Below are 57671 nucleotides of genomic sequence, written 5' to 3' on the forward strand. Positions count from 1 at the left end.
CGATGTTGCCTTTATTGTTGATCGTGCTCACAGCACCGGTACTGGCCAGCGAGGTCAACGCGGCGGTGGCCATCATGTTGCCCAGCCCCGCACTTGTGGCTGCAACCGCTGCCGACGTACTGGTCGCCGCAACCGCAGCAGTGCCGGCGGCCATGGTTGAACCGGCCGATGCACCTGCGCCCACCAATGCGCTAGCACCACCTGCCGTCACAATGGTGACGATAATGATGACCGCCAACATGGCGCCCTGGCCCATGCCCGAGTTGCTGTACTTGAAGGAGTCATGCAACTCTTTTACCTGGCGCCAATCCACGTCGCCGCGCTTCTCGGCATCTTTGAGCCAGGCCAATTGCGGGTCGGCCTTGACCATGGTGTCGATGGTCTGGCTGACGGTTTGCTGGTCGACTTGTTTGATGTCGATCTTTAGGCCGTTAACGGCTTCGATGACGGTCTGCCCCTTGGCAACCAGTTCACTCTGACGCAAGGTTTCATCGGTCTTGCCTTTGCCCTTCATCGAGAACCAAGCCATGTTGCTCTTGCTCTTGGTATGGCTCTCGTCGTGATAGTCCTTTACGCCTTCAAACGTCACGGCGCCGCCGCTTTTCAGGATAAGGTCGTTGCCGCTGTTGAGCTTGGCGACCTGGTACAGCTGGTCGCCATTGCTAACCAAAGTCAGGTTGCCTGCGGTTTTGATCTCAGTGCCGACGTTGGTGGTCTGGGTAACTTCATCACGCTTGGCTTTTTTGGCGCCCCAGCCGCCGTTCTCGTTCATGTCATACAGGGTATGCGTACTGTTCTGCGCCGCCAACAAACTCAACTTATCCCCGCTATACAGATAAGCCTCATTTCCCGCGCTGATCCTGCTCGCCACGATCGTGGTGTCACGCCCGGCCTGGCTGACAAAATCCCCACCCGCCGTCAGCACGCTCGCCACTTGGGTGGTCTGCTCGTCCGCGGTCTTGATGCGTTTCTTGCCGTGCTTTTCCTTGCCGTCGACGTTGTGCATGTCGCTGACGGAGGCGATGTTGAGGTCACGGCCGGCGGCGATGTTGAGGTCTTTGCCGGCGGTGGCAGTGCTGCCGATGATGTTGACGTCTTGCCCGGCTTGCATGTTAATGCTGCCGCCCGCCGTGACGCTGGCGGCGAGGTTTTTGACGTCGGTGGTGATGCTGGATTTCTCGCCGCCGTCGCGGATCTCGTGCTTGACGCTGGTGTCGCTGGCGGCGATGAGGTTGAGGTCGCGGCCTGCGGTGAGGTTGGCGTCGTTGCCCGCTACCAGCGCGCCTCGGTTGGTGAGGTCGCGGCCAGCGTCCATGGCCAGGTTTTCGCGGGCGACGATGGTGCCGCCGCTGCCGTCGGTGAGGGTGCGCATGCCGGCGCCGTCACGCACCTGGATGGCGGTGGTTTCGTTGGTGATGTCGCCTTTGAGCGCCGTGAGGCTGACTTGCTTGCCGCGAATCTCACCGGCCATGGCGTTGCGGATGCTGTCTTGGGCCAGCAACGCCAGGTTGTTGCCGGCTTCGATCAGGCCGCCGTTGTAGAGGCTGCCACCAGCCGCAGCGGAGAGGTTGTTGCTGGCGCGCAGGGTGCCGACGTTGATCAGGTCACCGCCGGTGACCAGGTTGAGGTCGCGGCCCTGGATCAGGCTGTTGCCGCGTACGTTGCGCGACTCGGCCTGGGCCAGGTAGAGCACGGGCACGAGGACGGTCTGGCCGTCGACCACGCGGTTTTCCATCCACACGATGTCGTGGGTCAGGGCGCCGACTTGCTGGCTGGTGAGGGTGACACCCAGGCTCAGGCGCAGCGCATCTTTGCTGGCCAACGCGTTGTCCATCAGGTAGCGGAACTGGTCGGCGTCGCTGTACAGGCCGCCGGCGAGGAAGCGTTGGCCGGTTTGGGCGAGCACGGCGTCGCGGATCAGGCGGGTTTCGTATTGGCCATCGCCGAGGCGGCGCCAGGCGTTGTCTGAGCTGAAGCCGAGTTTGCCGAGCATGTAGTCGGAGCTGAAGAAGCCCGTGAGGGAGGCGAACTCGGGGTTGGTCTCGATCAGGTAATGGCTGGTCGGGTCAGGATTTTTAACGAACAGGCCGTACTCGCCCTTGGGCAGTTGGAAGTTGGGCGAGGTGGTCGGGTCGACCGGGGCGAAGGCGGTGCCGGTGTAGTCCACGGGCACGAAGCCGCCGCCGGGGGCCGCGCCTGCTACGGGCAGGATGCTGCCGGCGGCCTTGGCGCTCGGGTCGTTGGCGTGTTTGCTCAGGTTGATGTTGATGCCACCGACGGGGATGCCGGTCTGGTCGTCGCCGAGGGTGCCGGTCAACTGGGCCAGGGTGTTGTTGTGCAGCGTGCCGTTTTGCAGGGTGCGGGCGACGTTGAGGTTGACCGTGCCGCCGGCTTGCAGGGTGGCGTCGTAGCCGGGGCCACTGTTGTTGGTCCAGGTGGTGACGTCGCTTATGTGCTCGAAAGGATAGCTATTGGGTGAGCGGTTTTTCAGCTCTTCAAAGCGCGCCTTATCGAAATGCCCAGCCGCCGTGGCCGCATTGAAAGCGGGAACGTCGACCCATTGCATGCGTTCAAATAAATCGTCGGAGACACGTCCTGGCGTGGTGACGACAATCTTGCGCTGCCCTGTGCGCGTGGCGGCACCCTGGTTAAGCAGGTCACCGGCGGCAATACTCAGGTCGCCATTGGCAGCCATCAGGCTGTAGCGATTCTGCACATTGTCGCCTTGCAGCAGCATGTTTTTGCCAGCTACCAGGCGCGCCGCTGCCGAATCCTTGGTCGCCGCCTCAAGGTAGGTCTCGTAGATGGTGATGATGCCTTTTTCCCACCAATCTTTTTCGCCGCAGTGCTGGCCACAGATCCAACTCAAGCTGCCGGTGGTCAGCGTCTGCCCGAGTTCGAATTCATCTTTGGCGTTTTCGATAAAGCCCGCATTGATACCGATCGAGCCTTCGCTTTCCACGGTGCCGGAACGGTTACTGAACAGCGCGGCACGCCCGCCATCGCGCGCGGCGAAGCTCAAGTCGCCTTTGCTGTAGACGTCGCCATGAAGGTTGCTGAAACCATTGGCGCGCAGAGTCAGGTTGCCACCGCTGAACAGCAGCGAATCGGCCGCGTTGGTGATGCCATTGACCGCAGTGAGATTTACCGCACCCTGGGCGCCGAGGGTGCCGCGGTTATTGATCTGCGCCGCGGCGATATCCAGTTGCTGACGCGCAGTGAGGAAACCGAGGTTGTCCAGGGTGCCGCCCAGTGTCAGGCGGGTATTGTTGGCCGCCAGGCGGCCGCCGTTCTGGCTGAGGTTGTTCGCCGCCACGGTGAGTGTCTGCAGGGCCGACACGCGACCGCTGTTGCTCATGTCGCCAGTGGTGATGCTCAGGTCACCGTCGCTGAGCAGTTCGCCGCCGTTGTCCAGGCTTGCCACATTGAGGACCAGGCCCTTACCGCTGGCCATGCGGTCGCCGGCCTTGAGGGCCAGGCCTTGAGCACTTTTGTAGGTAAGCACTTCGTTGAGTTGCAGGCGACCGAGCCCGTCGACTTTGCCGAACGCCCAGTCGGCGGTACCCATGCCGTTGATAGTGCCCTGGCTGCCGTTGAGGCTGGCGGTGTTGATGCGAAACAGGCCGCTGCCGGCGTGCTGCAACAGGCCGGCCTGGTTATTCAGGCTGGTGGCGTCGAGGCTGAAGGCCGTGCTGCCGAATTCGAGGGTGCCGCCCTGGTTGTTCACCGCGCCGCTGAGGTTGAGGCTGCTGCTGGCACCGCCAAGCGCGCGCAGTTGGCCGTTGGCGCTGTTGTCCAGGTTGCCACCGTTGAGGCTCAGCCCCTGGTTGGCTTCGATCAGGCCGCCCTGGTTGGTGAGGGTGTCGCGTGAGGTCAGGTTGAGCAGGTTGCCGCTGACCTGGCCGCCCTCGCTGTTGTCGAGGGTGGCGCCGCTGACGGTCAGCTGTTCTTTGCCGAACAGTTTGCCGCCACGGTTGGCCAGCGCTTCGACGGTCAGTTGCAGGTTGCCGACCAGGCTCGCCATCAGGCCGCCGCTGCCGTTGTCGACCTTGTCGGCGGTGACGGTCAGGCTGTCGCCTTGCACCGTGCCGCCCTGGTTATCCAGGCTGGTGGTGTGCAACTCGGTGAGAGCGCCGCCGCTGAGGATCAGGCCCTTGCGGTTGCTCACATCCTGGCCGCTGAAACTCAAGCCCCCGGCGCCGGCCAGCAGTTGGCCGTCGTCGTTGTTACTCAGGTGCTGGGCGGTGATGTCCAGGCGTTTGCCACGCAGGGTGCCGCCGCTGTTGTCGAGGGTGGTGAGTTGCTTGACCAACACACTGCGCTCGCCCGCGTCGATCTGGCCGCCGACGTTGGTCAACAGGTCGCTGACGTTGAGCACCACGTCGCCGCCATCGCTGACCAACGCGCCTTTGTTGCTGTTGGTGAAGCGCTGCGCCGTCACATCGACGGTTTGGCCGAGCAGGATGCCGGCACTGTTGTCGAAACGCTCGCCGCGCAGTTGCAGCAGGCCTTCGCTCTGGATGCGGCCCTGGGCGTTGAGCAATTGGCCCGGGCCTTTGAGCAGCAGGCTTACGCCCTGGGCGCCACCGGCGAGCAAGCCGGCGCTGCGGTTGTCGAGGCCGGAGGCGCGTACGTCGAGTTGGTCACCCAATACGCGTCCGGCGCGGTTATCGATATCGCCTCCGGCGACGTCGAGCAGCAATTGTTTGCCGACGATGACGCCGCTCTGGTTATCCAGGTTCGCGGCGTGCAGTTCGATATTGCCCTGCCCGGCCTGCACGCGGCCCTGGGCGTTGTTGAGCTGTTGCGCGGCGGTGAGGGTCAGCTTGCCGGTGTCGGCGCTCAATACGCCGCCGGCATTGCTGCCGAGGGTGCCGGCGTTGACGGTCAGGTCGGTGCTGGCCTGGGCGAAACCCTGGGTGTTGTTGAAGCCGTTGCTGACGGTGAGGTTGAGCGCGCCGCCGTCGGCCTGGATCAGGCCCTTGAGGCTGTTGTCGAGCTCGGTGGCATTGACGGTGGCGGTCTTGGCCACCAGCACGCCGTTCTGGTTATTGAGCTTGCCGGCGTTGAGCGTCAGCTCGTCGGCGATGATTTGCCCGCCGCTGTTGTTCAGGTCGGCACTGGTGAGTACCAGGCTGCCGCCGGCCATCTCGATACGGCCCTGGTTGTTCAGGGATGCGCTGTTGAGCGTGGCGGCCTGGCCGTCACCAAAGCGAATCAGACCACCGAGGTTGACGATGGCCGGCGAGTTGATCACCAGGCTCTGTTCGCCGAACAGGCGCGCGGTGGCGCCCTGGTTGGTCAGTTTGGCGCTGCTGACGTCGACGGTCTTGGCCTGGATGATCGCGCCCTGGTTGGTCAGCGCTTGCGCGGCGGTGATCGCCAGGGCGCGGCTGGCCAGCAGGTTGCCGGAGGTGGTGACGGTTTGCGCGTTGACCACCAGATCGCCGGTGGTGTTGCGGCTGTTGTCGGAGGCGACGCCGGCTTCGACGATGCCGGGGTTGGTGACGGTCGCGGCGTTGAGTTCAATGCGCTGGCCGGCCGCCACGCTCTTCTGGTTGACCAGGGCCTGGGCGCTGGTGATCTGCACGTTGCCGGTGGCGTAGACCTTATCGGTGAGGTCGACGTTCTGCGCGGTGACCTTGATGTTGCCGGCGGTGGCCGCCGCCTGCGCCATGCTCAAACGCCCGTTGGCATCGAGCTGAATATCCCCACCACTGGCCGCCAGCGTGCCGTCGAGCTTTACGCCCACACCCGCCTCGGTGCCCACCAGCTTGATCGCGCCGGCGTACATGCCGCCCAACGCGCTGGAGTCGATCGCCAGCTCGGGCTTGGCGCTGCCGTCGTCGGCGCGCGGTGTGGTTTTCAGGCTTTGGGCGTCCACATCGTTGCGCCCGGCGATTACGTTCAGTTCGCGCGCGTTGATCTGCGCGTTGATCTTGGCCGAGCGGGTGATGATGTCGAAGCGGTCAACATTGCTGGCGTTCAAGCCTTCGCCGTCGATGGTCACGGCGCCGCCGTCGACCTGGTAGCTTTTCAGTTGGCCGTTCGCGTCAAGTACCGGTTTGCCGGTGGTGAGGGTGACGTTCGGCGTGTTGATAAAGCCGCAGCCGCTGCAGGTGACGCCGTACGGGTTGGCGACGATGACTTTGGCCGACTGCCCCGCCACTTCGGTGTAGCCGCGCAGTTGGCTGGGGTTGCTGCCGGTGACTTCGTTGAGGATGACGCTGGCCGCGCCGCCCTTGAGGTTGGGGTTGCCGACGATGTAGCCGCCCAACTGGGTGTTGGTCACCGCGCCGCTGGCATTGTTGAGGATCACGCCGTTGGGGCCGACGTTGTAATCCTTGAACTGGTTATGGGACAAGCCGGCGCCGTTGGGCGTGGCGATGTTCACCACGGGCACGCCATTGCCCGCCGCGCCAACAGTGGTGCCCGGCGCGCTGACCACAATGCCTTCGGCCTGGGCCAGCAGCGGCTGCCAGAACAGCGCGTTGGCCAGGATCAACGCCAGCCCGCGCTTGGGCAGGCCGAAGAACGCGTCACGCGGCTTCAAAGCGGCGGAAGGTTGGCGGGCCAGGAAGGCAAATTGGCGAACATCCATTGTCAGATTCTCATTGCGGCGGGGCGTTGAATTACAGGAAGAAGTCCATACGGAAGTAGATCGGCGCTTCGCGCTCGCTCACTACGGCCGGTCTTTCCAAAGAATGGGCAAAGGTCACGCTGGTGCTGACGTGCTTGCCCCGGGCGAACAGCTCCAGGGAGTTGCTGGACACGCGGCCATGCACATCGCCGTTGTAGCGGTCGTTGCTGATCACGCCCTGGTCGTAGCCGACGCTGGCGCCGTACTCGGCAAACGCCGGGCGCATCCAGTCCAGGGTCACCGGGCGCGCCCAACGCACCTCGTTGCGCCAGTAGCCGCCGCTGTCGCCGGTCAGTTGCTGGTCCTTGAAACCGCGTACCGAGGCCGAGCCGCCCAGGCTCACGCGTTGCGGGCTGAACAGAATGTCTTCGCTGCGCTGACCGGTGGCCAGGCTGGAAAAACTCAACGACTCGCCCCATAGCGTGAACGGCTGCAGATAGCTGACGGTGGCGGTGTATTTGCGGTAGCGCGAATTGGCCTGGCGGTTGCCGAACTGATCGCGTTCTTCTTCAGACTGGGCATCGAGCAGGCCGATGCCGTTCTGCATGCCCAGGTCGAGGTTGACGAACGCAGTGCCGATGCGCCGACCGTGGTTGATGCCGAACTGGAGCTCGCTGAGGCGGTTGCTGCTCGGCGCGGTGCGCACGTCGAGGACGTAGTTGTTGGTACGCAGATGGGACAGGCCGACGTTCACCGAGGTCTTGCTCACGTCGTCGCGGTGGATCACCCGCTCGGCGCGCAGTTGATGGTTCTGGTTGTCGCCGTCCTGCTTGAATTTGAAGTCGTTGGTGTGGCCGTAGGTGCGGTAGTCGCTCTCGCTGTAGGTGTAGCTGAAGTTCCACCACCCCCATGGCACGTTGTAATACAGCATGCTGTTTTTCGAGGTTTTCTGGTGGTCGCTGACCGCATCGTGGCCGCCGCGCAGCATCAGTTGGTCGCCCAGGCCCAGTGGGCTGTCCCACTCCAGGCCGGCGCCCCATTGCTGTTCGCCGGTGCTTTTCTGGCCGTCGTTGTTACGCGACAGGCTGGCGCGCCAGGGCTTTTGCGGGGTGTTCTTGACCACCACGTCACTGCCGCCAATCTGCTGGCCTGGGGTCAGTTCCATCTGCGCCTGCTTGGAGGGCAAGCGGTTAAGTTGGTCCACCAGTTGCTCGATTTCGCGCAGGTTCAGCGCCTCGCCGACCTTGCCGGGAAAGGCCATGGCCAGTTCGCGGTCGGTGACGCTGCTGCCCTCGGCGCTTTTCAACGCTTCAAGCTTGCCCTCCACCACCAGCACTTGCAGGTGGCCGCTGGACAGGTCCTGTTGCGGCAAATAGGCACGGCTGGTGACGCGGCCTTTGGCGATGTAATAGTCGGTGATGGCCTTGAGCAGTTCGTTGAGCTGCGACACGCCCAGGCACTGGCCCAGATAAGGTTTGAGCAGGCGCGTGCGGTCGGCGGCGGACAGGCTGTCGGCGCCCTTGAGTTCGATGTCTTGGATCGGGAAGCAGCGAGTGTCTGCCGGCGTCGTCGGAGCGGCGGGCTTGGTCTGTTTGCCGGGCAGGTCCTGAAGCTCTTGCAGACGACGGCTCTGCTCTTCGAGCAGGCGATTCTGCCGGTCGCGGATCAGGTCCTGGTCCCCGGGGGTGGGGGCGGCGGTGGCGCTGTTCATGCTCAAGCAAACGAGCAGGAAAGTGCATAGAAAGTACCGAGTCCGTGGTAATAACAGAGACATGTTCGATCCATCGAAAATCAAGGGGGCGCAAACTAACATCGAACTTGCGCTAGCCCAAGCTAATGAGCTAGTTGCACGATCGCACCTATTTAGTTCGCAAGCCCTTGATTAATAACAATAAAAACCAATCAAAAAGAGCATGCGCAGATTAACGGAACAATTATTCCGACCAGTGGCTGCACTTTTTGAATATGAGTCGGCCACAACTAATTAGATGCCATTATTTAGCCATCAAGTTATTGCCGAGATAGGTTAGTACCGAGAAAGACGGAAAAGTTCGCGGGCGTTTTGTGAATTGGATCCCATTTGTCGGTATTCCAATGCAACGCCGCTAGAGCAGGACCCGCCAGCGTTGGCGTGGTGAGCCTGCTCACTAGGGCAAGCCCACTCACCACACCGTCATGACTGCACGGTTTATCTGACGCTTTGATCTTTTTCCTGGCCGGGGACGAGGGTCAATGCCGGGCGTTCCACGTCGCGGGAGACATGGGACCTTACCTCTTCCACACCGCCCTCTTCGTCGTTGTGGATAACCAGTACGCCGGGGCGGCGCAGTTGCTCCAGATCGCCGGCACCCAGTTTGAAGCTCTCACTGAGGTGCTGGTCGCTCAAGGCGTTGGCTTGTGCGCGGCGTTGGGCGAACTTACGGCCCTTGCGTTGCTGATAGCGCGCCCAGGACACCAGGATTACCGCGTTGAACAACGCGATCCACAGGTAGATCTGCAAGGTGTTGAGCGCCGCGAAAATCGGCGCTTCGATACGCGGGCCACCGTGGGTGTCGAGCATCGAGGTGATACCGCGTGCCAGCAGCCAGATCAATCCGGCCCAAGCCATCAGGGTCAACAGCACATCGATAATCCACATCACCAGGCTTTGGCGAGTTCTGACCAGGTGCATGATCACGCCTCCTCACTGACAGGTTTGATGCCACGGTCCGGGCTGACCCAGCGCGCGCGTTTCTGATGTTGGTTGAACAACACCTTGGGGAAACTGACCAGCGTGGTAAACAGGCTGACCAACCAGAACACCATCGGGTACCACACGGTCCAGAACAGGGTTTTCCACAGGTCTTTCTCGTAACGGCGGTCGATGATGATGCTCACCGCGAACTGCAGCAGGCAGACCATCGCCAGTACCAGCCCGGTAAAAGCCGGCGGCATCAGAGCGTCGACGGCGATTGCCTGTGGCAGCGCAATAAACTTGCCCACGCCCCAAAAGATCACCGACAGCAGGAAGGTGAACGCCCAGCCGGTGGACAGGCAGTACTCGAACAGCAGCGGCCACAGATAGCGGTGACGCCACTGCCAGATGCCGCGGATATTCTTAAACAGCACTTCGGCGCCGCCCTGGGCCCAGCGCAGGCGCTGCTTCCACAGGCCGCCGACGGTTTCGGGCATCAGGATCCAGCACAGCGCGCGCGGCTCGTAGAAGATGGCCCAGTGATCCAACTGCAGCTTCCAACTCACGTCGATGTCTTCGGTGATCATGTCGGTGCTCCAGTAGTCGATGCGGTCCAGCGCCTTCTTACGGAACGCTACCACCACCCCCGACACCGTGAAGATCCGGCCGAACACGCGCTGGGTGCGCTTGATCAAACCGATGATCGACGAGAACTCACCCACCTGGACGCGACCGATCAGGGTCGACCGCGTGCGAATACGTGGGTTGCCGGTGACGGCGCCCAGGCGTGGGTTGTCCAGCATTGGCGCCACCAGATAAGCCGCCGCGTTTTTGTCGAGCAACGCGTCGCCGTCGATGCACACCAGGTATTCGCTGCGTGACGCCACGGCCCCCATGCGCAGGGCAACGGCCTTGCCCTGGTTCTGCGCCAGGTGCAACACGCGCAAGCGTGGGTGTTCCAGCGCCAGGGCATCGAGCACCGCCGCGGTGTTGTCTTTGGAGCCGTCGTTGACCGCGATCACTTCAATGTTCGGGTACAACTGGCCGAGCGCCGCATGGATGGTATCGGCGGCGTTATCCCCTTCGTTGTAGCAAGGGATGATGATCGAGATCAGCGGGTTGCCGGCCAGGGTCGGCGCCGGCGTGTCTTCCTCCCAAGGCCAGTGGCGCTCCCAGTGCAGCCAGAAGTACAGGCCGCCGGCAATCCACAGCGCCGACATAAACAGCGGGTAGAAGAACACGAAGTCCATCAGGAACTGCCCGGTGACCAGAAAGATCAGGCCCAGGGGCACGCCCAACACCAGCGCCAGTACGAATAAAGCCAGGATTCTGTCGAACATGGTCAAGGGTTCCATTGGTTGGAAAGGGCCGGACGCACGGTGTTCAGGTCCGGGGAGTTTTCCAGGAAGTTGTCCGGGTAGTAACCAAAACTCGTGACCCCCTGGCGTTTAAGCACACCCATCCATTCAGCCATTTGCGCACCGTTGATATCGGTGGCCTCTTTGGTGCGCCAGTCCTTGGCTTGCAACTCGAACACCGTGCGCTCCAGGGCGCCGGGGCGCTTCTTGACGGTGGCGACCAGTTTCTCCAGCCAGGCGTTGGAAGTGCTCACCTGCTGACCCTCCATCAGGGGCATGGCCATCGGCGCCGTCCAGTCGTAAGCCTGGAGGAAATCATCCAGATTCTGCGCGAACCAGGCTTCGCTCGGCGGGTTGAGCATCGGCTCGGCGAAGATATTGCGCGCGGTCAGCACCTGTGGCCCGCGGATGGCGCGCACCTTGGCGGTCAGCTCATGGGTGAAGTCGATCAGGTAGCGGCTCTTGAAACGCGTCCAGCGTTGCATCTCCGCCGGGTCGGCGCGCAGGGCCGCAATGCTGTCGGGCAAACCGTTGGCTGCGTAGGTTTTCAATGCGGCGGGGCTGGCGTCTTCGAAATCGTTGAACACCGCATCGTCGTGATAAAGGATGCCGTCGATCGGCCCTACCCGCGCCAAGTCTTCGTAGATTTCGCCGATGGCCTTGCGCACGGCGGGATCGAACGGTGACAGGCGTTGGTACTGGTCGGGATCGAGGCCGATCTTGCCGGTCTTGGGATCCCAACGGGTCACGCGCGGCAGCTTGGCGTCGAGGGCAAAACTGAGCACCGGCATCCAGGCATAGACGCTGGCATGGGCACGGGTATGCAGCTGCCAGGCGACGCGGTTGAACAGGTCGGCACGCATCGGCAAGTGACGGTTAGGGAAGTACAGCGAGTGCACCAGGCCGTCACCCTTGGGGTCGGCAAAGGCTTGCAGGAACACCGTGCCGGCGCCCATGTCCACCACGCGCTGTACCAGTTGGTCGAGGTTGCGCGCCTGCTGGGCGGGGTCCGGGTCGTAGACGTTGTCCAGGTCCACATGCAGCACGCGCAGCGGCGCCTTGGCCTGCACGGCCACGATGCTGTTGGCGAAGTGCTCGCCGTCCGGATCGGAGGCCACCAGGAAGCGCGGGCTGTTCATCAGGTCGCCGAGGTTATCGAGGCCGTCTTCAAGGGTCAGGGCCATCTGGTAACCCTGCTCGCCCACCACCGCCAGCGACGTGCCGTCGGCCGCGCCATACGGCCAGACCCACACCCGTGGTGCCTTGCCGGTGACGCTGCGAATTTTGTTGGAGATCGCCGCCACGTCGGCACGCATGCGCGCCTGGAACTGCGCTTCGGTTTCGTAGCGATTGGTCGCCGGATCATAGCGGCGGGTGGTTGCGGCCGGCTCCAGGTTGCCCTGGGGGTTGGCCAGGATGCCTTTGTGGTTGGCATCGGTGTGGGCGGCGATTTCTACCAGGCCCGATTGCGACACCTCGCGAATCTGCTCCCAGGTGAGGAACTCACCCCGAGGGCGTGGCATGCCGGCGAAGTCCACCGGTTTGTTCAGCGGCGTATCGATCCAGTAGCCCACCGGTGCCAGCAACGCCGGCCAGCGGTAGGCGCGCAGAATCGGCATCACCCGGGTATAGAAGCTCGAATAGCCGTCGTCGAAACTCAGCATGATCGCCTTGGGTGGCAACGCCGGGCCGCCACGGCGTGCGGCGAGAATCTGATCGACGCTGACCGCCTGGTAACCGTTCTCGCGCAGCCAGGCCAATTGTTCGATCAACCGCTCGGTACGCACCGCCACCACGGCCTGATCGGGGTCGCGGTCGGACACGTCGTGGTAGGCGATCCCCAGGAAATGGTTCTTCGGCCACGCCGCTTCGTTGGCTGGGGTCGGCCGCTCGGCGGGTGGAGTGAAGGGCGCGGGTTGCTGGGCGCAGGCGCTGGCCAGCAATACACCCAGGAGCAACAAGCAACGGCTGAGAACAGTCATGGTCAGGCTCTTTTAGAAACGGTAAGTGAGGTCGACGAGCAGGCGCAGATCGCGTTCGCGATCACCGTCGTAAGGTCGGCTGATCAGGCTCAGGTTGGCGCCGACTTCCAGTACATCGTTCCAGCGAAAGCGTTGGCCATAGCCGATCAGGCCGACGCCGCCGGTGGAATAATCACGCTGGCTGTACATACCCGCACCGACTTGGAACTGCTGACTCCACTGGGTCTCGTAGCGGTGGTAGAGCACATGGTTGACGTTGACGGTGGGCAACACGCTGAAGTCCGACTTCGGGTTGAAATACACCGTGTCTTCCTTGCTGTTGCGGCTGGTGGCGACTTCCAGGCCCAGGTCCACTTGCACCTTCGGCGAGCTGTAGAGGCCCTCGCGGCCGGCGAGCAGGGCTTCGACGCGGTCGTTGCCGTCACTGAAGTGGGAGGGGCTGACGGACAACTTCCACTCGCGGCTTTCGTTGGCGCGCCAGCGGATAAACCCGCTGCCGCCATTGGCGGTGATGTCGGCATTCAACGCGCGCAACGGCGTGGTGGCGGCGAGGTAGTCGAGGCTGCCGCCGTATTGCCAGTGATCGTTGAGGTCATAGGCAAACGCTACGCGGGCGCCCTGTTTGGAACCAAAGCCGTAGGAGTGGTTGGACACCTCGGCTTCCAGGGTCAGGTCACGGGTGCGCCGCTCCACGCCGACGCGCTGCCAACGGTGGTGGCCGGTGCCTTCTTCAAAGTCGGCGGTGGCGTAACCAGCACCGGCGAACAGGCGCCAGTCTTCGTCGATGGGCGGGGTGTAGATCACGCTCTCGATGCCCCAGTCACGGCTGCCGGCCACTGCGCCGGCATCGCTGTTGTTGCCGCCGCCGTAGCTTTTGCCGGTGTAGGCTTCAACGCGCAATTCGGCCATGTCGTGCACATTGCGCAAGCGGTTGAGGCGCTGCACCTGGCGACTGTCGGGGTTGCGCGCGACCACGTCGTCGGTGAGCACGTCGAGCTGGCGCCACTCCTGCAGGTCCATGGCGGTGTAAGCCTGGGACACTTCCAGGCCGATGTCGCGCGGGGCCTGGGCTTCGGTTTCTTTCAGAATGCCTTCGGCGCGGCGCGGCAGGTCGCGGGCGCGGTACATGTCGGCCTGGGCCAGGCGCAAGCCGACATTGCCTGGGGCCTTGGCCACCAACGCTTCCAGGCTGGCTTCGCTGCCCGGCAGGTCGCCGCCGTAGACGCCGGACTGAGCGGCCAGTTGCTGGGCGTCCATCCATGAATCGTTGGGGTTGCCAATCGGCAGGCCCTTGAGTTCGACCCGAGGTTTTTGGCTGTTGGCGAGGCTGCTAGCGACTTCGCGGGCTTGTTCGCCCTGATCGCTCTCTTGCAGGGCATAGAACAAGGCGGTGGTGTCTTCGACGCGATCATCGGGTTCGGCATCGGCGGCGCTCAGGGCCTGACGGTACAGCGGCTCGGCCTTTTCCGGCTGGCGTTGGTCCAAGTAGGACGCCGCCACCCAACGCACCGCGTAGGTGGGCAATTGCACGCCTTCGCGGGTCAGGGTTTCGTATTCGCGCACCACATCCGCCGTGCGCGCCCGAGCCTTGAGAGCGCCCAGGCGATCGATGCGCCAGCGCACCACGTCATCGTGGGCGCTGGCGTCGGGGGTCCAGCGTGCGAGCAGGTTGTCGTACGCCTGCAGCGCACGGTCGGCGATCACGTAGCGCTCTTGTTCACTGCGGGTGGCGAACTCGGCCATGCGCACACGCTCGGCGGCCAGATCGCCTTCCAGGCGGCGTTGGGTAACCGCATCCAGCAGGCCCGGACGCTGGGCCGACAGACGCAGCGCGGCTTCCGGCAAGCGGGCCTTTTGCAGAGCGATGATGTATTCGCGGGCAACTTCCGGCTTATCGCCGGCACGCATAAACGCCTGATCGAATTCGAACAGCGCGTCGTAATTCAAGCCGGCACGGGTCAGCGCATAACCCAGGGCCATGCGGCGGTTGGGGTCGTCAGGCTTGGCGGCCACCAATGCACGGGTACTCTGCACCGCTTCGTTAGCCTTGCCGCCATCGGCCTGGGTAAGGGCCAGGCCCAGTTGCAGGTCGATGTTGTTCGGTTCGCGCAGCAACGCCTGACGGTACACCGCCTCGGCCTGGGCCCACTGTTTCTGATTTCGATAGGTGCGCGCCACCGTGGCCAGCGCTTGGGTGCTGAGGTTGCGATGCTTGCCCTGGGCCTCGTAGACCTGCAGCACTTCGGCGTCCTGGCCGGCCCAACCGGCAATCACCAAGTGATCGCTGACCTGGCCAGGCGTCTGGCGCTCGGCGGACAACTGGCGCAATTGCGTAAGGGCGGGGGTGAAATTGCCGTTGCGCGCCTGAATGATCAGCGCGTCATAGGCCGGATCGGCCAGGGCAAAAGCAGGCATCAACAATTGGCTGCACAAGGCGACCCCGATAAGCAGTCGCAACCGGCCTGATGCACTGAGTGGTGGGTTTGGCAACATATCGTGAGCTTCCTTACAGGGAAAGCTGTAACGATAGGTGGTCCTGAGCAATTCGCTTCAGGGCGCCGACGTCTCATGACCCGGCCTAGCTTTCCTGTGGTCACTATCGCCGAGGGCGGTGGGCAAAAGCGCAAATCAGAACAATTGTTCAGAATTGGATGAAGAAGGGGGATTTACGCGCGGCCCGCGAAGCAGCGCCGCTTGTGGCAAGGGAGCAAGCGCCCTTGCCACACGTGAGGCGATTATTGCGCGCCGCTGACCGCGCCGACTTTGGACATCACAAAGCCGATGAACTGCTCGACGGTCATCTTCTGGCCGTTGAAGGTCACTTCATTGTTGGCGTAGTGCAGTTTGGACACCACATCGCTGCCCACCAGGGTCGCCAGTTGTGTACCCACGGCCATACCGCTGACCATCTCGGCGGCCATCTGGGCTTGCTGCTCGATGGCTTTCGGGTCGGTCAGGCCGCCGGCCTGGGCTTGCAGGGCGGACACATCGGCGATCATTGGCTTGGACAGGGTCAGGTTGGCGTCCAGCAGCGACACCATCTGCTTGCCCAGTTCAACCGGCGGCAATTCCATCGACGCCGGCTTGGCCAGGTCCACCACCAGGCTGAACTTGCTTTCGCCATGGGTGGTTTTCAGCGACAGGTTTTCCAGCGCCAGTTGCGGCTTGGCGGCCAACAGTTGGTTGACGTTGGCTTCGGCCAGGGTCTGCTCGGCTTCGGTCAATTGCAGTTCAGGCACGGGCTCGCCAGCGGCGGCCGCGGCTTGCACCGGCTGCATCTTGTCTTGGTAGAGCTTGGTCAGCACCAGCATGGCCGGGACGTCGACGTTTTTCATACTCAGCGCCATGGCGGCCGAGCCGACAGGTTTGCCCTTGTAGCCGATCTCGTCGATTTTGTAGTCGACGCGGCCGGCCAGGTTGTTGTCTGTGGTTTCGCTGGAGTCTTTCTGCTCAAAGCCTTTGAGCGAGATCACGTCTTTCTGCACGCCGACGGTGAACTTGGCGTCCGTCAGCTCCACGGTGTTCTGCCCGGTGTAGAAACCGAAGGTGGACTTGGCCAGGTTGCTGGCCACGGTCAGGCCGGCCAGTTCGGCTTCGAACGGCGCGCCCTGGGCGTCCACGGCGGCGACCTTGAGGCTGTTCATAAAACCGTCGGCTTTGACTTTCTGGCCTTCGGCGGTGCCATCGAAATTCAGGTTGGCGCCGGAGAAGCTCACCGAGGACTTATCGTCCTTGAACTCCAGGGGCAGCAGTTCGACATTGCCGTTGACCGCGCGGGTATAGCCGATATTGGCCACGCCCTTGAGCGGCGATGCGTCTTTGGCGGCAGCGAACCACTTCTCGGTGGTGGCGTTCTTTTCCAGCTCGTAGTGACTGGTGGCCATGACCGGCAGCCATTTAAGCGTGACCAGACGCGAGAACGGCAACGGGCCGTGTTCGATATGGTCGACGAACAGCAGTTCCGGGTTCGGGTTTTCTTCGCCGAACACCGGACCCTGCGCCTTCAAGCGGTAGTGCGCGGTGCTGCTGAACACGCCGCGCTCCAGGGACACCAGCTCCAGGGCGACGCTGCCGTCAACGCCGGCCATGGAGGTTTGCAGTTCCTTGTTGGCGTTTTGGATCGCGGTCTGCAACACCGGCTCCAACTGCTTACCGGTGTACCAGGCGCCGCCTGCACTGACGACGCCTACGGCGACAACAAAACCCAAAAGAACGACTGCTGGCTTATTCATGAAGTGACCTGATCAAATCCTGTGAGAAGTGGGCTGTCTTCCTTGAACCCTGCAAGGGTTGGCTCAAGCCCGCCGAAAACGGGGGGAAGATTAGCACTGGCGGCCTTAAACGGCGCAACCTTTCAGAGGCATCAGATCGCTACTGGTTCACGAATACTCCAATTCGATTTCATCGAGCTGGTGATCGAAGCTCTTCAAGCGTGCCGTCCAGGTGTACACCAGCACCTCGAACTCGCGGTGGATCACGGCGTTGCCGGGGGTGTCGGCCTTGGGGTCGCAGAAGTCCAGCTGGTAGCGCTCGCGGGCCATCTGCGTGGCGACGTCGGACAATTCCCGCGCGTTATTGAGCCAATGCCGACCTTCGGCGACCTGCTTGTCGAGCACCACGCACTGTTTTTTCAGGGTTTCGAGGCTTTTTTCCAACGGCGTGCCCGTCAGGTCGCCCATCACTTCCTGGAAGGTGCGCCCCGGCTGCCAGTAGCTGCCCCAGAAATAGCGGTCGAACACGGTTTCGACGCGGCGCAGTGCGACCTTGGTGTCCCAGATGGCCACGCGGGTCTTGCCTTGTTCGAGGAGTTTTTTCTTGATGCGTTGATTCTGGTAGGACGCCCAGGCCACCACGCCGATGGACAAAGTGCCGATCACCAGGCAGGCGCTGTCGAGAAACACCATGGCCTTGTCGAGTTGGTGGGAAAGCATGACGCCATAGAAATACGCGGCCGATAACAGCACCAGTGCGAAGAGCACGCACCAGAAAGCGGGAGCATAAGGGTTTTTCATTATTGGAATCCCCATGAGCAAACGCGAGCAGTGTCAGGCGTGCGCCTGGCTCGAAAGCCACGGCGCCCGCCTGTCAAAGCATAGCTATTCGCTCAGGGTTTGCTGGACGCCGACGCTTGCGTTCGTCCGCTTTCCCAGCCGCCGCCCAGGGCCAGGAACAGGTCGATCTGGCTCATGGCGACCTGAGTGTTGGCCGCCGCCAGTTGAGCACGCATCTCGGTGTAAGTGCGCGTGGCCTGCAGGTCGGCGAGGAACGAGGCGCGACCGGCCTGGAAGAAGCGGTGGGTCTGGTCCGCCGCCTGCTGCGCCGATTGCTCGGCCTCGGCCAATGCGTCGCGGCGCTGCAGCACGGCGGTGTACTGGGCCAGGCCAGTCTGGGTTTCGCGGATCGCGTTGAGCACCACCCCATCAAAATGCGCCAACGCCCCCTGGGTGGCGGCTTCGGCTTCATGGATACGCGCGCGGGCGCCGTTGGTCGGCACGGTCCAACTGATCATCGGGCCAAAGCCCCAGCGGTTGGTCGCCGGTTGGCCGAGGTTATCGAGCAGGCCCACGGTGCCGACGCTGGCGCCGATGGCGATGTCCGGGTACAGGGCGCCGGTGGCCACGCCGATGCGCGCGGTGGCGGCGGCCAGTTGGCGTTCGGCCTGGCGCACGTCGGGGCGGCGCTTGAGCAATGTGGCACCGTCGCCCACCGGCAGCAATTGGGCGATGTGCGGCAACTCGGCGCAATCACCGGTGCCCGCCGGCAGTTGCTCCAGGGGTTTGGCCAGCAGCATCGACAAGCGATAGAGCCCCGCCTGACGCGCCGCCTGGTAGCGCGGCATCTCGGCGCGCAGGGATTTGTATTGGGTTTGCGAGCGCGTCACCTGGGTTTCATCGCCCCGGCCGGCATCGCGTAGGCGCTGGGTCAGCGTGGTGCTTTGCGCTTGCAGTTCCAGGGAACGGTTGGCAATCGCCAGTTCTTCATTCGCCGCACAGATTTGCGTGTAGGAGCGCACCACATCGGCCACCAGGGTGATGCGCGCGATGTCGGCGGCGGCCTGGGTGGCGTCGGCGCTGGCCTGGGCGCTTTCGATGCCGCGTTGCAAGGTGCCGAACAGGTCGAATTGATACGACGTGGTGATGCCGACGCTGCCGATGTTATCCACCGGGACTTTTTCCGACAGCAGGAAGGCTTCGCCGGACTCCTGCAAGCGTTGGGCCTCGGCCTTGGCGCCGGCACTCCAACCGCCCGCGGATTCGGCCTGCTGCACTTGATAGCGCGCGCGTTGCAGGTTGGCCGCAGCCACCCGCAGGTCGGTGTTGGAGGCCATGGCCTGGCGCACCAGTTCATCCAGACGCGGGTCGTTGTAGAGCTTCCACCAATCCGTGGGCACCGGCGCCGACACCACGTTCTTGCCATCGGACGGCAGTTGCCCTTGCAGATCGCCGCGCTTGACCGCGGCGGTGTCCGGCACCTGGTAATCCGGGCCGACCATCTGACAGGCCGACAGCAAAGAACCCAGGGCAACGATGGCTAACAACTGTTTCATGGCCGGGCTCCGGCCTTGGTCGAGTCGTCAATGATCGACACCGTGGCGGTACGTCCGGCGATCATGCGAAAGTCCGCCGGCACCTCATCAAAAGCAATGCGCACCGGGATGCGCTGGGCCAGGCGCACCCAGCTAAACGCCGGGTTGACGTTGGGCAACAGGTTGGAGCCGCTACTGCGGTCGCGGTCTTCGATGCCGGCGACGATGCTTTGCACGTGCCCATGCAAGCGGGCGTTGTCGCCGATCACGCGGATGTCCACCCCCATGCCGACGTGGATGCCGTCGAGTTTGGTCTCTTCGAAATAACCGTCGATGTGGAACGAGTTGCTGTCCACCACCGACAGCACCGGGCGCCCAGCGGTGACGAACTCCTGAGTGCGCGGCGCGCGGTCGTTGACGTAGCCGTCCACGGGGCTGCGGATTACCGAGCGGTCGAGGTTGAGCTGCGCCGAGTCCACCGTTACCTGGGCTTCGGCCAGGGCCGATTGGGCGCGGGCCACGCGAGACTGGCTTTCTTCCAATTGCTCGCTGGGCACCAGGTTGCCCAAGCCACGGTTGCGCTTATATTCGCGCTGGGCCTGGGCCAGGGTTTCCTGGCGGTCGGCCACGGCGGCCTGGGCCTGACGCAGGGCCAGCTTGAAGCGGTCCTGGTCGACGGCAAACAGCACCTGGCCTTTGCTCACCAGTTGGTTGTCGTGCACGTCCACGCGCTGGATCAGCCCGGACACGTCCGGGGCGATCTGCACGATATCGGCACGGATATGGCCGTCACGGGTCCACGGCGCAAACATGTAGTACATGACCATGCGCCACACCACCACGACCGCAAAACTTACGATCAGCAGCGTCAGGACCACACGGCCAATAGTCAAAAACGGTTTTTTCATGTCATCAGGTATCGACTGAGTGAGTCCACCGCGCCCAGCAACAGCGCGTAGAGCCCCACATTGAACAATGCCCGGTGCCAGACCAGGCGATAGAAGTGGAGACGGGTCAACAACCCATGCACCACCAGAAACAGCACGTACGTAATGCCCATCAGCACCAGCAGCGTAGGCAGGAACACCCCGCTGATATCCAGATCACCGATCATAAAGGCGCTCCATCGGGTAGCGGCGCTTGCATCTCCGTGCCGCCAATAAATTCCACGCCGGGCAACAACGCCAGGCGCAGGCCGGCCAGCGCATGCAGCAAATGCAGGCGGGTGTCGTCTTCGCCTTGCAGGCCCTGGCCGTTAAGGGCGCGGCGCGTGCGGTCGAGGGTCATCAGCAGACCGCTGGGCGCGGGCAAGCGTTCACCGGCTTTCAGGCACGCCTTGAAGTAACCGCCCACACCCTCCACCACTTGGTTGAGCAGCACACGCGGCACGCCGAGGATGCGCGGCGAGTAGGCCAGCAGGTCCAACAGGTTGAGCGCCACGCGCAAATCGCGCAGGGCAATGCCGGTGTCCTGATTGGTCAGGGCCAGACGCGGCAGGTGCTGCATCAAACGGTCGAGCATCTGCACGGCCAGGTGCCGGTGCTCGGCCAGGGTCGCCGGCTCGGTCAGGCCGACGATGTCGTGCCAACTGAAGCGCGTCAGGCGCTTGGCCGCCAGTTCGGCGCCGAACGGGCGCGCGATCAGCGTCCACACAAATGCAAACAGCAGGCCCACGGGCCCGGCCAGGTTGACGTTGGCGAAGTTGAGGAAGTCGGCGTCGTAGGCGCCCTGGATGCTGATGAACGACGAGGTGTTAACCAGCGTCAGCAGCATGCCCAGGTAGAAGCGCGGCTGCACGGTCAGTGTGCCGATGCAGATAAACGGCACCGCGAACGCCAGCACCAGCATCGGAAAGTCGTGCAGGTTGGGCAGCACCAAAAACAGATAGAGGCTGGCAAACAGCACCGACATCGCCGTCCAGAAAAAGAACCGGTAGATCTGCGGCGCGGGGTCGTCCATCGAGGCGAAGAAACTGCACGCGACGGCGGCCAGGATCACCGCGCTGCCGCCGTCGGTCCAGCCCAGCAGAATCCACAGCACCGAGGCGACGATAATCGCGGTGACGGTGGAAAACGCCGAGTAGAACATCAGGCCACGGTCGAGGAACGGCGTGAGCCGGCCCAAGCGCCAGTGGCGATAGACGGCGCGCCAGGTGTCCTGGCTCTCGCAGTGGATGGCGGTTTGCAGGCTGCGGCAGTCCTGCCACAGGTCGACCCATTCGCCGAGGCGGTACAGCGCGTTGGAAAACAGCAAGGTGTGGCGATCATCCAGCGCGTCGCCCTTGGGCTGTTGGGCTTCGATCTGGTCACGCAGGGCACGCCAACTGTCCAGGGACGGATTGTCGGCACTGCTTTGCAGCCACTGGGCGGTGGCGTCCAGCAGCGGCTCGAGGCGTTCGAGAAACTGCGGCGCGCGCTGTTCGACGGCGTACAGCGCGTCATCCAGCTCCTCCACCACCGGCAGCAGGTGGATCATGCGCCCGCGCAGTTCTTTGGTATTGCGCACCGTCTGTGGACGCGCGCCTTCGTGGGGCAACTGGCCGATCATTAATTCCAAGGTGTTGAAGGTGGCGACCATGCCGCCGCGCAACGTGCTGATTTCGTCAGGCTGCACCGTGCGCGTGAGGAACCGTTGGCTGTAGACCTGCGCATCGGCAAACCACTTGGCCACCGAACCGTCGAACACCGGCGCCAGGCGTCGTGGCCAGAACATCGCGCCGACCACGGCGGCCACCACAATGCCGAGGAAGATTTCTTCGGTACGCGCTTCGGCCACGTCCCACACGGCCAGTGGGTTATCCACTACCGGCAGGGCAATCAACGGCAAGGTGTAGCCGGCCAGCATCAGCGCGTAGTTGTTGGCCGTGCGCAGGTGCATGGACAGAAACAGCAAGGTGCCCGTCCACAGCGCGATCACCACCACCAGGATGTACGGCGATTGCACGAACATCGGCACAAAAAACACCGCCGCCGCCGCCCCCATCAAGGTGCCGATGGCGCGGTACAGCGCTTTGGAACTGGTGGGGCCGACAAACGGGCTGGAAACGATATACACCGTGGCCATCGCCCAATACGGACGGGGCATCTGCATCAGCATGGCGATATACAGGGCGATCATCGACGCCGCGAAGGTGCGTACGCCGTAGAACCAGTCGCGGGCGGGCGGGAAACCGGTGAAAAATCCGTTCAAAGCGTCGCCGCCTCAAAGGCGCGCAACACCCGCAGGGCCGCCTCCATATCGGCGGGCGCGATATCCGCCAGCACATCTTTGCGCAGGCGCACCAGTTGCGCCTCCACCGCCTGCACCAGTTCGCGACCACGTTCGGTGAGGCTCAAGGCCTTGGCGCGGCGGTCGTGGGCGTCTTCGGTGCGGCACACATAGCCGCCGTTGCACAGCTGGTCGAGCAGGCGCACCAGGGACGGGCTTTCCATCCCCGAAGCATGGGCGACCTTGACCTGATGCACACCGTCGCCCAAACGGCCGATCATCAACAACGGCACGGCGCAGGCTTCGGAAATACCGTAGCTCACCAGCGTGCTCTGGCAGATTTTGCGCCAATGACGGGCGCCCACCACCATGCTGCTGCTGAGGTTCATCTGGAGTTGTTCGAGAGATTGAGGCACTGGATAGTTCGCATACAGTTAGTTTGCTAACTATCAATATGGCGAAGGGATCGAATTGCGTCAAGTTTTGAAACAATTTAGCGATGGATGGAGGGGGCGCGAGCCCGATAGCAGTGGGTCAGGTAAACAAGCTGTCACTGGCACACCGTAATCGGGGGCAAGCCCCCTCCCACATTTGGATCGGTGTCAGCTTCAGGATTGTTGTGCGGCCTCGCCATCCAGGTGGCGCTGCCGATTCGAGTGATGGGCATATCCGACTGTCGCCAAGGTGAACGCCCCAAGAAAAATAACCCAGGCGATTAGCGCCCAGATTTTTCTACTGCTCACTTTTTTTTACGAAAACACAATTTTCAAAAGATTTTTTTACACCCCTCGGCCATCCCGCAACATCAGATTCAACTCATCCACGACCTCCGCCCAATCCGCATCGTCCAAGATTTCCTCACGCAAAAATGCTTTCTGGCTGTCTGTCCAGAAAAACGCCTCTGCCAACTTCACATCCGGCTTGAGTGGTGAGTGGGCGGTCACAAACTGATTAATACTGACCGGGTCATCCGGCAGTCCAAGCTGTTTGAACAGTGACGGCAAGCTGTGCACGGGCGATTCCATGGTGGGCTCCTGAGAAGATGAATGCCCAGAGTCTAGCTCAGGCGCCAACCAGGCCAACAACCGCTCGACGCCCTGCTGCGCCGACAGCACGCCGGTGTCCAACACCAGCGATGCCAGGGGCGGCGGTTCATAGGGGGAGCCAATGCCGGTAAACCCCGGCAACTCGCCTTTACGCGCACGGGCGTAGTGCCCCTTGGGATCGCGGCCTTCGCACACTGCCAGCGAGGCGCTGCACCACACTTCGCGATAATCGTCACCGAGGCGTTCGGCAAACACCGCGCGCAGGTCCGTCAGTGGCGCAATCATTGCCAGGATCACAATCTGCCCGTTGTCCACCAGCAGAGCCGCCAGTTCGCTGGCGCGGCGGATGTTTTCCAGGCGGTCCTTATCGGAAAAACCCAGGTCTCGATTGAGCCCGCCGCGCAGGGTATCGCCGTCGAGTACCAGGGTCTGTCGGCCCTGTTCGAACAAGGCGGCTTGCAGGCCCTGGGCCAAGGTGGACTTACCCGACGCCGGCAGGCCGGTGAGCAGGATCGCCACGCCGCGATGCCCATTGCGCGCTTCGCGGTGACGGCGCGTGATGCTCGCCGTCGGCGCTACCAAGTTATTGAGCGACGGCACGGGGCACTGGTGCAGCGATATTGCCCGCCGCCCAAGCCGATTCGCGGCTGGCCAGGGCGCTGGCGATGCTTTGCACGCGGTCGGAGTCCAGTTGCTCCGGCAGCGGGTCGAGACCGGCGCTGGCGAAGATCTGCCCGTAGGCGTTGCGCAGATCGGCGTAGGCCAGGTCGCGGCGCAGGTCGGCCTGCAAGGTGTTGAGTTCGCCCTGGATCAGGTCCAGCTCACCGATCCCGGCGGCCTCATGACGGTTGCGCAATTGACCGAGGATTTGCCCGTCGATATCGGCAAGTTGTTCGCTGGTTTTGAACTGGCGCACCGCGTCCTGAAAGTTGGCGTTGGCCACGTAGAGTTGCGCCAGGACCGCAATCGACATCGCCTGGCGCCGGGCGGTGGCGACTTCTTCACCGGCCTTGGCCACGTCGATGGCCGCCGGGGCGGAGATCACATTGAACAGGTTCCAGGTGACCTTGGCGCCGTAGTCGGCCCAGCGGTTGTCCACTAGAAACGAGTTGCTGTCGTAATGCCCGCCGGCCGAAAACTCCAGCCCCGGCAGCAAGCGCAGCATGGCTTTACGGGTTTCGGCGGCGCTGATGCGGGTCTGGTAATCCTGCTCGCGCAGTTCCGGGCGGTTGGCCAGGGCTTCCTGCTCCAGGCTGGCCAGGTTCACCTTGAGCTGAGGAACGCTGTAGTCATCGGGCGTGGCCAGTTTCAGCTCGGTGCCCATGGGCAGATTGATCAGGGTCGACAGCTCGGTCTTGGCCAACGACAGGGCGCGGCGCTGCTCTTGCAACTGGCGCGTGGCTTCGATCAACGCACGCTGATAGCCGAGCGCCTGGACCGGGTCGCCGATACGCTGTTCGCTCATGCTCTGGCTATTGGCCTGGGCCTGGTCGACACGGGTCATGAGGCTGTCGATCTGGGTCAGCAGACGCTCGGCGGCCACCGCGCGCCAGTAGGCGGAACGCACGTCCTGCACGATGGTGTTGATCACCTTGCGTCGACGTTCCTGGATGATCAGGCGCTGATCGCCCTGCTGCTTGGCGCTGATGTAACTCACGCCGAAGTCGAGCACGTTCCACACCATGGTCAGGTCGGCCACGCGACGGTCGCGGTCCTGGGAGGTCGAGGGTTCCAGGGACTGGGTGCCGGTGAGCACACTCTGGCTGCTGGAGGCGTTGGTGTTGTTACGCCCGGCATAGCCAGCGGACAGGGCCATGCGCGGCAGCATGTCGAAACTGGACAGGTCGGATTGACGCTTGGCCAGCGCCTCTTCCATCACCTTCAAACGGCCTTCGAGGTTGTACTTGACCGCGCGGGCCATGGCCTCGTGCAGGGTCAGCGGGCCGCTTAACGGCTCCTGCCCCTTGTACATGCCGTGTAGATCGCTGCGCGCGCGTTGCTCGCTGACGCTGCGCTCGATGGGGTCACTGGTGACTGCGCACCCGCTGATTGCAAGAGCCAGCAAGCTGGCACCGAATAACTTTTGAGCTGTATTCATCCGTGGACTGCCCCTGTTCCTGCGTCTTTAATTGAGTGTGTTCAAGCCTGCATTTCGCTGATGCCGACCTGCTGCAGTGCCAGCGCCAAGTCCATGACCTGGCGCTGTTCTTTGTCGTTGATCTGGTGCAATTGCTGGCCGAAGGTCGGCGCACCCAGTGCACCGCCCGAGCTTTTGATCGACTTGCTGTCGAACGCTTTGGAGTCGCTCGCGTCACCGTGGTTTTCGCGGTTGAACAGGCCCGACAAGGTACTTGAACCAAACACCCCGCCATCGCCGCCGCCAAACCCAAGGAACCCAGAGGCACCCGCAGCATTGCCGCCATCGATGCCGAATACCTGGGCGATATAACTCGGCGCCAGGGCGTTGTTGCGGATAAAGATGTTGCCGATCGGTGGCAAGCCGCCACCCAATTCACGCTGCTCGAACAATGCCGGGAAGCCAATCGGCGAGCCCAAGTTGCCGCTGGGCGGGCCAAAGATGATCGGTTGCAGCGGCGCGTCCGGCGCACTCGGTGGCGCCATCGGGCCATCGACGCGGAACAGCGGGTCGCCGGTCAGCGCGACGGTGTTGATCGCGTAGTTGCCGGAGTTGCTGAAACCGCTTCCGGCATTGCCCGCCGCATCCGTCACCAGGCTGGTGTCGAGGGTGATGAAGTTGCTCGGGTCATTAAGGTTGGCCGTCGGCGTGAGGAGGGCCGTCCAGGTCTTGCCGCCATCGCTGGTGGACAGATTGGACAAGGTGCCGTTAGCCACGCTCAGGTCATCCAGGTCGAAGCCACTGACTTTCTCGCTGAAGGTGAACGTTACCGTGGTGGTCTGGCCGACAGTGAGGTTCGGGTTGGCGACGGAGATAGTCGCAGTTGGCCGGTCGGCGTCGAGCGCATAGTTGTTGGAAATCGCAATGCCTGCACCGGCATTGCCCGCAGCGTCGTTGACCAGGCCGTTGTCCAGCACCACCAGGTTGGTGGGGTCAGTAATTGCGCCGGTCGGCGTCAACGTGGCCGTCCAGGTCTTGCCGCCGTCGCTGGTGGCAAGGTTGGACAAGGTGCCGTTGGCCACGCTCAGGTCCGACAGGTCAAACCCGCTGACCGCTTCGCTGAAGGTCACAGTGACCGTGGTGGTTTGCCCGATGCCCAGGAGGGCGTCCGCCACGGTGATGGTCGCGGTCGGCCGCTGGGTATCGATGCTGTAGTTGTTGGAGTCCGTGGTGCCGACGCCACTGTTGCCCGAGGCATTTGTCACGCCGCTGTTGTCCAGCACGATAAGGTTGCTGGTGTCGGTGATATTGCTGGTCGGCGTGAGCGTCGCGGTCCAGGTAACGCCGCCATCGCTGCTGCTGACCGCACTCAGAGTCCCGTTGGCGAGGGTCAGGTCAGCGTTGGTAAAGCCGCTGACGGCCTGGCTGAAGGTGATGGTCACCTGGGTGGTTTCGCCCGCTTTCAGTTGCGTGTCGGCCACCACGACGGTTGCCGTCGGCACCTCGGTGTTCACGGCATAGTTGGCGGAGCTGGTGGTGCCGGTGCCGCTGTTGCCCGCCAGGTCGGAGATGCCGGTGTTGTTCAGCACGATCAGGTTGGTGGTGTCGGTCACACTCAACGTGGGCGTGAACGTTGCCGTCCAGGTGATGCCGCCGTCGCTGCTGCTGACGTTGCTCAGGCTGCCATTGGCCACGCTCAGGTCGCTGTTGTCGAAGCCGGTGACGGCCTCGCTGAAGGTGATGGTCGCCAATGAGGTTTCGCCCGGGCGCAGGTCGCTGTCGCTCATGACAATCGTGGCCGTCGGCCGCTGGCTGTCGACGCTGTAGTTGTTGGAGTCGGTGGTGCCTGCGCCTGCATTGCCCGCCAGGTCGGTGACGCCGGTGTTGTCCAGAGTGATCACGTTGCTGGTGTCGGTGATGCTGGCGGTCGGGGTGAACGTCGCGATCCAGGTGACACCGCCGTCGCTGCTGCTCACCGCGCTCAGGGTGCCATTGTCAATGGTCAGGTCGGCGTTAGTGAAACCGCTCACCGCCTCGCTGAAGGTGATGGTCACCAGTGAAGTTTGACCGAGGCTCAGCGCCGTATCCGCGACCACAATGGTGGACGTAGGGCGCACAGTATCAATCGCGTAATTGTTCGAGTCGGTGGTGCCGCTACCAGCATTGCCCGAGGCGTTGCTCACACCGGTATTGTCCAGGGTGATCAGGTTGGTGGCGTCGGTGACGCTGGTGGTCGGCGTAAGGATCGCGGTCCAGGTGATGCCGCCATCGCCGCTGGTCACAGTGCTCAGGGTGCCGTTGGCGACGGTCAGGTCGGCGTTGGTGAAGCCGGTGACCGCTTCGCTGAAGGTGATGGTCACCAGCGAGGTTTCACCGATGCTCAACGCAGGGTTCGCCACCACGATGGTAGCCGTCGGCAGCACGGTGTCGATGCTGAAGTTGGCCGAGTTGGTGGTGCCCGCGCCAGCGTTGCCGGCCAGGTCGCTCACCCCCGTATTGTTCAGGGTGATCAGGTTGGTGGTGTCGCGGATGCCCACGTCCGGCGTGAAGGTGGCCGTCCAGGTGATACCGCCGTCACTGCTGCTCACGGTGCTCAGGGTGCCATTGGGGATGCTCAGGTCGGCATTGGTGAAACCGCTGACCGCCTCGCTGAACGTAATGGTCACCGCCGAGGTTTCGCCGGCGCTCAAGCTCGCGTCGGAGACCACGATGGTTGCCGTCGGGCGCTGGGTGTCGATGGCGTAGTTGCTCGAATCCGTGGTGCCGCTGCCAGCGTTGCCCGCCAGGTCATTGACGCCGGTGTTGTCCAGGCTGATCACGTTGCTGGTGTCGGTGATGCTGGCGAGCGGGGTCAAGGTCGCGGTCCAGGTGATACCGCCGTCGCTGCTGCTCACCGAGCTCAAGGTGCCATTGGCAATGCTCAGGTCAGCGTTGGTAAACCCGGTGACCGCTTCGCTGAAGGTGATGGTCACCAGCGAAGTTTGACCGATGTTCAGCGTCGTTTCCGAGACCACGATGGTGGCCGTCGGACGCGCGGTATCCATCGCGTAATTATTCGAGTCGGTGGTGCCGCTGCCGGCGTTGCCGGAGGCGTTGGCGACACCGGTATTGTCCAGGGTGATCAGGTTGGTGGCGTCGGTGATGTTGGTGGTCGGCGTGAAGGTCGCGGTCCAGGTGATGCCGCCATCGAAGCTGGCCACGTTGCTCAAGGTGCCGTTGGCGATGGTCAGGTCGGCGTTGGTAAAGCCGGTGACCGCTTCGCTGAAGGTGATGGTGACCAGCGAGGTATCGCCGATTTTCAGGCTGCTGTCGGCCACGACGATCGTTGCGGTTGGGCGCACGGTGTCGATGGTGAAGTTACCCGAGTTGGTGGTGCCCGTGCCGGCGTTGCCGGCCAGGTCGCTCACGCCCGTATTGTTCAGGCTGATCAGGTTGGTGGTGTCGTGGACACCCGCGGTCGGTGTAAAGGTGGCGGTCCAGGTGATACCGCCGTCGCTGCTGCTCACGGCGCTCAGGGTGCCATTGGGCACGCTCAAGTCAGCGTTGGTGAAACCGGTAACCGCCTCGCTGAAGGTGATGGTCACCAGCGAGGTTTCACCCGCGCTCAGGGCCGAATCGGCGACCACGATGATCGCGGTCGGGCGCTGGCTGTCGACCGCATAGGCGTTCGAGGTGGTGGTGCCGGAACCGGCGTTGCCGGCGGTGTCGACCACGCCGGTGTTGTCGACGACCACATGGTTGTTGCCCTGGGTGATGCCTGCCACCGCCGTCAGCGTCGCGGTCCAGGTGATGTTGTCGCTGGTCGACAGATTCGACAGCGCGCCGTTGTCGACCGTCATGTCAGCCAAACTGAAGCCTGTGACGGCCTCGCTGAACGTGATCGTGACCAACGACGTGCCGCCAATCCCCAGCGCGTTGTCGTTGACCACCACCGTGGCGGTGGGCCGCTGGGTATCGACGGCGTAGTTGTTGGAATTCGAACTGCCGCTGCCGACGTTCCCCGAAGTCGCCGCCTGCACCCCCGTGTTGTCCAGGGTGATCAGGTTGGTGGCGTCCGTCACATTGCTCGAAGGGGTGAACGTCGCGGTCCAGGTGATGCCGCCGTCGACGCTGTTCACGGCGCTCAGGGTGCCGTTGGCGACGGTCAGGTCGGCGTTGGTAAACCCGGTGACCGCTTCACTGAAGGTGATGGTCACCAGTGAGCTGGCGCCAACGTTCAAGGCCGGATTCGCCACGACGATGGTCGCCGTAGGCGCCACGGTGTCGATGCTGTAGTTGGCCGAGTTGGTGACGCCCGAGCCCGAGTTACCGGCCAGATCGCTCACCCCCGTATTGTTCAGGCTGATCAGGTTGGTGGCGTCGTTGATACCCGCGGTCGGGGTGAAGGTGGCGGTCCAGGTGATACCGCCATCGCTGCTGCTCACCGCGCTCAAGGTGCCATTGGCAATGCTCAGGTCGGCGTTGGTAAACCCGGTGACCGCTTCGCTGAAGGTGATGGTCACCAGCGAAGTTTCACCGGCGTTCAGCACCGGGTCGGCCATGACGATGGTCGCGGTCGGGCGCTGGGTGTCGATGGCGTAATTGTTGGAGTCGGTGGTGCCGCTGCCAGCGTTGCCCGCCAGGTCGGCAATGCCGGTGTTATCCAGGGTGATCAGGTTGGTGGTGTCGGTGATGCTCGCGCTGGGTGTGAAGTTCGCGAACCAGGTGACACCGCCGTCGCTGCTGCTGACCGCGCTCAGGGTGCCGTTGGCGATGGTCAGGTCGGCGTTGGTGAAACCGGTGACGGCCTCGCTGAACGTGATGGTCACCTGCGAGGTTTCACCGATTTTCAACGCGCTGTCGGCCACCACCACCGTCGCCGTTGGCCGCACGGTATCAATGGCGTAGTTATTGGAACCAGTGGTGCCGCTGCCGGCGTTGCCGGCCTGGTCGGCAATGCCGGTGTTGTCCAGGGTGATCAGGTTGGTGGCGTCGGTGATGTTGGTGGTCGGCGTGAAGGTCGCGGTCCAGGTGATGCCGCCATCAAGGCTGTTCACAGCGGTCAGGGTGCCGTTGGCGATCGTCAGGTCGGCGTTGCTGAAGCCGGTCACCGCCTCGCTGAAGGTGATGGTCACCAGTGAGGATTCGCCGATTTTCAGGCTGCTGTCCGCCACGATGATCGTCGCGGTTGGGCGCTGGGTGTCAATGACGTAGTTATTGGAATCAGTGGTGCCGCTGCCCGCATTGCCTGCCAAGTCGCTGATGCCGGTGTTGTTCAAGGTGATCAGGTTGGTGGTGTCATTGACACCCGCGGTCGGCGTGAACGTCGCGGTCCAGGTGATGCCGCCATCGCTGCTGCTCACCGCGCTCAAGGTGCCATTGGCAATGCTCAGGTCGGCGTTGGTAAACCCGGTGACCGCTTCGCTGAAGGTGATGGTCACCGAGCTGGTTTGACCGATGCTCAGGGCAGTGTTCGCGACCACGATGGAAGCGGTCGGCCGCACCGTGTCGATGGCGTAGTTGTTGGAATCCGTGGTGCCACTGCCGGCGTTGCCCGCCAGGTCGGCGATGCCAGTGTTGTCCAGGGTGATCAGGTTGGTGGTGTCGGTGATGCTCGCGCTGGGTGTGAAGTTCGCGAACCAGGTGACACCGCCGTCGCTGCTGCTGACCGCGCTCAGGGTGCCGTTGGCGATGGTCAGGTCGGCGTTGGTGAAACCGGTGACGGCCTCGCTGAACGTGATGGTCACCTGCGAGGTTTCACCGATTTTCAACGCGGTGTCGGCGACCACAATGGTCGCGGTTGGCCGCACGGTGTCGATCGTGTAATTGGCCGAATTGGTGGTGCCCGCGCCAGCCAAGCCGTCGTTGATCGCGACCACCCCTGTGTTGTCGAGGGTGATCAGGTTGGTCGCATCGGTGATGTTGCTGGTCGGCGTGAACGTCGCGGTCCAGGTGATGCCGCCATCGAGGCTGTTCACAGCGGTCAAGGTGCCGTTGGCGATCGTCAGGTCGGCGTTGGTGAGACCGCTCACCGCACGGCTGAACGTGATGGTGACCAGCGAGGTATCGCCGATTTTCAACGCGGTATCCGCCATCACGATGGTCGCGGTTGGCCCCGGGGAATAAGCCGTGTTCACCGTGCCGCCGTCATTGAAGATGTTGTTCACGGCCGCTACGGAGGCGCCCGTGGAACCGCCGCCCGACGCAGGGCCACCGGAGCCGCTGCCACCGACGTTACCGCTCATGGCCGCAAAGTTGGCAGCCGTCATCAACAGCGTGCCTTTGTTCCAGATCGCGCCGACGCCTTTGCCGGCCGCGCCGCCCGAATCGGCGGAGCCACCCAGGCCCCCACCGCCACCACCGCCGCCACCGGCAGCGATGTTGTTGGTAATCACCGACGTGCCGACAACGGTCAGTGTGCCGGTGCTGCCGTTGTAGATACCGCCGCTGGCCGAGGCGCCCGCCCGGCCAGGTTTGTCCCAACCGGAGCCGCCGCCACCGCCGCCAATGGAAATCGTGCCATTGTTTGCCGTACCACCGGCGCCGCCATTGCTGTAGTTGGCCGCGCCCACGCCGCCCGCGCCGCCGGTGCTGCTGCCGCCCCTGCCGCCCATGTAGTTGGGGTTATAGCCGCCGCCGTTGCCGCCGGTGTTGGCACTGCCGGAAGTGCCGCCATACACGCCTGTACCAAAGCCGGAAGTACCACCGTGACCACCGGCTTGCCCGCCGAGCGCGCCGCCACCGCCACCGCCGCCACCGACCGCGCCACCGACATAAGGCGCAGTAACCCCGCCACCGCCACCGCCGCCCGAGGCTGCGTTGCTGGTCACCGTGACATTGGTCAAGGTCAGGTTACCGTAGTTGACAATGCCGCCGCCCATGGCCGCCGTTCCGTCGGTCCCCGCCGCAGCGCCGTTGCCGGCGGCCAGGCCCTTGGTGATGATCAGCCCATCCAGGGTCGCGGTGACGCCGGAGTTGACCCTCAACACCTGGGTTTTGTACTGCCCGCTGATGGTCACGTCTGCCACACCATCATTGTTGCGATCGCCGTCGATGGTGAGGTTCTTGCTGATGATCAGCTGGCTGTTGAGGTTGATCGTCATGTCAGCACCGAAGGCCACGGTATCCCCCGACACCGCGGAGCTCAGGGCCTGCCGCAAGCTGCCGACACCGCTGTCGCCATTATTGAGCACCGTGACCGTCGCCAGGCTGTACTGATACCCCGACATGCTCCCGTAGGCCAGCGCGGTGCGGCTCTCGATGGAGCCGGTGGCGATTTCCAGGGTCCAGTCGCTGCCCGCGCCGGTGCGGTTGCTGGACGCGGCAATATCGCGCCCGGTCAGCTGCGCCAGCGAGTCGACAAAGTTGACGCCCCTATCGCCCGCTGCCGTGTTGCAGGCGTAGATCAGGATGTCGCCGCCGACGTTCATGTCCTGCCCGATCTGCGCCAGCACCTCGCTACGAGCTGCGATGTTGTCTGCCGATAAATAGGTGTTGCCCAGCCACAGGTCACCCGAGTTGCCGTGGGCGATGATCTGCACCGAGCTGACGCCCTGGTGGCTGCCCAGGTAATCGGCGATCTGTTGCAGGCCGTCCTTGCTCGCATCCAACTGCACCACCTGGGTGCCGGGGGCGACGCCTTTGAGCAACTCGGCGGAGTCCTTGACCCGTGCATCGACGAATACGACTGACTCACCCGGCACAGTGACCGGGGCCGGAGTCACGGGTGCATCGGTTTGCCCGTGGGTTTCGCCGACGGCGCCGGCGTGCTCGGCGGTCGGCGCCTTGGCGGCCGCATCGGCAGCCGTGGCATGGCTGTCGGCCTGCGCCACATCAGCCACCGTGGCGGCGACCGCGCCGTCGAACAGCATGCGCGGTTCCAGGGACATGATCATCGGCGTCGCCTGCGTGCGCGCGCGCGTTGTCGTTTGCCGTGCCTTGCCTTTGCTCCACCACATGCTGCTCACCCGCTTGTCGAATGCTGATACCCACAAATAAAAAAACCGCGATCAACTGATCGCGGCGTCGGCTTTGGTGCGAATCACATTGGCAGCGCTCAAGCTGCCGTCACGCCAGAAATCCATATGGGCGAACTGCTCGAACAGATCCGGCGGCAGCAGGCTGCGCCGCGCTTGCAACGCCACCTGTGGTTTGACCCGATGCAGACCGGCTACGCCCAGGTCCTGGTCGAAATCCGGTGCGTCGTAGCTGAGGTTGTCGAAGTCATGCTCGAACCACGGCTCACCGATGAATTCGTAGACCAGTCGCATGACCCGCTCGGGGGCCTGGGCCAGCAGGTCGTAGTCGACGATCAGCATCGAGCCGGCGTGTTCACCGTAGTACGCCTCTTTGAGCGCCGACCATGCATACCCGACCATGCGGTTGCGCTGGGCCAGGGTCTCGACACGGCTGTACACCGTGTTGCGCTCGACATCGTCGTTGAACAGCTTGGTATTTTCGAAGGGATTGGCGCGGTACAGGCGCTCCAGGCTGTCCATGATCCATGCGACGTTGCGCACGCAGGCGATGACTTTGGCTTGGGGAAACAGGTCATGCAGCGCCGGCATGCGCGCGCACCACTGGCGATTGGTGTCGAACACCACGGGCGTGGCGGTTTTGTCGGCGTAGTAGGAATCGAACAGGCCGCGCAGCAGGCGGCGGCGGGTGTCGGCGTCAATCACCGAGCCAAATTCACTGCCGGCGCTGCACTGCGCCAGCACGCCATTGAATAGGAGGCCCACGGGGCTACTCATGCCCGCATGAAAGCGCGGGTTCTGCAGCAAGATGGCAGAAAGCAAGGTCGAGCCGGAGCGCGGCAAGCCGGAAATAAAGTGATACGGCAATCCATTCACCACTTTGTAGGACAATTCCTTTGTCACCAAGATTAGCTCAGGATTGCTACAGCCACTAGTATGAAATTGCCACTACTCGCATCCGATTTAATACTGTTTCGAAATTAACGGCACCCTTCAGGCTGCATAGAGTCGGCCCCACACACAGCAAAAACAGCCGCGCCCGCGCACCGCCGCCATCTTGCTGCAACACTTGGCGCCAACCGTCGGGAATCGGCGCGAAATCATCCGGCATTTCGTTGCTACTGATCAGCCAGACACGGCGGGTCTGGGCGGGTAAAGCCGACAGACGGTCGAGGTAAATGCGTCCACCGTCCTGATCCACCAGGGTGCCGAAACCATAGGCGTTTGGCCGGGTCGGTGTGCCGTCGGGCTTGGGCGGAGTGTAGAGCTGCAACTGGGCGTCGGTCTGGTCGTAATACACGTAGCTCAAGTACCACATCATGTCGCTGAGCACGATGCGATCGCCTTCCTGGTAATTGCGATTGACGAACTCCACCGGCACGTTGAATTGGTCATGCACATCCACCGTGGCGTTGTTCTTCAAACCCAGCAGCTCAACGCCGACAAATACCACGAGCAACGCCGCCCCGAGCCACGACAGGCGCGTCGGCAGACGCTCGATGGCCAGGGCAATGAGCATTGGCAAGCCGAGGGCATACACCGTCAGGTAACGTTCGATGAACACAGGCGATACAAACGACACGCCGTATACCACCAGCAGCGGCAGCATAAAAAACAGCGCCAGCAGACAGGCCGGAGAGTAACTATCCCGTTCCTTCCAGACGGTCACCGCGACCGCCGCCACCAGCGATAGCGGAAACAGCCAGAACAGCGGTGCCCAGAAGCCGACACCTTCATCCTGCAGCACGAACTGCCAGATCATCGAAGGCACAGAGGTCAGCGTGACCGGGTCTTCCCAGCCAATATCACCGCCGACCTTGAGCTGTTCGACATGCTGAACAAGATCCAGCAGGTTCGGCAGCCAAGGCAGGTACAACGCGACAATCGCGGCATTTGCGCACCACCACACCGGACGCGTGAGCAGGCGCTGGCCGGGCGCCTGGGAGCGGCACAACACGCCCAGCCAGGCCCAGTGCACCAGCACGCACAACGCTGTGAAGTAGTGGGTATAAAAACCGGCCGCCATCAACAACACATAAGCCACCAGGCACCGCGTGCGCTCGGGCTGGCGCACCCAGTACACCAGCGCCAGCGTGGCGCCCAGCAGCCACACGGCCAGCAGCGAATACATGCGCACTTCCTGGCTGTAGCGCACGGCGCTTGGGAACAACGCCAGCAGCACGCCCGCCAGCGCGGCAGCGCGGCGTGTGGACAGTTGCCGCATCAGCCACACGCCCAGGCCCACGGCGACCACGCCGGGGATCGCACTCATGGCACGAATCGACCAGATGCCGTCGCCAAACAGCTCGATCCAGCCACGTAACATGAAAAAGTACAGCGGCGGGTGCACGTCATGGGCCGCGTGAAACCACAGGTCGTCTACGGCATATTCGCTCAGCAGCAGGCTCGAACCTTCGTCGCCCCAGATCGCCGCGGCCGTCAAGCCATAGAACCGCGTGGCTATGGCCAGCGCGAGGATCGGCACCCACCATAACCGGCTCAGCCAACGGCTGCCTTCCCAGGCGCCCGCTACGGCAAATGGGCCCACTTTTTCGTCTTGCTCGACCACAGACCGTCGCACCTCAAATCCCCTGATACCGCCGGTTTCCCGGGTAAACGCCACACATGCGCAAACACGCGCAACTCTAGGGCAAAAGCCCAGGTTTCGCTCGCGGTTTCGCAACCGTTGGGCGTAGCGCAAATGTGCGTCTACGCTTTGCGATGGCGCCCGATCGATAGGCGTCGTCCAAGACCCTAGAGCTCACACAAGGATTCGCGACTCATGGAAGTATTTATCGGCACCATCCAGTCTTTTGCCTTTAACTACGCACCCAATGGCTGGGCGTTATGCAATGGCCAGATCGTGGCTGTGCAACAGAACGCCGTGCTGTTTTCGTTGATTGGCACCTTCTACGGCGGCAACGGTCAGTCCACCTTCCAACTGCCGAACCTGCAAAGCCGCGTGCCGGTGGGCATGGGCCAAGGCACGGGGCTGTCGCCCCATGCGATCGGTGCATTCTCGGGCAGCGAGTCGGTCACGCTGCTGGCCGGCAACCTCCCCGCCCACACCCATGGCGCAGGCACACTCGCAGGCAACACCACGGTGCAACTGACCAGCGTAGTCAGCAACCCAGTAACGGTGCCTACGCCTACCAATGCCTACATCGGCGCCTCTGGCCCAGGACCGGGCAGCGCTACGATCTATTCCGATCAACAAGGCGCCAACCCGGTACCACTCAAGGGCGTCACCAGCGCTTTGAGCGGCGAGACGGCCAGCGCCGGCCAGAGCCAGGCCGTTGGCATTATGAACCCCTATCTGGCGATCAACTTCAGCATTGCCTTGGAAGGACTTTATCCTTCACGCCCATGATGCCCCCCGGCCGAGGCCCATGGGCCTCGGCACTTCCGATGCGGAGCCGAACCATGTTGAATCAGGTCACCCTCGAACACTTTCGCCCCTTGCTGACCCAGCCTAGCGTGCTGTACCTGCCGGATGGCTCGGCACTTCAAATTCAGGTCCAGGGGCTGCGCCCGTCGCCACAGTCCGGTTTCCCGGGCAGCGTACGCGAGGGCTTCAGTGTGTCTCTCAACAGCCTCGGCCCGACGGAGTTCGTCGACGGTTTATGCCGCATGCCCTTGCCGGATGTGTGCCTGGAACACGTGTTCGTGTCCCGCGAGCCCGCCATGGGGCGTGACGGCGAGCGCGGTTACTTTTGCATCGTGTTCAACTGAGGCGGGTACCACACCAACCGCTGCGCCGCCGGTGTCTGTTCTTCCACACGAAACCCCAGCGCCAGGTAATGCTGGCGCGCATGGGGGTTGCTCGCCCACACCACCGTCGCCACCGGACAGCACACTTGGGTGGCGGCCTGCTGAACGCTATGCAGCATCGCCCGACCAAAGCCCTGGCCACGTGCGGCGGGGATAAGCGCCAGGTACAACACTCGAATTTCATTGGCGCCGAAGTCGGCACTCAAGGCACCGATGGGCGTGCCGAGCTTTTCCACCACGTAATGCAGGGCCCCTGGAAACTGTTGGTCCATGCCCCGCTCCTGCACCTGGAACTGCTGGGCGATGACCTCTTCTACCTTCTCTTGCTCGCCGTCGATCCACTGCAGATCCGCCCGCGCCGAATGGTAGAGCTTCTGCAAAAACGGCCCGTCGCTGGCCCGTGACGGGCGCATCGCTAAGCCCTGCGCCAACCCGCCCTGATTGTTCATCATCGTCTGCACTCCTTGTCAGAATCCGCTTTCCCTAACGCCCAACGCCACCGCTCGACGCCAGGCCGTGCCCAGCACCGACTCGCTGCGTCCTTGCAATAGCACCACGCCGCGCAACGGCTGCCGGGGGGTGTCGATCGTCTGCAGGCTTTTGAGACGCACGCCGTATTGCGCCTGTACCGGCGCAGGACGCTGGTTTTCGTCGCGGCGTACGGCTATTGGCCCGTGATGGTCGGAGGTCAGCGCCTCCTGATCCAGATAAGCCACGCCGTTTGCGTCAACGTCGGTCAATTCAACGGGGATCGCGGCGCGCATCGGGTCATCGGCGATAAACCGCCCGGTCGCCCCTGGTCCGACTCGCCACAACTCGGCCTCGGCCAGGTAGCCACGCAGGCGCGCGCCATCCTCCACCACCTGCACCAGCGCATCCTTGGGCGACAGCCAGCGACCCACGTCCAATTGCGGCAATACATCGCGCACGGTGCCCGCATGGGGGGCGCGCAACAGCAGGCGTTCGCGTTGGGCAGCGAGGCCGCGGTATTCGGCCAGGGCCTGGGACAGGCGCTGATCGATGATCCCGGCGTCGGCCGCCGTTTCACTGCGTCCAGCCTGGCGGCGCATCTGCAATTGCAGGATCTCGACTTCGCGCCGCACGATGCTTTGGCGCGCGTCGAGGTCCGGCGATTCCAGTTCGATCAGCACCTGGCCCTGGGTCACCGCCTGCCCGTCCACCACCCGCAATGCCTTGACCCGCGCCGCCACCGGCGCATGCAAGGCACTGACACGACCCGCTTCGAGCATGCTCGGCAGTTCCACCGCGCTGCGCCACGGCACCACCAGCGCCAGCACGATCAGCCCCAACCCGAGACTGCTAAGCAACACCCGGGGCGCATGGGCCTGGCTGCGACGGCTCCACCATTCGTGCCATTCCTTGTAGATCGGCAGGCAGATAAACCACACCAATTCCACCAGCATCAGGAAGATTCCGAGCAGCTTGAAGAACAGGTGATAGACCGCCAACGCGATCCCCAGAAACAGCGCCGCACGCCACAGCCACGCCAGGTAGCCCCACCACAACAGGCGTCGCTGCAAAGCCGGCGACCACGGCTCCGGGGCCGGTTCGCCATAGCCGAACAGCAGTTCGCGCAGACGCCAGCGGCACAGCGCGAAGGCACGGCCTTGCAGGTTGTCCACGCCCCATAAATCGCTGATCAAAAAGTAACCATCAAAGCGCATGAACGGGTTGAGGTTGATCGCCAGGGTGGTCAGCCAGGTGGCGCTGGCCAGCATGAACGCCGCCGTGCGCGCCGGTCCATCCGGCAACAGCGACCAGGCGAGCAAGGCGATACACGCCAGCAGCAGCTCGGCCATCACCCCGCCGGCCCCGATCATCAAGCGGGCGCGGCGATCATTGACGCGCCAGGCGTCGCTGACGTCGGTGTAGAACATCGGCAACAGCACCATGAAGGCCACGCCCATGCTTTGCACCCGACAACCGGCGCGCTTGGCCATGAAGGCATGGCCGAATTCATGGCACAACTTGGCGAAGAACAGTGCCACACCAAACGCCAGGGCGCCGCCGAGGCTGAACAGGTGCGGGAACGTCGCCAGGAAGCGCTGCCAATCGCGCGCCACCAAAAACACCCCAAGACCGAGGGTCATCGGCAAACCGTAGCGCAACAGGCCCGGACCAAACCGCGCCAACCACGGCCAGGCGCGATTGAGGAACGTGTCCGGGCGCCACAGTGGGATGCGGAAAAACAGGTATTGATGCAGCAGCACCTGCCACAGGCCCTGCTTCTGGGCGGCGGCTTTATACAGATAGCTGGCGCGTTGCTCGGGGTCGAGGGCAGCGATCAGGTCGTGGGCGCGTAGAAAACTCAGCAGCTCGGTGACTTCGCTGTTCCCCAGGGGCAAGCCCGGCTCGCGGTTGGCAGCTTGCAGGACTTTTTCCGGGTCGCCCAGGGACCAATGCCGCAACAGACGGATGGCCGTGGCGCCCAGCTTGAAATAGCGCCCACGCACTGGGTCGGCGAGGGTCCAGCGCGGCGAGCCATCCAATGCCGCGCCGGCGCTGGACAGTTGCAGGTCGTCACGCAGCTTGGGCAGGCTCATCAGAGGCCCACGCTTTGGCGCAGGCCCGCCAACGGTCGCCGCAGCAGGTACAGGGCCAGCGGCGCGCGGTCGCCATACAGCTTCGCAGTGCCACGCAGGCCGATCCGCGGCGGCGCGTCATCGAACTGCGCATCCAAGCGATAGGCCAACTGCCCGCCCGGCGTGGGCTGCGCTTCGTACGCGGCGCGTTGCAGGGTGGCGAGGTGACGTTGCAACGGGTCGCTGTCGAGGAATAGCGCGACCTGCGCGTCGGGCGCCAGGGCAATCGCATCGCCTACCGCCAGTTCGATGCGCAACTCGGCCTGGCCGGGGTCGGCGATCTGCAACAGGCGCTCGCCGGTTTGCACCGGTTTGCCGGTCCAACGCTCGGCGTCGGCAAACACCGCGATGCCGTCGCGCTCGGCGCGCACTTCGCTGCGCTTGAGCAGCTCGCGGGCGTAGTCGCGTTCGGCGCGTTTTTGCTCGACGCGCGCGGCCAGCAAGTCGATGCGCGAGCTGGATTCGGCATCGGCAAAGGCACGCTGGGAATTGGCCTTGAGCTCCGCCTCCGCCACACCTAGGGCCCGCGCCGCCACGTCCGCCTGGGCGGTCAGGGTAGTGCTTTCAAAACGCAGCAGCAGGTCGCCGGATTTCACGCTCTGGTTGGGTTTAACCAAGAACTCGGCAATCACCCCATCCAAGGGTGCCGCGACGACTTGTCCAGCCAGCGGCACCACTTCGGCGGGCGCCAGCACCGACTGGCGCACCGGGATAAGCAACATCAGCAGCAACCCGACCCCCACCGCCACCTGACGTTTGCGGGTCAGGCGCAGGCGCCACGGCTGGCGCGGTTGCAACGCGTGCCAGGCATGGCTGTAGGTGTCGCCCAATTGCGCCAGCAAGACTTGCTCTGCCGGGTTCCACGGCGTATCCCGCGCCAGCCACAGGCCACCAAACACCTGGCCCTGGGGGTTGATCAGCGGCAACCAGAACACGTGTTCGGCCGACAGGCTCTGCCAGTCGGCGCGCACGGCATCGCTCAATTGCTCGGCAGGCACCACGCGCGCGGTCTGGCCGAGGTCGAGCGAGTGCAACTGCCCCACCGCATGCTCGACAAACGCCACGAACGGCGCGTTCGGGTCGATGCTGCTCACTGCTGTGACCGCCTGCACCTTACCGGCAATCAACAATGCAGCGTGGCGATAGCCGAACAGCGCTTGCCCATCGTTGACCAAGCTGTAGGCCAATTGCTCAGTGGAGCGGGCGGCGCGGGTCTGGCGTTCGAGGTCCAGAAATTGCGCGAACACCCGCTCGGTGTTCCCCGCCATGGGTGCGTTCATTGCAGTTGCGCGAAGTGGGCGGTGCCGCTCATACCCGCCATCAAGCCGGTGGCATTGGGCAAGGTGGCGACCAGCAGCAGCGTCTGACTGCCCTCGTCGATGCGTGCGCCCTGGCGTTTGACGGTAGCGCTGAACGCCTGGCCAGTTTCATCCGGAGTAAAACTGAACGTCTGCCCCGGCTTGAGCTTGCCCATCCAGCGCGACGGCACCAATAGGTGAATTTCCAGGCTGCGGTTATCGACGATTTCCAGCAGCGGCGCGCCGGCCGAGACGCTTTCATAGCGTTGCACTTTGCGCTGCACCACTTGACCGTCATACGGCGCCAGCACATTGCAGCGTTTGACTTGTACCTGGTAGACCTGGGACTGGGCCTGGGTCTCGCTCAACCGCGCTTCGGCGCGGGCCACTTCAAAGCGTCCGACTGAATTGAGCGCCGCCAACTGTTTGTTGTGCGCCAGTTCTTCCCCGGCACCACGGCTGGCGGCTTGGGCGGCGTTCAATTGGGCCTGGTAGGCCGAACAATCGAAACGCGCCAGAGTGTCGCCTTTTTTGAACGTCTCGCCCTCGCTGAACGGCAACTCGACGATGCGCCCGGACAGCTCACTGGCCAGCATCGCCTGGTCGCGGGCACGCAACACGCCCCGCGCTTCGCTGTCGGCACTGGCGGTGGTCGCAGGCGAATGATCCAACAACGGGTCTTCGGCCATGGCCAGCTGAGCCACGCCCAATATGCCGATAAAACCCAACGCCCATCCATGCAATTGCTTCATATGGTCGACTCCCTGACGATGACCGCAGTCTAAGTCAGCGAAATTAAATTGCCACTACCCCCAATCGGACAAATCGGCAAATTGTGTAGGCAGTCACCAAAGCAATTGTCAGATCAAGCTATGATTGCGCCCCTCCAAGCACCAGGATCAAGGACACCTCATGCGCATCGGTTTTTTGTCACCTCTGGCACTGGCCCTGCTGGCCGGTCTCTCCGTGCAGGCCCAGGCCAGCTCCGACGATTCGTGCTACCCCGACTGGCGTGTTTCCCGCGACACCCTCGACCCGTGCAGCAACCAGCCTTTCCTCAGCCCTGGCAACGACAGCCGGGTCAACCTGCGCCTGCTGCTGGCCGACAAGAAAAATACGGGCCTGACGCCCAATGCCTTGAGCGAAGATGACCTGGCCGAGGGGTTCGGCCCTGTGCCGTTCCCGGTGTATCGCCTGACGCTGCTCGGCAGCTCGGACACTGAACCGGATGACGGCGCAGACACATCGTCCACTGCCGAACTGGACAACCTGCTGCAACCCCTGGGCATCAAGCGCGAGGACTACACCACCGCCGGCGAGGCGTTTGTCACGGGCGAGGGCAGCCGTTGCCGCAGCAACGACGACGACAGTGCCACCGCGTTTGTGCGCCAAGTGGTCAAGGCCGATATGCCGGCCGCCGAACGCGAGCTGCTGGTCAAAGCCCGCCTGCAACTGCTCACCACCTGCGAGTGGGACGGCCCGGTCGTGGCGAATGCGCAGCAACTGCAATCGACCGACGGCCAGCAGCTGTACACCTACCTGCAAGCCGCCGCCGATTTTTATAGCGGCCGTTTTGCCGAAGCCGAGCGCGGCTTCAGCGCCGCTCGCAGCAGTGCCCTGCCCTGGCTCAAGGAAGCCGCGCTGTACATGACCGCCCGCACTGCGCTGAACCAGGCCCAGGCAGACGCGTACGATGCCGACGGCGTGCCGACTCTGGCGCGTGTGGATAAGTCGGCGCTGGCCAATGCCGAGCAAGCCTTCGATAGCTACCTGAGTGCTTATCCACAAGGCGATTACAGCGCCTCCGCGCGCGGCCTGCTGCGGCGGGTCTACTGGTTGGCCGATGATGGCAGCAAACTGGCCGAGGCGTATGCCTGGAGCCTCACGCAAGCCAGCGACGCGCAGCGCAATGTGTCCGAGGATGAGCTGGTGGAAGAGGCTGACCTCAAGTTGTTGATGGTCAACAGCCAGCCAGTGAAGACGCCGATGATCCAACTGGTCAGTGACCTGATGGTGATGCGCGGCGGCAACCAGCCGACCTTGTCCCGCGCAGACCTGGAGAAGCAAAAGGCACTGTTTGCCAGCGAACCCGAACTCTACGATTACCTGCTGGCGGTGTGTGCGTTGTACATCGAGCACCAGCCGGATGCCGCTTTGAAGCAGCTGCCGCAAAGTGTGCCGTCGAGTCTGAATTACTTCGCCTTCAGCCAACAGACCCTGCGCGCCCTGGCGCTGGAAGCCAAGCAAGATTGGAAAGGCGCCCAAGCGCTGTGGCTGCAATTGCTGCCACTGGCCAAACTGCCGTTGATGCGCGATCAACTGGAATTGGCCCTGGCCATGAACTACGAGCGCAGCGGCCAGTTGGCCGAAGTGTTTGCCGCCAACTCGCCGATCAACGCCAAGCAAGTGCGCTACAGCCTGTTGCGCAACGTCGCCGGTCCGGAGCTGCTGCGCCAGCAGATTTCCCAGGCCAGCGATCCGGTGGAGCGCCAGACTGCGCAATTCGTGTTGCTCTACAAAGACCTGCTGCGCGGCCAGTTCGCCACCTTTGCCGAGGACTTCAAGCAACTGCCGACCCCAGCGCCCGAAGATAAGTTGAGCAGCAGCCTGGGCTATGTCTACAGCGAAGGGCAGACGTTGAAGCTGTTCCAGTGGAACGGCGAGAAAGCTGCCTCGGGCTACACCTGCCCGGCCATCGCGCAAACCGCCGCGACCCTACAAACCGAGGCCAAGAACCCCCAGGCCCTGAACTGCCTCGGCGAGTTCATCCTGCGCAACAACCTGGACAGCATGCCGCTGGAACAAGCGCGCGCCGCCGGCAGCCTGGGCAGCACCGCGTCGGACTTCAAAGGAACCACTTTCTCGCGGCTCGACGGATACAAGCAGGTGATCAATGACGCCAAGGCGCCGAAGACGGACAAAGCCTATGCGCTGTTCCGCGCCATCAACTGCTACGCGCCGGCCGGCTATAACAGCTGCGGTGGGCAGGACGTTGAACCGGCCGTGCGCAAAGCCTGGTTCCGCCAGCTCAAAAGCGGCTACGCCGACACCCAGTGGGGCAAATCGCTGCAGTACTACTGGTGAAACACTTGTGGCTAGGCTTGCTGCTACTGGCGAGCCCGGCCTTCGGTGCCGTTGACGCCCGCGACTATGACGCCTTCTGGCTGTGGAGCGGCGTCAAGTCCCAAGCGGTGCTCAAGCAGGCCAAGACCCTCTACATCCTGCAGGGCCAGATCAACTCTACCCGCCGCGCCCCCCAGCGCGGCGTGCAGCTGATCGCCCAGGGCATGAGCGTACCGCGCCTGACCCAGGGCGAGGTTTGGGTGGTATACCGCGCCCACACCCTGCGCTGGCCAGAACCGATCTACACCCAGCTGCTCGGCCAGGTGCAACGCTGGCGCGACGCGGGCAACCCGGTGATAGGTATCCAGATCGACTTCGACGCCCGTACCCAATACCTGCACGAATACGCCGACTTTCTGCGCGACCTGCGCCAACGCCTGCCCGCCGACCTGCGGCTGAGCATCACCGGCCTGATGGACTGGAGCAGCAACGCCGACCCAGCCGCCATCGCCCAGCTCAAAGGCGTGGTGGATGAAGTGGTGGTGCAGACCTATCAAGGCCGCCACAGCATCCCGGATTACGCCGCGTACTTGCCGCGGATGAATCGGCTGGGGTTGCCGTTCAAGATCGGCTTGATTCAGGGCGGTGAATGGCAGGCGCCGGGGTATTTGCAGAGCAATGAGTGGTTTCGGGGGTATGTGGTGTTTTTGCAGAATCCTTGATTCCTTTCTTGACAGGGCTCTCCCTCCATGCAAGAAATCGTCCACGGTCCATGGACAGTGGACAGCCGCTTCAGGGAGCCCTATGAAAAGTCAGGATATCGTTATCCTCTTCAAACTGATTAGCCTGGAACTACAGGCGGTGAAAGAGCGGGCCACCGGAAAAGAGGCCGAAACGCTTGTTTTCCTTGCAGGTAGTGAGTGGAAAGGTTGGGAGGATAGCGACGGTGACACGCTCCCGACTAACAGTGATAGCTACTCCGTTCGAGCACTGTCTGCGTCGTTGGCGTTGAGCAAAAGCGAGGTATCGAATTCTCTGAATCGCTGTCGAGAGATCGGCCTTATTCACACGAACCGCCTCAGCGGGCAGCCTCTGGTAAGAAGAGAAGCCCTTCTGGACTTCGTGAAATATGGCATTCGCTACGTATTTCCCGCAAAGCCTGGCGCCGTCGTTCGTGGAATTCCAACAGCATTCGGGGCCCCTATCCTGACGGGCAAAGTCATGAGCGGTGGCGATCTCATCCCCGTGTGGCCAGACGCGTATGGCAAAAGCAAAGGTCAGGAAATCGCGCCCTTGTACAAAACTGTTCCTGGGGCGGTAAAAAAAGACGAGCTTCTCTATCACTTCCTGGCTCTAGTCGATGCAATTCGCATCGGCGGACCGCGCGAGACCAAGGTAGCCGATGCACTGCTGAGGGAGTTGATCCTTTGAATTCAGTTCGGGAAATGATGTTGCAAATGCTTGAAGCGGTCGCCGACGCATTGGGGGCAGAGCTACCCCAGCAAGTGGCCTTTGTCGGTGGGTGTACAACCGTCCTGTTGATTACCGACGAATACACATAAGAATCCATTCGCGGTACCGATGACGTGGATCTGGTCATCCACCTGACCAGTACTGCCGCTTGGTATCGGCTTGAAGAAACCCTTAAAACCAAAGGGTTCAAAAATACAGGCCAGGACACGGTCACCTGTCGCTTGCGTCTAGGAGCGCTGAAAGTCGATTTCATGCCAACCGATGAAAAAATACTGGGGTTCTCCAATACTTGGTTTGTCGGAGGGCTGGAAAATGCGATTGATTACACATTGCCTAATGGAACGCCTATCAAGGTGTTCGCAGCCCCTTGGTTTCTTGCCGCAAAACTCCAGGCATATCTAGGCCGGGGCAAGGGCGACCTACTGATGTCCAACGATATTGAAGACATCATCGCTCTGCTGGATGGTCGGGAAGAGCTAATTGCAGAAACAAAACACGCACCTATCGAGCTACGACGCTTTGTGGGCGAGGAGCTCTCGTCTCTGCTCAGACTCACTGCGTTTCAGGATGTGATTCAAAGCACCGCTCAAGACCCCGATCGAGAAACGTTGATTTACGAGCGCCTCGATAGACTGATTGAGTTCGGGGTGCGCATTTGATCCTGCATTCCAGTGTCAGTCGGCAAGGTATCCACAGAGCAGAAAACCGTGACGCCTGCGGTTCGGCACGCAATGCAGATTCATATCTCTACGTGATTGCCGACGGTACGTCCAAACCAGGCAGTGGCGAGTTGGCGCGAGCCCTGAGCCACCATCTGCTGGACACCTTTTCTCACTCAGCGACTGCCGTCGCGGCCTGCACAGATAAGGCTTTGGCGCTGACACTCACATCACTCAATCGAGTGCATTCAAATCTATGCCCGGACTTCCCCTTTGCCGCCGCCAGCTATCTTGCGCTCCTGGTAGTCGGTCAAACCGCCATATCCATTCATGCAGGCGACTGTTGCCTTGGATATCTGGAAAAAGGTCAGCATCTGAATTGGATAAGCCCACCCCACTACGGCCCCAACTGGAAAGGTGATCTGAGCCATTCACTCATCGCCAACAGCCCTGCGCGGAAAACTCTGCTCAACTGCATGAGCTACCGCCGCCGCCATGAGCCTCACATTCAATCCTTGCAGATAATCAAAGACACAACATGGATCATGGCGACGGATGGGTTCTGGGCCGAACTGTCTGTCCAGAACCAACTCAGGGCCATTGCACAGCAAACCCTTGACGGCTGTTCAACTCACGACGACACCACCTTCATGCTGTTGCGATCTTAGGCACCTGGCTACCAGTCGTACGTCAGGCTCGACACCGCCGTCCGTCCTTGCCCGTAATAGCAATCCAGATCGCTGGTGCACTGCGAAACGTAGGTCTTGTCGGTGAGGTTCTGCACGTTCAGCGCCAGTTTCACGCCTTTGAGTTTCAGCGGCGAGCGGCTTAGGTCGTAGCTCAGGCTGGCGTCGTAGACGCTATACGAGGGCACGCTGAAGGCGCCTTCGTAGTAGTCGCCCAGGCTTTGGCGGGCGTAGCGCACACCCAGCCCCGCGCCGAGACCAGCCAGCGGGGTGTCGCCAAGCACGGTGTAATTGACCCACATCGACGCCGTGAGCGGCGAAATGCCTGCGGGGTGGCGGCCTTGGCGACCGTCGTTGTCCTTGGTGTATTTGATGTCGTTACGCGAGGCCGACGCGATGATCTCCCAAGCGTCGCTGAGGGCCGCCTTGGCTTCCAGCTCCACGCCGCGTGAGCGCATGGCGCCGCTTTGGGTGCTGTAGGTGGTGTCCACCGGGTTGGTGGTGAGCACATTTTCCTGGTCCAGCTGATAGACCGAGACCTGCACAAAACTCTTCTGCCCGGGCGGCTGGTACTTCACGCCGACTTCGTACTGGTTGCCGGTAGACGGCTCGAACGGCTTTTTATTTACGTCGGTGCCCGCCAGTGGCAGGAAGGATTCCGTGTAGCTGACGAAGGGCGCCAGGCCGTTATCGAACAGGTACACCAACCCCGCACGACCGGTGAACGCCTGGTCTTTGCTGGCAAAGCGCGTATCGGTCAAGGGCTCTTTGTTCACGACGTTGGCCCAGTCATAGCGCCCGCCCAGGACCAGCGCCCATTTATCCAACTTGATCTGGTCCTGAACGTACAGGCCGGTCTGGGTGATGGTGCGATCCCACCGATATGGCTGGCCAAAATTCAGGCGCTGCCCATAGACCGGCTTGAACAGGTCGATGATCGGCGGGTTGCGGTCATACAGGCCATGGAACAGCGAGCCGGAATGGTAGTAATCCAGGCCCAGGATCAGGGTGTGGGACAACGCGCCTGTGTCGAATTCGGCCTGAGCGATGCTGTCCACGCCAAACACTTTGTTGTTTTGCGCCCAGTCCACACCGAAGCGTTGCAGGTAGCGCTGGTCCTGCACACCGGTGGCCGGGTTGGCGACGAAACGGTAGCCGTGCAACGGCGCGGTGTAACGGTCGTCCACCTCGGCGTAGCGCGCATTTTGTTTGAGGGTCCAGGTGTCGTTCAGGCGATGGGAAATCTCGTAGCCCAGCACGTACTGCTCGCGGTTGTATTGGTTGACGCCGGGCTCGCCGATAAACACATCGCGCTTGATCTTACCGTTGGGGTTGGCCCACAAGGTGCCGGACGCCGGCAGGCCTTGGGCTTCGGGCACACCTTTGTCTTTCTGGTACTGGGCGAACAGCGTCACATGGGTGTCGTCGTTGGGGCGCCAGGTGAAGCTGGGGGCGATGAACTGGCGTTTGTTCTCGACGTAGTTGATCTCGTCCTGCCCATCGTTGGCCAGGCCGGTCAGGCGATACAGAAATTGCCCTTGCTCATCCAGCGGACCGCTGAGGTCGATGGCCGCGCTTTTATGCTCGTAGGTGCCGGCTTCCAGCACCACTTGGTGTACCGGGGTTTCGCTGGGGCGCTTGCTGACCATATTGACGATACCGCCCGGCTGGTTTTGCCCGTACAGCACCGAAGCCGGGCCTTTGAGGACTTCAATGCGCTCCAAGGAATAGGGCTCGATTTGCAGCGCGCCGCCAGTGCTTCCACCGCCATAGGGCAGGTGCAAACCGTCGAGGTACAGGGGTGTGGGCGAGAAGCCCCGCGAGGTGGGTTCATCGAACAACTTGACCCGGTCGGCGAAGCCGCCGGCGCTCATGCCCGGCGTGTACAGCAATGCCTGGGTGACGCTCTGGGCACCGCGCGCCTTGATCTCGGCGGCAGTGATCACGTTGATGGTCTGGGGGATTTCCACCAGCGCCGAATCGGTCTTGCTGCCGGAGGCGCTGCGGGTGGCAACGATGCCGTCCACCGGGCCCCAGGCGCTTTCCTCGGCTTGTTGGGCGCTGATCTGGGTAGCCCCAAGTTGCAACGTGCCGTCAGACGCGCTCGCCTGCAACGACCAACCGCCCTGGGATTGCATCGCCACCAAGCCGCTGCCCGCCAGCAACCGCTCCAGACCGGCCCCCACCGCATAACGCCCTTGCAGACCGGCGCTGCGCTTACCTTCCGTAAGCGTGGCATCAACCGACAACAAGATGCCCGAGGCACTGGCGAAACGGTTCAACGCCTGGTCGAGACTGCCCGCCGGGATGGCGTAGGTACGCACTTCTTCATTGGCTTCGGCGGCATAGGCCAAGGTCGGCAGCATCGGCGCGGTCGCCATCAGGCCGACAAACAGACCATGGCGCAGGGCGCGGGCCAAGGGTTGGATTGGGCGGTGCGGCATTGCAGGACTCCCCGTGAGAACGCTTCTTGATTGGCTTTCAAGAGGTATCCCGAACGGGATGGAGAAACCGACAAGCGCCAGAGAAAATATTTTCAGACACGAGCCTTGATCGTCACCCAGTAGCGGGTAACTGCCTGGACGTGCACCGGCAACGAGCGCTCCAGGGCGGCAAGGATCGCGTCGGTATCGTTCAACGGAAAAACACCGGTGAGTAACAGCCCGGACACGGCCGGATCGCATCGCAACAGGCCCGGACGATAGCGACTCAGTTGCGTGACAAATTCGCCCAGCGGCTGGCGTTCGGCGATCAGCCGATGCTCAGTCCAACTGCTGCCGTTGGCGCCCACCGCAGGTAACGCAAGGGTCTGGCGCTGATCGAACCACAGGCTGTCACCGGCGTTCATCTGCACCGCAGCGCCGTGCACCGGGGTTACGCGCACGCGGCCTTCGTACAGGTCGACACGGCTGCCCTCGCCCAGTTCGCGCACGGCAAAGCGAGTGCCCAGCGCCTGCACATCGCCGGCCGCCGTTTCCACGATCAGCGGGCGCAGTGCATCGTGGCCGCTGGTCAGCAGGATCTCGCCTCGGATCAGGCGAATACGTCGCTCAGTGGCGCTGAAACGCACATCCACTGCACTGTCGCTGTTGAGGTCCAGACGCGTACCGTCGCTGAGGGTGACGTAGCGGATCTCACCGGTCGCCGTGCGATGTTCGGCGAATGCCGCTTGCCAAGGTTCACTACGCCGCACCAGATAGCCGCTGCCGCCGACCATTAAGAGCGCGCCGAGCAGCTTGAGGGCGGCTCGGCGCTGGGTGTCCGGCGTATCGCTTAGCACCGCGCGGGCACTGTCGGCAGGAACGCCGCCGAGGGTGTGCTGCAAGTGCTGCAAACGCTGCCAGGCGCGACGGTGTTCCTCATCGGCGGCCTGCCACTGGGCAAAAGCGTGACGTTGCTCGCCGCGCAGTTCGCCGCCCCAGTGCAGCATCAACCACTCGCTGGCTTGCTCGACAATGGCCGGGGCGATGGGTGCGTCGTGTTTCATTCTTCGTAGACCACCTGGTAACAGGCGACGATGGCGCGGGTCATGTATTTCTGCACCGAGCTGATGGTGACACCCAGGCGCTCGGCGATCTGCGCGTAGCTTAACCCCTCGAATTGCGATAGCAGGAAGGCCCGGCGCACGTTGTCGGGCATGCGGTCGAGCATGGCGTCGATCTGCATCAGGGTTTCAAGGATCAGTGCGCGGGTTTCCAGCGACGGCGACTCCGGCTCCGGCAGATGGGCGATGCTCTCCAGATAGGCGCGTTCGATACGCAGGCGCCGCCACTGGTCAATCACCAGATTGCGCGCGATCTGCGCCAGATAGCTGCGGCTTTCCTTGTCACCTGGAAAACGTCCGGACACCAACAGCCGCAGGAACGTGTCCTGGGCTACATCGGCGGCGTGCTCTCGATCGCCCAGGCGCTTGCGCAGCCAGCCTTGCAGCCAGCCGTGATGGTCGCGGTACAGAAGATGAAGCTGTTGCTGGCCGTCAGTCGCGGTGTCCATGAAAAGCTCAGATACACTATTGAGAGCAATTATCATTACACCTTATTTCGTCACTGACAAAACTCTTTGTCGATCAGCCCCCTGCCGTTTGCAGCGGATATACCGATTCCCACCCGCCCCCCAAGGCTTTGTACAACCCGACCATGGCCAGGGACACGCCGGTAGAACTCTCCACCCATTGCTCCTGGGTCGCCAGCAGCGCGCTTTGCACCGTGAGCACGTTGACGAAGTCCACCACGCCTTCGACGTATTGATGTTGCGCGGTGGTGAGGGCGATCTGGTTCTGGCGCACGGCTTCGGCCAGGCTGTCGCGGCGCAGTTGGCTGGCGTTGTAGCGGGTCAGTTGATCGTCGATTTCATGCCAGGCGCGCAAAACCGTTTGCTGGTAGGCAATCGCCGCTTCCTGCTGTTGGGCTTCGCGCAGCTCAAGCATGCCTTGCAAGCGTCCGCCATTGAACAGCGGCAGGCTCAGCTGTGGGCCGAAGGCAAAGGCGCGTGAGCCCCATGCACCGAAATCCGACAGTTGCATGGCCTGGGAGCCGAGGCTGCCGGACAAGGTGATGCGCGGGTAGAAATCGCCCTTGGCCACGCCAATGCTGGCGGTGGCGGCGTGCAGTCGTGCCTCGGCCTGGCGGATATCGGGGCGACGCTCGGCCAATTCCGACGGCAGGCCAATGGCGACCTGGCGCTGGGTTTGCGGGACGGCAGCGGCCTTGGACAACTGTGCATGCAGGGCTTGCGGCGGTTCGCCCATCAGCAGGCTCAAAGCGTTGATCAACTGATCCTGACGCTGTTGCAAGTCGGGCAGGCGCGCTTCGATGGCGGCGACCTGGGCGGCGGCTTCGGCCACATCCAAGTCAGTCGCCACGCCGTCGGCCAGGCGCAGTTGCGAGAGCTTGAGACTGTGTCGCGCCACGTCGAGGTTTTGCTCGGTGACCGCACGGATGTTCTGCACCCCGCGCAGTTGGATGTAGTCCTGGGCGGTTTCAGCCAGCACTGACAGCAGCACGGCGCGACGGTCATTCTCCGCGACTTGCAGCGTGGCGTCGGCCGCCTCGGTTTCGCGTTTGACCCGGCCCCAGAAGTCCAACTCCCAGGCGGCGGAAAACCCGGCGTCCCACTGGTTGAACGCGGCGCGGCCATTCTCGCCGGACGGGTCGTTGAGGCCCTCACCACTGTTGCGTTTGCGCTGATAGGCGCCGGTAGCGTTGACGCTCGGGTAGCGCTCGGCAGTGGTTACCTGGCGCACCGCACGGCTTTGTTGCAGACGGCTGCTGGCCAGTTTCAAGTCGAGGTTATCGCTGAGGGCGCGCCGGGTCAGGGTCGACAATTGCGCGTCGTGGAACACGTCCCACCAGCGCTCCTGCAAGGGGTCGCTGACGGCATGGCTAGCAGCCTGACGGCCTTGGGGTTCGGTCCACTGCGAGGGCTGCGCGCTGTGGGGGCGCTGGAAGTCCGGGCCGACGGTGCAGGCGCTCAGGCTGATCAGGCCGAGGGTGAGCCAGGCGAGGTGTCTCATTGCTGGGCCACCTCGCGCTGTGGCGCTACGGCTTGAGTATCGACGCTGGCTTCCACCGACATACCGACCCGCAGACGCTCGGTCAGCGGCTGATTGGGCTCAAGCACGATCTTCACCGGAATACGCTGCACGACTTTGGTGAAATTGCCGGTGGCGTTGTCCGGTTTGATCGAGGCGAAGGTCACTCCGGTGGCGGGCGCCAGGCTTTCCAAGTGGCCGTCGAGCACTTCACCGTCGAGGCTGTCGACGCGCACCTGCACGGCCTGACCGGCATGCATGTGGGACAGCTGGGTTTCCTGGAAATTGGCCACCACATACGCCTCGGCCAACGGCACCACCGCCAGCAACTTGCTTCCCGGTGTTACGTAGGCACCGACCCGTACCGCGCGCTCACCGACCATGCCATCCACTGGCGCGACAATGCGTGTGTAAGACAGCTGATAACTGGCCATTTCCAGCGCCGCTTGGGCACGTTTAAGCCCACCCTCGGCGGCATCACGCAGAGCCGTGAGGATTTCCACCTGCTTGCGCTCGGCCGCCAGCACGGCCGTGGCCTTGGCCAGGCGAGCGGTGGCCTGGTCGATGCGGGTCTTGGCTTGCTGGGCGTTCTGCACGGTGCCGGCGCCAACACCGGCCAGATGGTTGTAGCGGTTCAGTTCGTGTTCGGCGAAGGCCACTTCGGCGCGATCCGCCGCCACCGTGGCCTGAGCCTGGGCGATCACCGAGGTTTGCCGCTCCAGTGTCGCGGTGGCGTTTTTCAGTTGGGCTTGGGCCACCAGTGTGTCGGCATCGGCGGCCTGAGCGGCAGCGCGAAAATCGCGGTCGTCGATCAATGCCAGCAGTTGCCCGGCTTTGACGCGCTGGTTGTCTTCCACCAGCACCTCCTTGATAAAACCGGCCACGCGCGGCGCCACCTGGGTGAAGTCAGCGGCGACAAAGGCGTCGTTGGTGGTCTGTTGTCGGCTGCCCAACAGCCCAGGGGCAGCCAGGTACACCAGCACGCCGACGGCGAATACGGCGATGGCCGACACGGCAATTTTGTCTTTGCGTTTCATGGGAGTTCCTTTGTGCTAGGTCGGTGCGCGCGGCGGATAGATCCGCGTGGGCATCCAGAAAATCAGCAGGATCAACGCCGCCGCCACCGCGGCCATGACGTAGTACAGATCCGAAGAAGTGAGCACTACGGCCTGCTCATGCAGACGGTGCGCCAGGCCTGGGGCATCGGCGTCGGCCAGGGGCGAATTACCGAGGCCGTCCACCAGCCTGCTCGAATGAAAATGCACCCGACGGGTGGTCAGCACATCCAGCACACCCGTGGCGATCACCGCGGCGAGGCCTTTGACGGTGTTGAACCAGGCCGAGGCGAATGGGCCTTCCACCGGTTGGATACTGCCGGTGGAAAGCATCAACAACGGCAACACGGCCATGGGCTGTCCGAAGATTTGCAGCAGGTACAGCACATAGAAATCGTCGCGAATCCACGCTGAGGTCAGGTGCGCGCTGCCCACACAGGACAGCACCAGCATGCCCAGCCCCGCCCCCAGCACCCAGCGGCAATCGACCCAGCGCAGGTTGCACAGGGCAGCCACCAACGGCAGCGCGACCAGTTGCGGCAGCGCCATCAGCAGCATCAGCGGCGCGGTTTGCAGCGGCCGGTATCCCTGCACCTGGGCGAGAAAACTCGACGGGATGAGGATCACCGAAGTCAGCACCATCAGCACGCCCGCCAGCACGATCAAGGCAAACGCGAGGTTGCGCAGGCCCAGCATCTGCAGCTTGAAAAACGGCAGCGGCTGCGACCATTCGTTGAACAGGAACAGCACCAGCAACAGGCTGCCGCCACTGAGCAGGAAGGTGATCAGGCCGGACTCGAACCAGTCCAGACGATTGCCTTGCAGCACACCGATGACCAGCATGCAGATCGCCGGGAAGCCCAGCAGCAGGCCGCGCCAGTTGAATTGCTTGAAGCGCTCCAGGCGCAGCGGGTCCTGCGGTAACCCGTAGGCCACGGCGGCCATCGCCAATAGGCACGGCGCGACGATTTGCCAGAACGCCCATTGCCAGCCGACGTATTCGGTCCACAACGCCGCCAGCGGTGTGCCCAGGCTCGGGCCGAAAGTGGCGGTAAGTGCGTAACCGGCCAGGCCGTACAGCTTGACGTTGGCCGGCAGAAAACGCAGCGCCACGGTCATCAGCATCGGCGGCAGCGCGCCACCGGCCAGGCCTTGCAGGGTGCGCAGCGCCAGCAGGCTTTGGTAGTTCGGCGCGAACGGGCACAGCACCCCAAGCAAGGTGAACAACCCGATGGCCCACAAGGTGAAGCGCCGTAGGGAAAAGGTCACCGAGCACCAGGGCGCAAAGGCCATGGCCGACACGGAGGTGGCGGTATACGCGGCGACCAGCCAGGTGCCTTCATCAAACCCGATGGCGAGCGCGCCACGGATGTCGGCGAGGGCAATCTTGGTGACCATCTCGTTGAGACCGGACACCAGCACCGCCAGCAACACGCCGACCAGGCCGATGATGATGCGCGGGCCGAATACGGGCGGAGCGATGGCGGTGGGTTGGGCTGCGGCCGCAAAGGTGGGGGCAGCGAGGGACGTCATGAACAGGTAACTCGGCGTAGGGAATACCCGAGCAGTTTAATCAGGCTAACACATGACAAAAAGTTACTTATCGGCAGCTTATAAGTGCGCCAAACGCAATCCCGAACCCGGCCAAAATCTCCAGGTGGGAGGGGGCTTGCCCCCGATGCTTTGTGACAGCCACGGTTTTTTCCATCTTTACACCGCTATCGGGGGCAAGCCCCCTCCCACATTTTGACCCTGCATGATTTAGAGGTCAGGTGGGTTGAGCTTCCAGCCAGGTGGCATGGCAACTTTCACGCAGGGTCTCGCGCAGCCATTTGTGCGCCGGGTCGTTGTCGAAGCGCGGGTGCCAGGACTGGGCCAACACCAGTGTCGGCAAGGAGATGGGCAGCGGGAACGCGCGCAGGGGCAGCTTCAGTCGGTTGGCGCTGTAGAGCGCTTCCTTGGGCACCGGCAGAAGCAGGTCGGAGTCGGGCAGCATAAACATTGCGCCGTGAAACCCCGGTGCGATCATCGCCACGCGGCGCTCCAGGCCCTGGGCATTGAGGGCCGTATCGATCGGCCCACGGGCGATGCCGCGCCGCGAGATGCTGATGTGGGAATAGCTGGCGAAGCGGGCGGCGGTGATTTCTTCATCGAACAAGGGATGATCTTGCCGCGCCAGGCCGACAAAAGTAGTGGAGAACAGATTTTGTACTTTCACTTCAGGGCTGGCGGGCATGGTGTTGCTCACACGCAGGTCCAGTCGACCTTCGCGCAGCGCTTCGTCGTCGGTGTCGCCTTCGGGCACGAAACACAGCTCGCACAGCGGTGCGACGCGCTCCATGGTGTCGAACAGCCGCCCGCCGTACACACCGATAAAGAAGTCATTGGCTCGTACGCTGAAGCGCCGGCGCAAGGTACTCAGGTCCACTTGGTCGGCCGAGCGAAACAACAGCGCCGCCTGCTCGACCACGTTGCGCACCTGCTCTTGCAACTGCAGGGCCTTGGGCGTCGGCACCAGGCCACGCCCGGCGCGCACCAGGATCGGGTCGCCCACCGCTTCACGTATGCGCGTGAGAGTACGGCTCATGGCCGCCGGGCTGAGGTTCATGCGGCGCGCGGCGCCGACCACACTGCCCTCGTCGAGCAAAGCGTCGAGGGCGACCAGTAGGTTCATATCCGGTAGTTGCATGCCAAGCACTCGTAAGCGGTCAGGAGTGAACTGGGCGCAATCGTATCAGGGTGGATCTATCAGCGCTGCATGCCCCAGCGCTTGACCGTCAGCCGTTCGACGGTATCGAACACCAGGTTCTCCACCAGCAGGCCGATGAGGATCACCACCGCCAACCCGGCGAATACTTTGTCGGTGTACAGCTCGTTGCGATTCTGAAAGATGTACCAGCCTAGCCCGCCCTTGCCGCTGGTGGCGCCGAACACCAATTCGGCAGCGATCAGCGTGCGCCAGGCAAAAGCCCAGCCGATTTTCAGGCCCACCAGAATCGATGGCAGCGCCGCCGGGATCAGAATAAACAGCACAAAGCGGATACCTTTGAGGCCATAGTTGCGTCCGGCCATGCGCAGGGTTTCGGACACGCCCAGGAACCCTGAATAGGTATTGAGCGCCAGCGCCCACAGCACCGAATGCACCAGCACAAAGATCAGGCTGTTCTGACCCAGGCCAAACCACAGCAGCGCCAACGGCAGCAGCGCAATGGCCGGCAACGGGTTGAACATGGAGGTCAGTGTGCTGAGCAGGTCGCGACCCACCTGCGTCGACACCGCCAGCGTGGTCAGGGCGAACGCCAGTACGATACCGATCAGGTAGCCCTTGATCAGCACCACCAGCGAGATGCTGACTTTGCCGAGCAGTTCGCCGCTGAGCAAACCGTCGTAGAACGCGTGAAAGGTCTGCAGAAAACTCGGCAGCAGCAGGTCGTTGTCTTGATAGCGCGCAACGGCTTCCCAGAGGACAGCGAGCACGATCAGGATCAGGCCCTTGCGCAACCAGCCCTGTTGCCATAGGCGCTGGCGCAGCGGCAGGTCGCGTTCCACCGGCACGCTGAGCAGCGGTTCGAGGGTGATTTCGTATTCCTGGCGCATAATCTCCCCTTAGTACGCGATGCGGATATCGGCAAAATCCAACTCGGGTTCGGCCTCAGTGGCTTCATCGAACAACAGCCGGTGGATCCGCCGCGCCGATGCCTGGAAGTCGACACCGCCAAGGCTATGCAGGTCGTATTGATGACTGTGGATTTCCGCACGCACGCGCCCTGGGTGTGGTGACAGCAACAGAATGCGATTGTCCACCACCAGCGCCTCCTCAATGGAGTGGGTGACGAACAACAAGGTGAAGCGCACTTCCTCCCAGAGCAGCAGCAGCTCTTCCTGCATCTTGCGCCGAGTCAGGGCATCGAGGGCGGCGAAGGGTTCGTCCATCAGCAGGATTTTCGGTTGCATCGCCAGCGCACGGGCAATCGCCACGCGCGCCTTCATGCCACCGGACAGTGTATGGGGGTAGGCATCGGCAAACGCACTAAGGCCGACCTTATCGAGGTAATGCAGTGCGCGGTCTTCGGCGTCGGCACGCTTCAAGGTTTTCGACGCCAGCAGCGGGAACATCACGTTTTGCTT

The 57671-nt window shown here is 62.9% G+C and carries 37 protein-coding genes and 2 pseudogenes (2 of these 39 only partly in view); 7 read left to right on the plus strand and 32 right to left on the minus strand.

What is annotated here, in order from left to right:
* The 19 genes and pseudogenes from QRN41_RS02245 to QRN41_RS02335 all read right to left on the minus strand — a co-directional run.
* On the minus strand, positions 1 to 6601 hold the 5' portion of the coding sequence (locus QRN41_RS02245) for a two-partner secretion domain-containing protein (RefSeq protein ID WP_285421113.1). The gene continues 2783 nt to the left of window position 1, outside the view; 6601 of the gene's 9384 nt are visible here — the first part of the coding sequence; the start codon lies at positions 6599 to 6601; the stop codon falls past the left edge of the window.
* A 31-nt stretch (positions 6602 to 6632) separates the two neighbouring features.
* Complete coding sequence (locus QRN41_RS02250; RefSeq protein ID WP_285421114.1) at positions 6633 to 8354, minus strand: ShlB/FhaC/HecB family hemolysin secretion/activation protein; 1722 nt, start codon at positions 8352 to 8354, stop codon at positions 6633 to 6635.
* 414 nt (positions 8355 to 8768) lie between these two features.
* On the minus strand, positions 8769 to 9251 hold the full coding sequence (gene pgaD, locus QRN41_RS02255; protein WP_034136407.1) for a poly-beta-1,6-N-acetyl-D-glucosamine biosynthesis protein PgaD: 483 nt from the start codon (positions 9249 to 9251) through the stop codon (positions 8769 to 8771).
* A gap of 2 nt (positions 9252 to 9253) precedes the next feature.
* Positions 9254 to 10594 (minus strand): poly-beta-1,6-N-acetyl-D-glucosamine synthase, encoded by a 1341-nt coding sequence (gene pgaC / locus QRN41_RS02260; RefSeq protein ID WP_034095272.1) that lies wholly within the window; start codon positions 10592 to 10594, stop codon positions 9254 to 9256.
* A 2-nt stretch (positions 10595 to 10596) separates the two neighbouring features.
* A complete protein-coding gene (gene pgaB, locus QRN41_RS02265) occupies positions 10597 to 12594 on the minus strand; it encodes a poly-beta-1,6-N-acetyl-D-glucosamine N-deacetylase PgaB (RefSeq protein ID WP_285421115.1) in 1998 nt (665 codons plus the stop codon).
* 12 nt (positions 12595 to 12606) lie between these two features.
* Complete coding sequence (gene pgaA, locus QRN41_RS02270) at positions 12607 to 15087, minus strand: poly-beta-1,6 N-acetyl-D-glucosamine export porin PgaA (protein ID WP_285421116.1); 2481 nt, start codon at positions 15085 to 15087, stop codon at positions 12607 to 12609.
* A gap of 242 nt (positions 15088 to 15329) precedes the next feature.
* On the minus strand, positions 15330 to 16826 hold the full coding sequence (locus tag QRN41_RS02275) for a YdgA family protein (protein WP_167418111.1): 1497 nt from the start codon (positions 16824 to 16826) through the stop codon (positions 15330 to 15332).
* A 147-nt stretch (positions 16827 to 16973) separates the two neighbouring features.
* Positions 16974 to 17606, minus strand: a complete 633-nt coding sequence (locus QRN41_RS02280; protein ID WP_034136404.1) for a hypothetical protein — start codon at positions 17604 to 17606, stop codon at positions 16974 to 16976.
* A gap of 92 nt (positions 17607 to 17698) precedes the next feature.
* The gene (locus tag QRN41_RS02285) at positions 17699 to 19141 is read right to left on the minus strand and encodes an efflux transporter outer membrane subunit (protein WP_040265186.1); all 1443 of its coding nucleotides are present in this window, start codon (positions 19139 to 19141) and stop codon (positions 17699 to 17701) included.
* A complete protein-coding gene (locus QRN41_RS02290; protein ID WP_034095266.1) occupies positions 19138 to 20028 on the minus strand; it encodes an efflux RND transporter periplasmic adaptor subunit in 891 nt (296 codons plus the stop codon). Before QRN41_RS02290 ends, QRN41_RS02285 begins: the two co-directional genes overlap by 4 nt.
* Complete coding sequence (locus QRN41_RS02295; RefSeq protein ID WP_010214247.1) at positions 20025 to 20234, minus strand: DUF1656 domain-containing protein; 210 nt, start codon at positions 20232 to 20234, stop codon at positions 20025 to 20027. Before QRN41_RS02295 ends, QRN41_RS02290 begins: the two co-directional genes overlap by 4 nt.
* A complete protein-coding gene (locus QRN41_RS02300) occupies positions 20231 to 22309 on the minus strand; it encodes an FUSC family protein (RefSeq protein ID WP_285421117.1) in 2079 nt (692 codons plus the stop codon). The genes QRN41_RS02295 and QRN41_RS02300 overlap by 4 nt, the downstream gene beginning before the upstream one ends.
* The gene (locus QRN41_RS02305; RefSeq protein WP_285421118.1) at positions 22306 to 22716 is read right to left on the minus strand and encodes a MarR family winged helix-turn-helix transcriptional regulator; all 411 of its coding nucleotides are present in this window, start codon (positions 22714 to 22716) and stop codon (positions 22306 to 22308) included. Before QRN41_RS02305 ends, QRN41_RS02300 begins: the two co-directional genes overlap by 4 nt.
* A gap of 390 nt (positions 22717 to 23106) precedes the next feature.
* The gene (locus QRN41_RS02310) at positions 23107 to 23352 is read right to left on the minus strand and encodes a DUF2789 domain-containing protein (protein ID WP_285421125.1); all 246 of its coding nucleotides are present in this window, start codon (positions 23350 to 23352) and stop codon (positions 23107 to 23109) included.
* A 45-nt stretch (positions 23353 to 23397) separates the two neighbouring features.
* Positions 23398 to 23973: pseudogene (cysC, locus tag QRN41_RS02315) on the minus strand (adenylyl-sulfate kinase); the annotation flags it as partial.
* Positions 23957 to 25471, minus strand: a complete 1515-nt coding sequence (locus QRN41_RS02320; protein ID WP_285421119.1) for a TolC family protein — start codon at positions 25469 to 25471, stop codon at positions 23957 to 23959. The pseudogene cysC and the gene QRN41_RS02320, both read right to left, overlap by 17 nt.
* Positions 25472 to 25512: 41 nt before the next feature.
* Positions 25513 to 33300 carry an Ig-like domain-containing protein gene (locus tag QRN41_RS02325; protein ID WP_285421126.1) on the minus strand — a complete coding sequence of 2596 codons (7788 nt, stop codon included), beginning with the start codon at positions 33298 to 33300 and terminating at the stop codon, positions 25513 to 25515.
* Between the two features lie 138 nt (positions 33301 to 33438).
* Positions 33439 to 34281 (minus strand): sulfotransferase family protein, encoded by an 843-nt coding sequence (locus tag QRN41_RS02330; RefSeq protein ID WP_236238726.1) that lies wholly within the window; start codon positions 34279 to 34281, stop codon positions 33439 to 33441.
* A 104-nt stretch (positions 34282 to 34385) separates the two neighbouring features.
* Positions 34386 to 35986: pseudogene (locus QRN41_RS02335) on the minus strand (glycosyltransferase family 39 protein).
* 201 nt (positions 35987 to 36187) lie between these two features.
* Between QRN41_RS02335 and QRN41_RS02340 the strand changes: the two are divergent.
* On the plus strand, positions 36188 to 36775 hold the full coding sequence (locus tag QRN41_RS02340) for a phage tail protein (protein ID WP_034095260.1): 588 nt from the start codon (positions 36188 to 36190) through the stop codon (positions 36773 to 36775).
* Positions 36776 to 36828: 53 nt separating this feature from the next.
* The gene (locus tag QRN41_RS02345; protein ID WP_034095259.1) at positions 36829 to 37137 is read left to right on the plus strand and encodes a hypothetical protein; all 309 of its coding nucleotides are present in this window, start codon (positions 36829 to 36831) and stop codon (positions 37135 to 37137) included.
* On the opposite strand, the gene QRN41_RS02350 is transcribed toward QRN41_RS02345, so the two are convergent.
* The 4 genes from QRN41_RS02350 to QRN41_RS02365 are packed head-to-tail and all read right to left on the minus strand — an operon-like array spanning position 37113 to position 41766.
* Complete coding sequence (locus tag QRN41_RS02350; RefSeq protein WP_034095258.1) at positions 37113 to 37628, minus strand: GNAT family N-acetyltransferase; 516 nt, start codon at positions 37626 to 37628, stop codon at positions 37113 to 37115. The two genes, QRN41_RS02345 and QRN41_RS02350, sit on opposite strands and share 25 nt — an antisense overlap.
* A 15-nt stretch (positions 37629 to 37643) precedes the next feature.
* Positions 37644 to 39740, minus strand: coding sequence for an efflux RND transporter periplasmic adaptor subunit (locus QRN41_RS02355; RefSeq protein ID WP_167418521.1), 2097 nt, complete (start codon positions 39738 to 39740; stop codon positions 37644 to 37646).
* Positions 39740 to 41059 carry an efflux RND transporter periplasmic adaptor subunit gene (locus QRN41_RS02360; protein ID WP_167418520.1) on the minus strand — a complete coding sequence of 440 codons (1320 nt, stop codon included), beginning with the start codon at positions 41057 to 41059 and terminating at the stop codon, positions 39740 to 39742. Before QRN41_RS02360 ends, QRN41_RS02355 begins: the two co-directional genes overlap by 1 nt.
* The gene (locus tag QRN41_RS02365) at positions 41056 to 41766 is read right to left on the minus strand and encodes an efflux RND transporter periplasmic adaptor subunit (RefSeq protein WP_371918477.1); all 711 of its coding nucleotides are present in this window, start codon (positions 41764 to 41766) and stop codon (positions 41056 to 41058) included. The genes QRN41_RS02360 and QRN41_RS02365 overlap by 4 nt, the downstream gene beginning before the upstream one ends.
* Before the next feature lie 223 nt (positions 41767 to 41989).
* On the opposite strand from QRN41_RS02365, the gene QRN41_RS02370 reads away from it, so the two are divergent.
* The 5 genes from QRN41_RS02370 to QRN41_RS02390 all read left to right on the plus strand — a co-directional run bounded on the left by QRN41_RS02370 (position 41990) and on the right by QRN41_RS02390 (position 46940).
* Positions 41990 to 44161, plus strand: coding sequence for a PA5441 family protein (locus QRN41_RS02370; RefSeq protein ID WP_167418519.1), 2172 nt, complete (start codon positions 41990 to 41992; stop codon positions 44159 to 44161).
* Positions 44158 to 44862 carry a DUF3142 domain-containing protein gene (locus tag QRN41_RS02375; protein ID WP_167418518.1) on the plus strand — a complete coding sequence of 235 codons (705 nt, stop codon included), beginning with the start codon at positions 44158 to 44160 and terminating at the stop codon, positions 44860 to 44862. The genes QRN41_RS02370 and QRN41_RS02375 overlap by 4 nt, the downstream gene beginning before the upstream one ends.
* Before the next feature lie 82 nt (positions 44863 to 44944).
* Complete coding sequence (locus tag QRN41_RS02380) at positions 44945 to 45571, plus strand: hypothetical protein (protein ID WP_034111216.1); 627 nt, start codon at positions 44945 to 44947, stop codon at positions 45569 to 45571.
* Positions 45572 to 45726: 155 nt separating this feature from the next.
* Entirely contained in the window at positions 45727 to 46272 is a 546-nt protein-coding gene (locus QRN41_RS02385) for a hypothetical protein (RefSeq protein WP_243269854.1), read from the plus strand.
* The gene (locus QRN41_RS02390; RefSeq protein WP_167418517.1) at positions 46269 to 46940 is read left to right on the plus strand and encodes a PP2C family protein-serine/threonine phosphatase; all 672 of its coding nucleotides are present in this window, start codon (positions 46269 to 46271) and stop codon (positions 46938 to 46940) included. The genes QRN41_RS02385 and QRN41_RS02390 overlap by 4 nt, the downstream gene beginning before the upstream one ends.
* Positions 46941 to 46948: 8 nt before the next feature.
* Here the strand turns inward: QRN41_RS02390 and QRN41_RS02395 are convergent, their stop codons facing one another.
* The 9 genes from QRN41_RS02395 to QRN41_RS02435 all read right to left on the minus strand — a co-directional run.
* Positions 46949 to 49402, minus strand: coding sequence for a TonB-dependent siderophore receptor (locus QRN41_RS02395; protein ID WP_167418516.1), 2454 nt, complete (start codon positions 49400 to 49402; stop codon positions 46949 to 46951).
* Between the two features lie 92 nt (positions 49403 to 49494).
* Positions 49495 to 50445 (minus strand): FecR domain-containing protein, encoded by a 951-nt coding sequence (locus QRN41_RS02400; protein WP_167418515.1) that lies wholly within the window; start codon positions 50443 to 50445, stop codon positions 49495 to 49497.
* Positions 50442 to 50951 (minus strand): sigma-70 family RNA polymerase sigma factor, encoded by a 510-nt coding sequence (locus QRN41_RS02405; protein ID WP_034095247.1) that lies wholly within the window; start codon positions 50949 to 50951, stop codon positions 50442 to 50444. The genes QRN41_RS02400 and QRN41_RS02405 overlap by 4 nt, the downstream gene beginning before the upstream one ends.
* Before the next feature lie 73 nt (positions 50952 to 51024).
* Positions 51025 to 52470, minus strand: a complete 1446-nt coding sequence (locus tag QRN41_RS02410; protein WP_167418514.1) for an efflux transporter outer membrane subunit — start codon at positions 52468 to 52470, stop codon at positions 51025 to 51027.
* A complete protein-coding gene (locus QRN41_RS02415; protein WP_167418513.1) occupies positions 52467 to 53525 on the minus strand; it encodes an HlyD family secretion protein in 1059 nt (352 codons plus the stop codon). Before QRN41_RS02415 ends, QRN41_RS02410 begins: the two co-directional genes overlap by 4 nt.
* Positions 53526 to 53540: 15 nt before the next feature.
* On the minus strand, positions 53541 to 55076 hold the full coding sequence (locus tag QRN41_RS02420) for an MFS transporter (RefSeq protein ID WP_167418512.1): 1536 nt from the start codon (positions 55074 to 55076) through the stop codon (positions 53541 to 53543).
* Positions 55077 to 55311: 235 nt separating this feature from the next.
* Entirely contained in the window at positions 55312 to 56232 is a 921-nt protein-coding gene (locus QRN41_RS02425) for a LysR family transcriptional regulator (RefSeq protein ID WP_040265164.1), read from the minus strand.
* Between the two features lie 59 nt (positions 56233 to 56291).
* A complete protein-coding gene (locus QRN41_RS02430; protein WP_285421120.1) occupies positions 56292 to 57140 on the minus strand; it encodes an ABC transporter permease in 849 nt (282 codons plus the stop codon).
* 9 nt (positions 57141 to 57149) lie between these two features.
* Positions 57150 to 57671, minus strand: partial view of an ABC transporter ATP-binding protein gene (locus tag QRN41_RS02435; RefSeq protein WP_285421121.1) — the 3' portion only. 330 nt of this gene lie beyond the right edge of the window; 522 of the gene's 852 nt are visible here — the last part of the coding sequence; its start codon lies off the right edge, out of view; the stop codon is at positions 57150 to 57152.

This window comes from Pseudomonas sp. efr-133-TYG-23, from assembly GCF_030209215.1.
GTDB classification, from domain to species: domain Bacteria; phylum Pseudomonadota; class Gammaproteobacteria; order Pseudomonadales; family Pseudomonadaceae; genus Aquipseudomonas; species Aquipseudomonas rhodesiae.

Excerpts from the sequence above, each read along its gene's own strand:
- QRN41_RS02250 (WP_285421114.1), bottom strand. The coding sequence starts at position 8,354 with ATGTCTCTGTTATTACCACGGACTCGGTACTTTCTATGCACTTTCCTG.
- pgaB (WP_285421115.1), bottom strand. The coding sequence starts at position 12,594 with ATGACTGTTCTCAGCCGTTGCTTGTTGCTCCTGGGTGTATTGCTGGCC.
- QRN41_RS02305 (WP_285421118.1), bottom strand. The coding sequence starts at position 22,716 with ATGAACCTCAGCAGCAGCATGGTGGTGGGCGCCCGTCATTGGCGCAAA.
- QRN41_RS02345 (WP_034095259.1), top strand. The coding sequence starts at position 36,829 with ATGTTGAATCAGGTCACCCTCGAACACTTTCGCCCCTTGCTGACCCAG.
- QRN41_RS02370 (WP_167418519.1), top strand. The coding sequence starts at position 41,990 with ATGCGCATCGGTTTTTTGTCACCTCTGGCACTGGCCCTGCTGGCCGGT.
- QRN41_RS02380 (WP_034111216.1), top strand. The coding sequence starts at position 44,945 with ATGAAAAGTCAGGATATCGTTATCCTCTTCAAACTGATTAGCCTGGAA.
- QRN41_RS02430 (WP_285421120.1), bottom strand. The coding sequence starts at position 57,140 with ATGCGCCAGGAATACGAAATCACCCTCGAACCGCTGCTCAGCGTGCCG.
- QRN41_RS02280 (WP_034136404.1), bottom strand. The coding sequence starts at position 17,606 with ATGAAAAACCCTTATGCTCCCGCTTTCTGGTGCGTGCTCTTCGCACTG.
- QRN41_RS02410 (WP_167418514.1), bottom strand. The coding sequence starts at position 52,470 with ATGAGACACCTCGCCTGGCTCACCCTCGGCCTGATCAGCCTGAGCGCC.
- QRN41_RS02415 (WP_167418513.1), bottom strand. The coding sequence starts at position 53,525 with ATGAAACGCAAAGACAAAATTGCCGTGTCGGCCATCGCCGTATTCGCC.
- QRN41_RS02365 (WP_371918477.1), bottom strand. The coding sequence starts at position 41,766 with ATGGCCGAAGACCCGTTGTTGGATCATTCGCCTGCGACCACCGCCAGT.
- QRN41_RS02400 (WP_167418515.1), bottom strand. The coding sequence starts at position 50,445 with ATGAAACACGACGCACCCATCGCCCCGGCCATTGTCGAGCAAGCCAGC.
- QRN41_RS02290 (WP_034095266.1), bottom strand. The coding sequence starts at position 20,028 with ATGAAAAAACCGTTTTTGACTATTGGCCGTGTGGTCCTGACGCTGCTG.
- QRN41_RS02350 (WP_034095258.1), bottom strand. The coding sequence starts at position 37,628 with ATGATGAACAATCAGGGCGGGTTGGCGCAGGGCTTAGCGATGCGCCCG.
- QRN41_RS02340 (WP_034095260.1), top strand. The coding sequence starts at position 36,188 with ATGGAAGTATTTATCGGCACCATCCAGTCTTTTGCCTTTAACTACGCA.
- pgaD (WP_034136407.1), bottom strand. The coding sequence starts at position 9,251 with ATGCACCTGGTCAGAACTCGCCAAAGCCTGGTGATGTGGATTATCGAT.
- QRN41_RS02395 (WP_167418516.1), bottom strand. The coding sequence starts at position 49,402 with ATGCCGCACCGCCCAATCCAACCCTTGGCCCGCGCCCTGCGCCATGGT.
- QRN41_RS02425 (WP_040265164.1), bottom strand. The coding sequence starts at position 56,232 with ATGCAACTACCGGATATGAACCTACTGGTCGCCCTCGACGCTTTGCTC.
- QRN41_RS02285 (WP_040265186.1), bottom strand. The coding sequence starts at position 19,141 with ATGAAACAGTTGTTAGCCATCGTTGCCCTGGGTTCTTTGCTGTCGGCC.
- QRN41_RS02355 (WP_167418521.1), bottom strand. The coding sequence starts at position 39,740 with ATGAGCCTGCCCAAGCTGCGTGACGACCTGCAACTGTCCAGCGCCGGC.
- pgaA (WP_285421116.1), bottom strand. The coding sequence starts at position 15,087 with ATGTTGCCAAACCCACCACTCAGTGCATCAGGCCGGTTGCGACTGCTT.
- QRN41_RS02360 (WP_167418520.1), bottom strand. The coding sequence starts at position 41,059 with ATGAACGCACCCATGGCGGGGAACACCGAGCGGGTGTTCGCGCAATTT.
- QRN41_RS02405 (WP_034095247.1), bottom strand. The coding sequence starts at position 50,951 with ATGGACACCGCGACTGACGGCCAGCAACAGCTTCATCTTCTGTACCGC.
- QRN41_RS02320 (WP_285421119.1), bottom strand. The coding sequence starts at position 25,471 with ATGAATACAGCTCAAAAGTTATTCGGTGCCAGCTTGCTGGCTCTTGCA.
- QRN41_RS02275 (WP_167418111.1), bottom strand. The coding sequence starts at position 16,826 with ATGAATAAGCCAGCAGTCGTTCTTTTGGGTTTTGTTGTCGCCGTAGGC.
- QRN41_RS02295 (WP_010214247.1), bottom strand. The coding sequence starts at position 20,234 with ATGATCGGTGATCTGGATATCAGCGGGGTGTTCCTGCCTACGCTGCTG.
- QRN41_RS02325 (WP_285421126.1), bottom strand. The coding sequence starts at position 33,300 with ATGCTGTTCGACGGCGCGGTCGCCGCCACGGTGGCTGATGTGGCGCAG.
- QRN41_RS02420 (WP_167418512.1), bottom strand. The coding sequence starts at position 55,076 with ATGACGTCCCTCGCTGCCCCCACCTTTGCGGCCGCAGCCCAACCCACC.
- QRN41_RS02310 (WP_285421125.1), bottom strand. The coding sequence starts at position 23,352 with ATGGAATCGCCCGTGCACAGCTTGCCGTCACTGTTCAAACAGCTTGGA.
- pgaC (WP_034095272.1), bottom strand. The coding sequence starts at position 10,594 with ATGTTCGACAGAATCCTGGCTTTATTCGTACTGGCGCTGGTGTTGGGC.